Source organism: Mesorhizobium sp. M0663, from assembly GCF_040320585.1.
Classification (GTDB): domain Bacteria; phylum Pseudomonadota; class Alphaproteobacteria; order Rhizobiales; family Rhizobiaceae; genus Mesorhizobium.
Genome location: NZ_JAMYPX010000011.1, coordinates 1 through 56,497 on the forward strand (window position 1 = coordinate 1; position 56,497 = coordinate 56,497).

51 protein-coding genes and 1 tRNA gene (1 of these 52 cut by a window edge) are annotated in these 56,497 nt (G+C 62.1%); 27 read left to right on the plus strand and 25 right to left on the minus strand.

The annotated features are described in order from the left end of the window. Nucleotides 1–239 precede the first annotated feature (239 nt). The 3 genes from NKI54_RS19440 (at nt 240) to NKI54_RS19450 (ending at nt 1,945) form a co-directional block, all read left to right on the plus strand. Nucleotides 240–977, plus strand: coding sequence for a DUF899 family protein (locus NKI54_RS19440; RefSeq protein ID WP_023678325.1), 738 nt, complete (start codon nt 240–242; stop codon nt 975–977). Nucleotides 978–1,096: 119 nt separating this feature from the next. Then, the gene (locus tag NKI54_RS19445; RefSeq protein WP_352638573.1) at nt 1,097–1,480 is read left to right on the plus strand and encodes a DUF6152 family protein; all 384 of its coding nucleotides are present in this window, start codon (nt 1,097–1,099) and stop codon (nt 1,478–1,480) included. Further along, a complete protein-coding gene (locus tag NKI54_RS19450; RefSeq protein WP_352692206.1) occupies nt 1,481–1,945 on the plus strand; it encodes a DUF6644 family protein in 465 nt (154 codons plus the stop codon). 113 nt (nt 1,946–2,058) lie between these two features. On the opposite strand, the gene NKI54_RS19455 is transcribed toward NKI54_RS19450, so the two are convergent. From NKI54_RS19455 to NKI54_RS19465, 3 genes are all read right to left on the minus strand, one after another. Next, nucleotides 2,059–3,732, minus strand: a complete 1,674-nt coding sequence (locus NKI54_RS19455; protein ID WP_352638575.1) for an RNA-directed DNA polymerase — start codon at nt 3,730–3,732, stop codon at nt 2,059–2,061. 348 nt (nt 3,733–4,080) lie between these two features. Then, on the minus strand, nt 4,081–7,584 hold the full coding sequence (gene carB, locus NKI54_RS19460; protein WP_352638577.1) for a carbamoyl-phosphate synthase large subunit: 3,504 nt from the start codon (nt 7,582–7,584) through the stop codon (nt 4,081–4,083). Nucleotides 7,585–7,847: 263 nt separating this feature from the next. Continuing rightward, a complete protein-coding gene (locus NKI54_RS19465) occupies nt 7,848–8,738 on the minus strand; it encodes an SH3 domain-containing protein (RefSeq protein WP_352586878.1) in 891 nt (296 codons plus the stop codon). Nucleotides 8,739–9,001: 263 nt separating this feature from the next. Between NKI54_RS19465 and NKI54_RS19470 the strand changes: the two genes are divergently transcribed. Then, nucleotides 9,002–11,428, plus strand: coding sequence for a DNA/RNA non-specific endonuclease (locus tag NKI54_RS19470; RefSeq protein ID WP_352638259.1), 2,427 nt, complete (start codon nt 9,002–9,004; stop codon nt 11,426–11,428). A 66-nt stretch (nt 11,429–11,494) separates the two neighbouring features. Here NKI54_RS19470 and NKI54_RS19475 read toward each other — a convergent pair whose 3' ends face one another. Together NKI54_RS19475 and NKI54_RS19480 are read right to left on the minus strand one after the other, a co-directional pair. Then, entirely contained in the window at nt 11,495–12,241 is a 747-nt protein-coding gene (locus tag NKI54_RS19475) for a metallophosphoesterase family protein (protein ID WP_352638258.1), read from the minus strand. Nucleotides 12,242–12,335: 94 nt separating this feature from the next. Further along, nucleotides 12,336–12,689, minus strand: a complete 354-nt coding sequence (locus tag NKI54_RS19480; RefSeq protein WP_352457526.1) for an ArsR/SmtB family transcription factor — start codon at nt 12,687–12,689, stop codon at nt 12,336–12,338. A 193-nt stretch (nt 12,690–12,882) separates the two neighbouring features. Between NKI54_RS19480 and NKI54_RS19485 the strand changes: the two genes are divergently transcribed. Then, on the plus strand, nt 12,883–14,061 hold the full coding sequence (locus NKI54_RS19485) for an MFS transporter (RefSeq protein ID WP_352638257.1): 1,179 nt from the start codon (nt 12,883–12,885) through the stop codon (nt 14,059–14,061). A gap of 37 nt (nt 14,062–14,098) precedes the next feature. Here the strand turns inward: NKI54_RS19485 and NKI54_RS19490 are convergent, their stop codons facing one another. Next, nucleotides 14,099–14,557 (minus strand): MarR family winged helix-turn-helix transcriptional regulator, encoded by a 459-nt coding sequence (locus NKI54_RS19490; protein WP_023678314.1) that lies wholly within the window; start codon nt 14,555–14,557, stop codon nt 14,099–14,101. 197 nt (nt 14,558–14,754) lie between these two features. Between NKI54_RS19490 and NKI54_RS19495 the strand changes: the two genes are divergently transcribed. Continuing rightward, nucleotides 14,755–15,546: an SDR family NAD(P)-dependent oxidoreductase gene (locus NKI54_RS19495; protein WP_023678313.1), complete on the plus strand. Its 792-nt coding sequence runs from the start codon at nt 14,755–14,757 to the stop codon at nt 15,544–15,546. An 11-nt stretch (nt 15,547–15,557) separates the two neighbouring features. Here NKI54_RS19495 and NKI54_RS19500 read toward each other — a convergent pair whose 3' ends face one another. Next, nucleotides 15,558–16,157: a LysE family translocator gene (locus NKI54_RS19500; protein ID WP_023678312.1), complete on the minus strand. Its 600-nt coding sequence runs from the start codon at nt 16,155–16,157 to the stop codon at nt 15,558–15,560. Nucleotides 16,158–16,249: 92 nt separating this feature from the next. On the opposite strand from NKI54_RS19500, the gene NKI54_RS19505 reads away from it, so the two are divergent. Continuing rightward, nucleotides 16,250–17,119, plus strand: a complete 870-nt coding sequence (locus NKI54_RS19505) for a LysR family transcriptional regulator (RefSeq protein WP_352638255.1) — start codon at nt 16,250–16,252, stop codon at nt 17,117–17,119. A 56-nt stretch (nt 17,120–17,175) separates the two neighbouring features. On the opposite strand, the gene NKI54_RS19510 is transcribed toward NKI54_RS19505, so the two are convergent. Both NKI54_RS19510 and NKI54_RS19515 read right to left on the minus strand, forming a co-directional pair. Continuing rightward, entirely contained in the window at nt 17,176–17,829 is a 654-nt protein-coding gene (locus NKI54_RS19510) for a dihydrofolate reductase family protein (protein ID WP_023678310.1), read from the minus strand. Between the two features lie 151 nt (nt 17,830–17,980). Next, complete coding sequence (locus NKI54_RS19515) at nt 17,981–19,348, minus strand: Nramp family divalent metal transporter (RefSeq protein ID WP_023678309.1); 1,368 nt, start codon at nt 19,346–19,348, stop codon at nt 17,981–17,983. A gap of 236 nt (nt 19,349–19,584) precedes the next feature. On the opposite strand from NKI54_RS19515, the gene mntR reads away from it, so the two are divergent. The 3 genes from mntR to NKI54_RS19530 all read left to right on the plus strand — a co-directional run bounded on the left by mntR (nt 19,585) and on the right by NKI54_RS19530 (nt 22,600). After that, complete coding sequence (gene mntR / locus NKI54_RS19520) at nt 19,585–20,040, plus strand: manganese-binding transcriptional regulator MntR (RefSeq protein ID WP_023678308.1); 456 nt, start codon at nt 19,585–19,587, stop codon at nt 20,038–20,040. A gap of 223 nt (nt 20,041–20,263) precedes the next feature. Then, nucleotides 20,264–21,181, plus strand: a complete 918-nt coding sequence (gene ypfJ, locus NKI54_RS19525) for a KPN_02809 family neutral zinc metallopeptidase (RefSeq protein WP_023678307.1) — start codon at nt 20,264–20,266, stop codon at nt 21,179–21,181. A gap of 150 nt (nt 21,182–21,331) precedes the next feature. Beyond that, nucleotides 21,332–22,600: a TCR/Tet family MFS transporter gene (locus NKI54_RS19530; RefSeq protein WP_352577727.1), complete on the plus strand. Its 1,269-nt coding sequence runs from the start codon at nt 21,332–21,334 to the stop codon at nt 22,598–22,600. 55 nt (nt 22,601–22,655) lie between these two features. Here the strand turns inward: NKI54_RS19530 and carA are convergent, their stop codons facing one another. Then, on the minus strand, nt 22,656–23,873 hold the full coding sequence (carA, locus tag NKI54_RS19535; protein WP_084641355.1) for a glutamine-hydrolyzing carbamoyl-phosphate synthase small subunit: 1,218 nt from the start codon (nt 23,871–23,873) through the stop codon (nt 22,656–22,658). A gap of 319 nt (nt 23,874–24,192) precedes the next feature. Between carA and NKI54_RS19540 the strand changes: the two genes are divergently transcribed. Together NKI54_RS19540 and NKI54_RS19545 are read left to right on the plus strand one after the other, a co-directional pair. After that, nucleotides 24,193–24,642 carry a GatB/YqeY domain-containing protein gene (locus NKI54_RS19540; protein WP_352567927.1) on the plus strand — a complete coding sequence of 150 codons (450 nt, stop codon included), beginning with the start codon at nt 24,193–24,195 and terminating at the stop codon, nt 24,640–24,642. A 56-nt stretch (nt 24,643–24,698) separates the two neighbouring features. Further along, on the plus strand, nt 24,699–25,256 hold the full coding sequence (locus NKI54_RS19545) for a GNAT family N-acetyltransferase (RefSeq protein WP_352567926.1): 558 nt from the start codon (nt 24,699–24,701) through the stop codon (nt 25,254–25,256). A gap of 2 nt (nt 25,257–25,258) precedes the next feature. Here NKI54_RS19545 and NKI54_RS19550 read toward each other — a convergent pair whose 3' ends face one another. The 3 genes from NKI54_RS19550 to NKI54_RS19560 all read right to left on the minus strand — a co-directional run bounded on the left by NKI54_RS19550 (nt 25,259) and on the right by NKI54_RS19560 (nt 28,574). After that, nucleotides 25,259–26,440, minus strand: a complete 1,182-nt coding sequence (locus NKI54_RS19550; RefSeq protein WP_352450716.1) for an MFS transporter — start codon at nt 26,438–26,440, stop codon at nt 25,259–25,261. Nucleotides 26,441–26,568: 128 nt separating this feature from the next. After that, nucleotides 26,569–26,778, minus strand: coding sequence for a DUF2061 domain-containing protein (locus tag NKI54_RS19555; protein WP_023678301.1), 210 nt, complete (start codon nt 26,776–26,778; stop codon nt 26,569–26,571). A 131-nt stretch (nt 26,779–26,909) separates the two neighbouring features. Next, the gene (locus tag NKI54_RS19560) at nt 26,910–28,574 is read right to left on the minus strand and encodes a Na/Pi cotransporter family protein (RefSeq protein WP_352638252.1); all 1,665 of its coding nucleotides are present in this window, start codon (nt 28,572–28,574) and stop codon (nt 26,910–26,912) included. 378 nt (nt 28,575–28,952) lie between these two features. Between NKI54_RS19560 and NKI54_RS19565 the strand changes: the two genes are divergently transcribed. From NKI54_RS19565 to NKI54_RS19585, 5 genes are all read left to right on the plus strand, one after another. After that, nucleotides 28,953–29,342, plus strand: a complete 390-nt coding sequence (locus tag NKI54_RS19565; protein ID WP_352638250.1) for an RcnB family protein — start codon at nt 28,953–28,955, stop codon at nt 29,340–29,342. Between the two features lie 155 nt (nt 29,343–29,497). After that, nucleotides 29,498–31,459: a DNA primase gene (gene dnaG / locus NKI54_RS19570; protein ID WP_352638249.1), complete on the plus strand. Its 1,962-nt coding sequence runs from the start codon at nt 29,498–29,500 to the stop codon at nt 31,457–31,459. 374 nt (nt 31,460–31,833) lie between these two features. Next, nucleotides 31,834–33,855, plus strand: a complete 2,022-nt coding sequence (rpoD, locus tag NKI54_RS19575) for an RNA polymerase sigma factor RpoD (RefSeq protein ID WP_023678297.1) — start codon at nt 31,834–31,836, stop codon at nt 33,853–33,855. A gap of 205 nt (nt 33,856–34,060) precedes the next feature. Continuing rightward, nucleotides 34,061–34,354 (plus strand): GYD domain-containing protein, encoded by a 294-nt coding sequence (locus NKI54_RS19580; protein WP_023678296.1) that lies wholly within the window; start codon nt 34,061–34,063, stop codon nt 34,352–34,354. Between the two features lie 210 nt (nt 34,355–34,564). Next, nucleotides 34,565–34,945: a thiol-disulfide oxidoreductase DCC family protein gene (locus NKI54_RS19585; protein ID WP_352457540.1), complete on the plus strand. Its 381-nt coding sequence runs from the start codon at nt 34,565–34,567 to the stop codon at nt 34,943–34,945. 62 nt (nt 34,946–35,007) lie between these two features. On the opposite strand, the gene NKI54_RS19590 is transcribed toward NKI54_RS19585, so the two are convergent. Beyond that, nucleotides 35,008–35,265 carry a DUF2798 domain-containing protein gene (locus NKI54_RS19590; protein WP_352570975.1) on the minus strand — a complete coding sequence of 86 codons (258 nt, stop codon included), beginning with the start codon at nt 35,263–35,265 and terminating at the stop codon, nt 35,008–35,010. 270 nt (nt 35,266–35,535) lie between these two features. Here NKI54_RS19590 and NKI54_RS19595 point away from each other — a divergent pair, with 270 nt between their 5' ends. Both NKI54_RS19595 and NKI54_RS19600 read left to right on the plus strand, forming a co-directional pair. Then, a complete protein-coding gene (locus NKI54_RS19595) occupies nt 35,536–36,219 on the plus strand; it encodes a PadR family transcriptional regulator (RefSeq protein ID WP_352570976.1) in 684 nt (227 codons plus the stop codon). Between the two features lie 113 nt (nt 36,220–36,332). Further along, a complete protein-coding gene (locus NKI54_RS19600) occupies nt 36,333–36,623 on the plus strand; it encodes an HlyU family transcriptional regulator (RefSeq protein ID WP_023678291.1) in 291 nt (96 codons plus the stop codon). Between the two features lie 8 nt (nt 36,624–36,631). On the opposite strand, the gene NKI54_RS19605 is transcribed toward NKI54_RS19600, so the two are convergent. The 3 genes from NKI54_RS19605 to NKI54_RS19615 all read right to left on the minus strand — a co-directional run bounded on the left by NKI54_RS19605 (nt 36,632) and on the right by NKI54_RS19615 (nt 41,363). Next, a complete protein-coding gene (locus tag NKI54_RS19605; protein WP_352692207.1) occupies nt 36,632–39,208 on the minus strand; it encodes a polynucleotide kinase-phosphatase in 2,577 nt (858 codons plus the stop codon). Further along, nucleotides 39,205–40,587: a 3' terminal RNA ribose 2'-O-methyltransferase Hen1 gene (locus NKI54_RS19610; protein WP_023678289.1), complete on the minus strand. Its 1,383-nt coding sequence runs from the start codon at nt 40,585–40,587 to the stop codon at nt 39,205–39,207. The genes NKI54_RS19605 and NKI54_RS19610 overlap by 4 nt, the downstream gene beginning before the upstream one ends. A 131-nt stretch (nt 40,588–40,718) precedes the next feature. Beyond that, entirely contained in the window at nt 40,719–41,363 is a 645-nt protein-coding gene (locus tag NKI54_RS19615; RefSeq protein WP_023678288.1) for an FMN-dependent NADH-azoreductase, read from the minus strand. 110 nt (nt 41,364–41,473) lie between these two features. Between NKI54_RS19615 and NKI54_RS19620 the strand changes: the two genes are divergently transcribed. Beyond that, on the plus strand, nt 41,474–42,430 hold the full coding sequence (locus NKI54_RS19620; RefSeq protein WP_023678287.1) for a LysR family transcriptional regulator: 957 nt from the start codon (nt 41,474–41,476) through the stop codon (nt 42,428–42,430). Here the strand turns inward: NKI54_RS19620 and NKI54_RS19625 are convergent. Then, complete coding sequence (locus NKI54_RS19625; RefSeq protein WP_023678286.1) at nt 42,363–42,989, minus strand: TetR/AcrR family transcriptional regulator; 627 nt, start codon at nt 42,987–42,989, stop codon at nt 42,363–42,365. The genes NKI54_RS19620 and NKI54_RS19625 overlap by 68 nt on opposite strands. Nucleotides 42,990–43,055: 66 nt before the next feature. Between NKI54_RS19625 and NKI54_RS19630 the strand changes: the two genes are divergently transcribed. Further along, entirely contained in the window at nt 43,056–43,481 is a 426-nt protein-coding gene (locus NKI54_RS19630; RefSeq protein ID WP_023678285.1) for a VOC family protein, read from the plus strand. Here NKI54_RS19630 and NKI54_RS19635 read toward each other — a convergent pair. Beyond that, entirely contained in the window at nt 43,478–44,428 is a 951-nt protein-coding gene (locus tag NKI54_RS19635) for a S1C family serine protease (RefSeq protein ID WP_023678284.1), read from the minus strand. The two genes, NKI54_RS19630 and NKI54_RS19635, sit on opposite strands and share 4 nt — an antisense overlap. Before the next feature lie 170 nt (nt 44,429–44,598). Between NKI54_RS19635 and NKI54_RS19640 the strand changes: the two genes are divergently transcribed. The 3 genes from NKI54_RS19640 to NKI54_RS19650 all read left to right on the plus strand — a co-directional run bounded on the left by NKI54_RS19640 (nt 44,599) and on the right by NKI54_RS19650 (nt 47,092). Beyond that, on the plus strand, nt 44,599–45,468 hold the full coding sequence (locus tag NKI54_RS19640) for a S1C family serine protease (RefSeq protein WP_023678283.1): 870 nt from the start codon (nt 44,599–44,601) through the stop codon (nt 45,466–45,468). Nucleotides 45,469–45,475: 7 nt separating this feature from the next. Next, nucleotides 45,476–46,111 (plus strand): helix-turn-helix transcriptional regulator, encoded by a 636-nt coding sequence (locus tag NKI54_RS19645; RefSeq protein WP_352570981.1) that lies wholly within the window; start codon nt 45,476–45,478, stop codon nt 46,109–46,111. 114 nt (nt 46,112–46,225) lie between these two features. Beyond that, nucleotides 46,226–47,092 carry an SDR family oxidoreductase gene (locus tag NKI54_RS19650; protein ID WP_023678281.1) on the plus strand — a complete coding sequence of 289 codons (867 nt, stop codon included), beginning with the start codon at nt 46,226–46,228 and terminating at the stop codon, nt 47,090–47,092. 54 nt (nt 47,093–47,146) lie between these two features. Here the strand turns inward: NKI54_RS19650 and NKI54_RS19655 are convergent, their stop codons facing one another. Further along, nucleotides 47,147–47,662, minus strand: coding sequence for a TIGR00645 family protein (locus tag NKI54_RS19655; RefSeq protein ID WP_023678280.1), 516 nt, complete (start codon nt 47,660–47,662; stop codon nt 47,147–47,149). 239 nt (nt 47,663–47,901) lie between these two features. Continuing rightward, nucleotides 47,902–49,986 carry an OmpA family protein gene (locus NKI54_RS19660; protein ID WP_352692208.1) on the minus strand — a complete coding sequence of 695 codons (2,085 nt, stop codon included), beginning with the start codon at nt 49,984–49,986 and terminating at the stop codon, nt 47,902–47,904. A gap of 248 nt (nt 49,987–50,234) precedes the next feature. On the opposite strand from NKI54_RS19660, the gene NKI54_RS19665 reads away from it, so the two are divergent. Together NKI54_RS19665 and NKI54_RS19670 are read left to right on the plus strand one after the other, a co-directional pair. Beyond that, on the plus strand, nt 50,235–50,681 hold the full coding sequence (locus NKI54_RS19665; protein WP_023678278.1) for a YcgN family cysteine cluster protein: 447 nt from the start codon (nt 50,235–50,237) through the stop codon (nt 50,679–50,681). Between the two features lie 224 nt (nt 50,682–50,905). Continuing rightward, the gene (locus NKI54_RS19670) at nt 50,906–51,265 is read left to right on the plus strand and encodes a hypothetical protein (protein WP_023678277.1); all 360 of its coding nucleotides are present in this window, start codon (nt 50,906–50,908) and stop codon (nt 51,263–51,265) included. Nucleotides 51,266–51,397: 132 nt separating this feature from the next. On the opposite strand, the gene NKI54_RS19675 is transcribed toward NKI54_RS19670, so the two are convergent. After that, nucleotides 51,398–52,108 (minus strand): SIMPL domain-containing protein, encoded by a 711-nt coding sequence (locus NKI54_RS19675; protein ID WP_352637440.1) that lies wholly within the window; start codon nt 52,106–52,108, stop codon nt 51,398–51,400. Between the two features lie 184 nt (nt 52,109–52,292). On the opposite strand from NKI54_RS19675, the gene NKI54_RS19680 reads away from it, so the two are divergent. Then, nucleotides 52,293–52,368, plus strand: a tRNA-Ile gene (locus NKI54_RS19680). 21 nt (nt 52,369–52,389) lie between these two features. Here the strand turns inward: NKI54_RS19680 and NKI54_RS19685 are convergent. From NKI54_RS19685 to NKI54_RS19695, 3 genes are all read right to left on the minus strand, one after another. Beyond that, nucleotides 52,390–53,607, minus strand: coding sequence for a tyrosine-type recombinase/integrase (locus tag NKI54_RS19685; RefSeq protein WP_352692209.1), 1,218 nt, complete (start codon nt 53,605–53,607; stop codon nt 52,390–52,392). 671 nt (nt 53,608–54,278) lie between these two features. Beyond that, nucleotides 54,279–55,592, minus strand: coding sequence for an HlyD family type I secretion periplasmic adaptor subunit (locus NKI54_RS19690; protein ID WP_023678274.1), 1,314 nt, complete (start codon nt 55,590–55,592; stop codon nt 54,279–54,281). After that, nucleotides 55,570–56,497, minus strand: the 3' portion of a protein-coding gene (locus tag NKI54_RS19695) for a type I secretion system permease/ATPase (protein WP_352692293.1). Its footprint extends 845 nt past the window's final position; only the last 928 of its 1,773 coding nucleotides appear in the window; its start codon lies off the right edge, out of view; its stop codon occupies nt 55,570–55,572. Before NKI54_RS19695 ends, NKI54_RS19690 begins: the two co-directional genes overlap by 23 nt.

A 56,497-nucleotide genomic window follows, 5' to 3' on the forward strand; every position in this document is an offset into this window, starting at 1 on the left:
CTTCTCCCCGCCGGGGAGAAGAGGCTGGCATCAACGCCGACGACCCCTCTCCCCTCGGGGAGAGGTGGGCGTGGCCCCACTTGGGCGTGGGACTTGGGGTGGGGATCCCGGGGGGGGGGGGGGGTTCCGCCCGCCGCAAAAAATGTCGGAACCGCCCTTCGCCATGCGTCCTTGAGAGGCAAGGCGCGTTGCCGGAACCTTGGCGCGCGTCGTCAAAATCCTAAGAGATGGAGATGACGATGATCAGCTTTCCCAACGAATCCCAGGAATACCGCACCGCCCGCGAAACCCTTTTGCAGAAGGAGATCGAGCTGCGCCGCGCGATGGAGGATGTGGCCGTCGCCCGCCGCGCGTTGCCCAAGGGCGGGCTGGTGCCGCAGGATTATGTGTTTGACGGACTGGGGCAGGACGGCAAGCCTGCGCGCATAAAATTGTCGGAGCTGTTCTCGCCTGGCAAGGACACGCTGATCGTCTACTCGATGATGTTCCCGCGCCATCCGCAGGAAACGCGTGACGTCGCGACCAGCGGCGGCACGGCGAAGCTCGCTCGGCCGGACCAGCCATGCCCGTCCTGCACGGCGCTGCTAGACCAATTCGACGGCGCCATCGGCCATCTCGAGGCGGCCGGTTTCAATTTCGCCGTGGTGGGCAAGACGGCGCTGGAAAACCTGCTGACGCTTGGCCGCGACCGCGGCTGGGTGAACATGCGGCTGGTGTCCTCGGCCGGCAACAGCTTCAAGCGCGACTACCACGCCGAGGACGAATCCGGCGCTCAACTCCCCGTCCTGTCGGTGTTCCACCGCGATGCCGACGGTATCAGGCATTTCTGGAGCTCCGAGCTGGGTTTCACGCTGCCGGAACCCGGCCAGGACCCGCGCGCCATCGGTACCTGCGAGATCTTGTGGAACCTGATGGATTTCGCGCCGGAGGGCCGGCCGGACTGGGACGAGCAGCTGCAGTATGATTGCTGCCACTGACCTTGGCATTCCCTGTCGGCGTATCGGGAAATCCTGCCGGTGCCGGGCTCTTGTCCCGATGTGATTTGACGCTGCGGCGCGCTGACCTACCCTCTAATGCCGAACCGAGGAGACGAGCGATGCTGTCGCCTTTCAACCGGAGCGTCACGCTGGCAGCGGCGGTAATCCTTGCCGCCGTCAGTGCGGCTTATGCCCATCACGGCTGGTCGTGGACGCAGGACGGGTTTTTCGAACTCCGAGGCAAGATAACGGCCATCTATATCGGCAATCCGCACGCCACGCTGGACGTCGACGCCGAGGGCGAGGTGTGGCGGGTGGAGATGGCGCCGCCGTCGCGCACCATTGCCGCCGGCTTCACCGAGAAGGTTGCCAAGGTCGGCGACGAGGTGACCGCGATCGGCCACCGTTCGCGCGACGACAGCGAAAAGCGCATGAAGGCAGTCCGCATCATCGTCGGCGGCAAGACCTATGATGTCTATCCCGACCGCGTGCCGCCGGCCTGAATGGACGGGCTGTTCGCCGGCATCGAGCAACTCGCTTTGGTGCGGGGACTGAAGGCCTCCTTCGTCGCCTATCCAATCGTCAACGCGCTCCACATCATGTCGGTCGGCGCGCTGCTGACCAGCGTCTGGCTCATGGACCTCAGGATCCTCGGCGCCTTCCGCGCGCTGCCGCAGGCACCGTTCGTGGCGCTGCTGCGCCGTACCGCATTCGGCGCGTTCGCCGGAGCGCTTGTCACGGGGTCGCTGCTCTTTTCAGTCAGGGCGAGCGAATATGCGGCGATGCCGATCTTCCTCGCCAAGATGACGCTCATCCTGCTTGCCGGCGCCAACTTTCTTGTCTTCATGCGCCGCGTAAAAGGCAGTGACGAGCCGGCTGGTGGGGCCGCGACCATGCTGGCGGTGCTTTCGCTGGTGCTGTGGACGGCTGTGCTTTTCGCCGGACGGTTTATTGGATTTCTCGGCTGAGGTGAGCAACGTTGGCGGCTAATCACAGCTAGGCGCGCTGACTCTCGGTGCCGCGATGCCTGAAATGCGATCTCCCGCGTCCCATTTGTCTAAGCCAAATCGCCGCGCCAAAATTAATATTCATCAGCAGCTCCATCGTCGAAATCGATTTCTTCGATGTCGAAAGATAAGTCTAACTCAAAATCGTCGACAAGCTTGCTCTTCGCCAAATTTTCGTTCTTCATCTTTTTCAGTAGCGGAGCCAGTTTATAGAAATCTTGGCTTGAACGATAGAATTCAATTTTTTTCTTATAAAAATAGCGGAAATACTCGTGGTCGGTGACGTGTTTAATTTTTGTCGTTCCGTTTATGCCTTTTAGCGTAGTTTCGTAAGCATATAGCCACATATGACTGTTCAAGCCATCCGCGGTCAAAAAAGTGTTCCAATGAGAAAAACTGATATTTCCTTCGACCAACCCCTTAGAACGGGCATCAGCTATTAGCACTGCGATCAAAGCGTCTTCTTCCGCTAAAAAAGGTTTTAACACCTTTGTTTTCAACGGGATTCCTAGAGAGATAGCCAGATGCAACAGCCATATCGCCTCACCAGCTTTTTGCTGTTCGCATAAAACAGGGAGGCTCGACTGCACTAGGTCCTGAATCAAATCTATTGTTAAGTCAGCTTTAGTAAGATGCCTTATAATAAATATCTCAACTAAGATGGAAATGATTGTTGGATTTTCTCGATAGATTGAAATGAGATACATTTCAACCTGCTTCCACGAATCGCACTCCAAGAACGCACGTCGCGCGTTTTGAAGCGCAAATTTTGCAACATTACTGTCTCGATTTTCACCAGACGTGCGATTCAGATTGTAGAGAAATAAATCAATCGACTGCGGATCGTATGGAGGTTTGGGAATGATCGACCGTATATAGCTTTTCCAGCCCCAAACGTAATATGAGCTGCTCGCCGAAATGAACGTTTTCTCATTATTGATATCTAGTTCGAATGTATTTGCTGATCGTCTGATCGATGCAATTACAGCTTCAGCTCGTTCCTTGGTGTGTGTTCCAATGCTGAAATCGTCAACGAAACGCATCGCCGAATTTAAAGTTATGCCAGGACTGCTTTGGATTGGAAGGTCGATCGCCGAACCAACCAGTTCAGCGATCATCCGCGATGTATCGGGGCCAACGGGCAGGCCAATTGTTTGACCATCTTGCGAGTTCCTTGAAATCAAATCGATGAGGTTCCCCGCGTGCTTTAGAGACCGGTTTTTCTTTGCGAAGTTTTTTCCATGTATCGCCCATGCAATTGCGTGAGTGTATATGGAATGGTAAAATGAACTAAGATCTGTGTGTAGTATATATGCAAATCTTGCATTTAAATTCGATAGAAAGAACTCTCTCGATTCGAACACGGGGCGCTTTAAAGCGCGATCCCCGCTCCAATCGAATACAGATGGAGATACTGATATATTTGAATTCTTAGATATCTTTCTTAATTCAATATACTTATCAGAAAGTATCTTTGACAAGAAAAAGTACGATATTGGATTTATAAACGAGTGCCTTCGGTGATGTTTAGTAAATCTTGGATAGTTAAATGACGATCTGTGTCCCTTATAATAGTAATAGTTTGGATCTTTTGACTTTCCCAACTTTGGTAATTTGTCGAAATTTGCCAAGAGATAATTTCTGTATTTTCCAAGTTTCTCACTATAAAAGCACTTTGGAAGTTCTGGGGGAAAAAATCCGGCCGTAAGAAACCGGCGATGGCGAGCTCGAGCATTTTTCGCACTCATTCTCTACTCCGGTGAGCCGTATGAGTTGACGCCCGCATAAGCGTTCTGAGTCTAGGCTGAGTAGATAACTACACCATTTCGCTATCAAGAACTAAGTCTTGTATAAAAAATACCCGTGGAAGGGGCAGCACTTCCAATGATCGCCTCTGCCAGGCGAAAGCGCCGGAGAGTGTCGCGTGGGAAGGCGCTTTCTGCGTCAGCTTGGCATATACCTTCCACTTGTGGGAAAAGGTCGATTGACGCATGAGCGCCGAGCGGGGTGTTGGCAAGATCGCAGCGCCGGCGGGACAGCGCCCCCCTCTGGCCTGCCGGCCATCTCCCCCACAAGGAGGGAGATTGGCTAATCGCCTACGCAAAATACTCCTGCAGCGGCCGAACCTCCAGGCTCCCCGCCTTCAGCGCCGCAATTGCCTCGGCCACGGCAGCTGCACCTGACAGCGTCGTGTAATACGGCACTTTCTGCATCAGCGTTGCCCTGCGCAGCGATTTCGAGTCCGACACCGCCTTCTGGCCATCAGTCGTGTTGAAGACGATCTGCACCTGGCGGTTGCGGATGGCGTCCTCGATGTGCGGGCGGCCTTCCAGCACCTTGTTTATCTTCTCGGCGACGACGCCGTTCTCGGCGAGGAAGCGCGCGGTGCCGGAGGTGGCGAGCACTTTAAAACCCTGGCCGGCGAGGCGCTTGACCGCCGGCAGGATGCCTTTCTTGTCCTCGTCGCGCACCGAGACGAACAGCGTTCCGGAACGTGGGAGGTCGACGCCGGCGCCTAGCTGGCTCTTGGCGAAGGCCAGCGCGAAGTCGCGGTCGAGGCCCATGACCTCGCCGGTCGAGCGCATTTCCGGCCCGAGCAATATGTCGACGCCGGGGAAGCGGGCGAACGGGAATACCGCTTCCTTGACCGCGATGTGGCCGGGGTTGCGCGGGTCGGGCATGGCGCCGTAGTGGGCGAAGGCGTCTTCCAGGCTTTCGCCGGCCATAATGCGGGCGGCAATCTTCGCAATCGGCCGCCCGATCGTCTTGGCGACGAAGGGCACGGTGCGCGACGCGCGCGGGTTGACCTCGAGCACATATACGGTGCCGTCCTTGATCGCATATTGCACGTTCATCAGCCCGCCGACATTGAGCGCGCGGGCAAGCGCTGCCGTCTGGCGCTCGAGCTCGTCGACAAGCTCGGAGGGCAGCGAATGCACCGGCAGCGAGCAGGCACTGTCGCCGGAATGGATGCCGGCCTCCTCGATGTGTTCCAATATGCCGGAGACGTAGGTCGACCTGCCGTCGCACAGGCAATCGACATCGACCTCGATGGCGCCCGAGAGATAGGTGTCGAACAAAAGCGGGTTCTTGCCGAGCAACGTGTTGATCTGGCCGGTCTTGTCGTTGGGGTATTTCTGCTTGATGTCCTCCGGCACCAGGCCGGGCACGGTGTCGAGCAAATAGGATTGCAGCATGCTCTCGTCGTGGATGATCTGCATGGCGCGGCCGCCGAGCACATAGGACGGGCGCACCACCAGCGGGAAGCCGAGCTCGCCGGCGACGAGGCGGGCCTGCTCGACTGAATAGGCGATGCCGTTCTTCGGCTGGCTGAGGCCGAGCTTGTGCAGCAGCTTCTGGAAGCGGTCGCGGTCCTCGGCCAGGTCGATCATGTCGGGCGAGGTGCCGAGGATCGGGATGCCGGCCTTCTCCAGCGCATCGGCGAGCTTCAGCGGCGTCTGGCCGCCGAACTGGACGATGACGCCGACCAGCTCGCCGGACGCCTTCTCGGCGCGCAATATCTCCAGCACATCCTCCGGCGTCAGCGGCTCGAAATAGAGCCGGTCGGAGGTGTCGTAGTCGGTCGACACGGTCTCCGGGTTGCAGTTGATCATGATCGCCTCGAAGCCGGCGTCGCGCAGCGCAAACGCGGCGTGGCAGCAGCAATAGTCGAATTCGATGCCCTGACCGATGCGGTTGGGGCCGCCGCCGAGGATGACGACCTTTTTCCGCGATGAGACCTGCGCCTCGTTGGCGAGCGCGCCGGCGAACGGCACCTCATAGGTCGAATACATGTAGGCGGTGGGCGAAGCAAACTCGGCGGCGCAAGTGTCGATGCGCTTGTAGACCGGATGAACGTCGAGTGTACGCCTAATCTTCTCGATCTCTTCGACGTCCTTCCTGACCAGGGATGCGAGGCGGGCATCGGAGAAACCCATCGCCTTCAGCATGCGCAGATTGGCGGCGTCCTCGGGGATGCCGTGCTCGCGAATGCGCGCTTCCATGTCGAGAATGCCGGCGATCTGCTCGAGGAACCACGGGTCGATCTTGCACATGGCGTGCACGTCTTCCAGCGAGGTGCCCATGCGGATCGCCTGCGCCACCATGCGCAGCCGGTCCGGCGTCGGCGTGCCCAAGGCGGCGCGGATGGCGTTGCGGTCGTCGACGTGGCTGGCGGCCGTGCTGCCATGGCCGATGCCGGGGATCTCGATTTCGTCCAGCCCGGTCAGGCCGGTTTCCAGCCCGCGTAGCGCTTTCTGCAGCGATTCTTGGAAAGTGCGGCCGATGGCCATGACCTCGCCGACCGACTTCATCGAGGTGGTCAGCACCGGCTCGGCGCCGGGGAATTTCTCGAAGGCAAAGCGCGGGATTTTGGTGACGACATAGTCGATGCTCGGCTCGAACGAGGCCGGCGTGGCGCCGCCGGTGATGTCGTTCTCCAGCTCGTCCAGCGTGTAGCCGACAGCGAGCTTGGCGGCGATCTTGGCGATCGGGAAACCGGTCGCCTTGGAAGCCAGCGCCGACGAGCGCGAGACGCGCGGGTTCATCTCGATCACCACCAGGCGGCCGTCTGCCGGGTTGACGGCGAACTGCACGTTGGAGCCGCCGGTCTCGACGCCGATCTCGCGCAGCACCGCGATCGAGGCGTTGCGCATCATCTGGTACTCTTTGTCGGTCAGCGTCAGCGCCGGGGCGACGGTGATCGAGTCGCCGGTATGCACGCCCATCGGGTCGATGTTCTCGATCGAGCAGATGATGATGCAGTTGTCGGCTTTGTCGCGGACAACCTCCATCTCATACTCCTTCCAGCCGAGCACGCTCTCCTCGATCAGCACTTCGGTGGTCGGCGAGGCGTCGAGGCCGGACTGGACGATCTCGAAGAATTCGGCGCGGTTGTAGGCGATGCCGCCGCCGGTGCCGCCCATGGTGAAGGAGGGGCGGATAATTGCGGGCAGGCCGACATGGTCGAGCGCTTGTGCTGCAATCGCCATGGCATGGCTGATATAGCGCTGCTTGCGGTCGCCCTCACCGAGGTTCCAGCGCGTTTCCAGAGCATCGAGCGCGGCGTCGAGATTTTCGGGCTTTTCCGCCTTCAGCGCGGCGCGCTCGGCCTCGTGCGTCTTGCGGTCGGCATTCTTGACGTCGGTGGCGTTGGCCAGCATCGACTTCGGCGTTTCCAGGCCGATCTTGTTCATCGCCTCGCGAAACAGCGCGCGGTCCTCAGCCTTGTCGATTGCGGTGGCGTCGGCGCCGATCATCTCGACCTGATAGCGGTCGAGCACGCCCATGCGGCGCAGCGACAAAGCGGTGTTGAGCGCGGTCTGGCCGCCCATGGTCGGCAGCAGCGCGTCCGGCCGCTCCTTGGCGATGATCTTGGCCACCACTTCGGGCGTGATCGGCTCGATGTACGTGGCGTCGGCCAGTTCCGGATCGGTCATGATGGTGGCCGGATTGGAATTGACCAGGATAACGCGAAAACCCTCTTCCTTCAGCGCCTTGCAGGCCTGGGTGCCGGAATAGTCGAACTCGCAGGCCTGGCCGATGACGATGGGGCCGGCCCCGATGATCAGGATCGACTTGATGTCGGTGCGTCTTGGCATGTCGAGGGTCCGTTCGGCGGGCGGCTTGCACAAAAAGCCGGACGGGATGACCCGGCCGGTTGTGCGCGCGATTCTGGTATCAGGCTAGGAGGGCCTTATAGGGAAGAGTTTTGCCGGATGTAACCCCCTAAAATGCGGGTAGGGCAGTAGGGCAGTAGGGCAGTAGGGCAGTAGGGCAGTAGGGCAGTAGGGCAGTAGGGCAGTAGGGCAGTAGGGCAGTAGGGCAGTAGGGCAGAGGTTCGAGCGCCCTTAAGCATATTGCCCTACTGCCCTACTGCCTTATTCCCCTTACCACTATCCCCCAGCGCCAACTGGTCCGTGATCTCGAAGCGTTCGGAAGCACCGACGCGGATCATGTTCAGGCTGCCCTCGCGGGTGAAGCGGAATTCGCCGGGTGCGTCCGCACCGGCCGGCTTGCCGGCCTTGAAGCTGATGATGCGCGTGCCGCCATCGGGCCAGGTCACGGTCACGTCGGTCTTGTCGCCGGTGCGCACCACGCCTGCCTTGCAGCTGGTCATCGGCTGGCCGAGATAGCGCGCGCAGGGGATGGCGTTGCCGGCACCGGGTACCGGTGTCCCCGGCGGCTGAAGCCGCGCAACGGTCTGTGCGTCGGCCGGGGGCGCCGCGTTGGCCGCGCCGAAATTCCGGACGGGGTCGGCAGCCACGGGCGGCGATCCATCAACCTGTGCAGTCGAGGGGTTTCCAGCGGTCAGGGCCAAGCGGTAAGCGTCCTCGATCGCCACCCTGCCGATTGCGTCAGCGGAGTTCAGCGTTGTTTCGGGACCGGTTGCGCCGAGGCGCGTTGTCAGATCGGGCAGCGGTTGAGAGGCAGGGTTCTCCGTATCGGCCGCCGCCTGGGGCGTCACTTGCTGGGGATTGATGGGGTCGAGGTAGCGTGCGGGAGCCCATCCGCTCAGCTTCGGGTCGTCAATGTCTTGGACTTTGCACCACTTGTAGCCGCTGACGTCGCCGCAGCCGAGGTTTTTCACGCTCGATCCACTCGGCAGCCGCGCCTCGACCTTGCCCATAGCCGACGCCGTGGCGCGCACGTTCAGGAGATCATCCGGAGCAAGACCCGTCACAATCGAGATGATGGGCTCCGGCTCCTGGCCGTTGGCCGGCAACTCCGCCAGCATCAGCGGAGCAGCAACCATCGCAAGCAGCGTCGTCGGGAGTGTTACTGTGCGCCTAATCATCTGCCATGGGCGGTAGGTTCAATTGCCGAAGGCGCGGCCAGGCACGAAAGCGCCATCGCACGCCAGCCGGTTTTTATAGGCGACGAGGCGGCGCTGTGTAAGCCCGAAAAGGTGCCGCGTGTTGAATCGCGACCAGGCCACTTCCGTGAACTAACAGCCGGCAAAATATTGCACATTTCATGTAAATATGCACTCTCTCAAGTAAGGTTGAGGGGGGCAATATGGTCGACCTTGAAATATTTGCGCAGGTGGAAAACATAGTTCGCCAGCGTATCAAGAAAACGCGCGCCGAGATTGAGGCTTCACTTGGTCACATCGCCAACGGCAATCCGCTGGCCGCCGAACAGACCCTCTCCAGGCGCCTCGACAGGTTGCAGGTAAAGGCGTCGCTCAGCCGCACCGAAGCGGAGATGATATCGGCAGCGATCGACATGAGGTCTGCCGGGGAAAGAAAGGCCGCCGCCAAGCAGCCAGGGCCGGAGGCAATTCTCGGCCCAACGCTCGATTTCATCGGGATCGCATTCCTCGAGCGTGGGCGCCGTGCTGCCGATGCGGTTGGCCGCGTTGCCTTTCTCAACGGCAATCCACAAGGATCGGGTTTTCTGGTCGGGCCAAGGCTGTTCCTCACAAACAACCATGTGATTTCGTCGCCGGCGGATTCCCGGCGCTTCCAGGTTCAGTTCGATTATGAGCAGGACGGTGCGAATGCCGTGCGTACGCCGACGACGTTCCTGTTCGATCCTGAATCCTGTTTCGTGACCGATAGCATAGAGGGTCTGGACTACACGCTGATCGGAGTCGGCGAGCGGCGTTCCGGTCCAAAGGAACTGGGGGAGTTCGGTTTTATCTCGCTGTCGGATGCGCGCGACAAGCATATGCTCGGCGAAATCGCCAACATCGTTCAGCATCCCGATGGCCGCTTCAAGGAACTGGTGTTGCGTGAAAACCGGCTGGTGGCCCGCGACGAAACGGTGCAAGTGCTGCACTATGTCGCCGACACCGAACAGGGTTCGTCCGGTTCACCGGTCTTCAACAATGAATGGGAACCTATTGCCCTGCACCATTGGGCTGGCCCGTTCCACGAGGTGACGGGCATAGGTGGCTATGCGCTTGCGCGCGAGATCAACGAAGGCATACGGATCAGCGCCATCGTTGACGATCTGGGTGCTAGAAAGTCCAAGCTGCCGGGCTCCTCGGCATCGGCGGTTTCGCAAGCTCTGGCGATTTGGGCCGGCATGCCGCGCATGATGGACGAGACAGTTCGGCTGAACGCCGATATTCGCGAAGATGTGCCGGACAAGCCGGTGCAGCGGCCGGAACCGGATCGCAATCCGCCGGCGACGAGACACAATGCCGATGGCTCGGTCACCTGGACTTTTCCCGTCGAGATAAATGTCCGGGCGCCGCTGATCGACCGCGACGGAGGCGATGCGAGACGAAGCGACGGCAAAGGCCCGGCAAGCGAACCCGGGAAGGTGGCCATCGCCGAGGCCGCGGGTTGGAAAACAGAGGATTTCGACGATCGTGGAGGGTATGAGCCCGGCTTCATACCGGGCTTTGTCCTGGCAATGCCGACGGTTGCCAATTCACCCTACCGGTTGGCCAAAAACCTTCTTGCCAAACCGGGAGAGGACCCACACGAATTGCGCTACCATCATTTTTCGATCTTGATGAACGCCGATCGCAGGCTTGCCTTCGTCACCGCCTGCAATATCGATGGATTCCGCACCAAGGCGGTCAATCGTGAGGACAAGACGGTCATCGACAACCCGTCGCTTGTCGAATTGGGGGTGGAGTCGATTTCCGGTTCGGAAGCCAGCGATGCTTTCCGGCCGGATCGGCGCATCGACCTTGGCGAGCAGATGAACCAGGAATTCTATTCGAGCCAGAATGTGCCTGGATTTCCCGTCGCAAAATCCAAGGAACGAGTCGCTCGAATGTTCCAGAAGGGCCATATTACACTTCGCGGCGACCCCGCATGGGGCGTCGATCAGGAGGCGGTCGCGGCAGAACGCGACACGTTCTTTTATACCAATGCTGCGCCGCAAGTCGGCTTCTTCAATCAAGGAAGCTCGCTTGACCATCCCGGCTCCAAAGGGAAGTTGAGATGGCGCGCGGTAGAAACCTATGTGCTGCGCAACGCCTATACGACGCGAGGCCGTGTCACGGTGTTTGCCGGGCCAGTGTTCGGCGAGGACGATCCTCCCTACCGCTTCGACAGCCATGTTCCGCTGAAGTTCTGGAAGATCGCGCTGTGGTCCGATCAAGCTGGCCTGCGCGCCATCGCGCTGCTGGCGGACCAGAAGCCGGTTTTGGAAGTGATGCCCGAAGCGTTCGGCGAGCGTGCCGAGGCATTCGATGACCCGCTTGAAATTGCCAGGGTATCGGAGTTCCTTTCGACGGTGGCCGAGATTGAAGAGCTGACCGGCCTGAACTTTGGCCAGCAGGTGCGCGACGCCGACATTCGGGCCGGTTCCGAATCCGCCCCAGCACAGACTTTCAACCCAACGCAACTAGCGCCCAAGACGTCACGGCCAAAGCCTTCGGCGACCAAGACTTCGACGTCCAAGACTTCGACGTCCAAGACTTCGGCGGCCAGCACCCGACGTCCTGCCAAGCGATCGAAGCGATCGGCGTCTGACGACTGAAGATTGGACCGGTCGCGACTTCTGCCGCTCGAAGGCGGTCATCCGTTCAGCTAGGGATGAGCGAGCTCAGCCCGACATAAAGCCGGTGCGCAGCGCGTGAGCCCATTCGGGCCGTCCCGCCTGCTCGGCCTGGCGCGCCGCCGCCTCGTGGTCATAATCGACGGCGATGGCTTCGAAACGATCGGGGTGCAGTTCGACGATGCCATAGCGGGCGTGCGGTGAGCCCTGCTCGGAGACATGCGCCGGCGGCGTATCGTCGTGATAGGCCGGGCAGCCGATGCTGCCTGGGTTGAAAATGATCGGACCGCCGGCAACGCGGATCAGCTCGCTGCGGTGGCTGTGGCCACAAAGAATAATACGGCAGGCGGCATCAATCGCGCCGAGCCGCCGCTCGATGGCGGCCAGCGGCGCGCGCACCAGCCGGCCGTCGACGATCGCGTCAGTCAGGTATTTTTCGTCGTGGTCGGGTCGGGCGTGGAAGGCGAGTACGCCGGGCGCCACGTCCAGCGTTAGCGGCAGCGCGAACAGCGCCTCGCGCTGGGCTGCCGTCAGCCTTTCGTACGCGTAGCGGTCGGAAGGCCACATGGCGTCGTCCAGTGGGTCGCGGGCAACGCGGCGGTCGTGGTTGCCGCGCACCGTCGGCAGGTCGAGCCTCTCGAGCCGCTCCATGGTCTCGCGCGGCCAGAGCGGGCCGGAAACGCAATCGCCGAGATTGACGATGAGGTCGGCGCCGCCGCGCTGCCGCAGATCGTTGAGCACGGCGTCGAGCGCCAGGACATTGCCGTGGATGTCGGCGAGGACGGCAATGCGCATGGCAGGCTCCGTTAATTGGAATGGCTGGAGGGCGGGTGAAGCTACTTTGCTCGCCTCGCGAGGCGGGCGAGAGCGGAACCCAGCTTCGGGTCGTTCAGGCGCGGACTTCGATCTCGTGGCCGCCGACCGCCGGCAACGATGCGTCGCCGGCCGCGGCAATAACACTGTCGAGCAGGCCCGGGAAGCGGCGGTCGAGATCGTCACGGCGCAGCGTGATCAGCCGGCTGGTTCCAACCGCCTCGGTGCGGGTGACGCCGGCCTCACGCAGCTTGGCCAAATGGTAGCTCAGATTGGTCTTCGAGCAGAGATCGAGGAACCGGCTGCAATTCAGCGGCACGCCCTCTTTGCTGGCGAGATAGCGCACGATGGCCAGTCGCGTCGGGTCGCCGAGCACGGCAAGCACGTTCGGCAGGCTGATCTGGTCGGCGGTGGGATGGGGCAAGGTCATGCCCAGGAATTAAGCACATTCGGAGCCGATTTCAACGCATCTCCTCTCGTGGCTAATGGACACATAGTTTCGTCCCGTCGCCCCGTCCTGACACCGGGCTGTCAGGATGGTTCGGCTATTTTGCAGCGGGTTTATTGACATCATGCCCTGTTATGTCCAATTGTTCAATAACCTTTGAACTAAGGAAATTGCCATGGATAAGCGCCTCATCTGGCTTGCGCTCGGATCGTTCACGATTTCGACCGAAGGTTTCGTCATCTCCAGCCTTTTGCCCGACATTGCAAAGGATGCCGCCATCTCCGTTCCGCTCGCCGGCACGCTGATCACCGCGTTTGCGCTCGCCTATGCGATCGGCACGCCGATCCTGGCAACGCTGACCGGCGAATGGGACCGGCGCCGCGTCATCCTGTGGACGCTGGTGTTCTTCGTGGTGGGCAACGTCGCCGCGGCGCTAAGCTCCTCCTTCGAATTGCTGTTGATCGCGCGCATCGTCATGGCGCTGTCGTCAGGCTTGTTCGCGGCGACCGCACAGGGAACGGCCGTTGCGCTTGTCGACGATCATCACCGCGCCCGCGCCATTGCCGTGGTCGTCGGCGGCACTACGGTTGCGGTCGCGGTCGGAGCACCGCTCGGCGCGCTCGTTGCGACGGTTGCCGGCTGGCGCGGCACCTTCTTTGCCATTGCCGGCCTTGGTGCGCTCGCCGGCGCGATCCTGTGGTACCGGCTGCCGCGCGGCATCGTCGGCACCAGGCTGCCGCTCCGGATGCGGCTGGCAGCGGCACTTCGCCCCGGCGTCATGCCTATCCTGGTGACGACCATCCTGGCCCTGATCGGCGCCTTCACCGTCTTTGCCTTTGTCGCGCCGCTCGCGATCGAAGGCGGCGGACTGAACCCGATCGCGCTTCCCGGAATGCTGCTCGCTTTCGGCGTTGGCGCGGTCATCGGCAATATCGGCGGCGGTCAGGCCGCCGACCGTTTCGGCGCGACGCGCACCGTCTGCTGGTCACTGGCGCTGAGTGCCGCGATGCTGGTCACGTTTTCGCTGATCCCGATGTTCCTGCCGCGCGAGATCGCCGGGCCGGCATTGATGGCCATGATGGTGCCGTGGGGCATCGTCGGCTGGGCATTCCCGCCGGCGCAGGCCAGCCGCATCATCAAGCTGGCGCCCGATGCCGCGCCAATCGTGCTGTCGCTGAACGCTTCGGCGCTCTATCTCGGCGTGGCACTGGGCGCCGTGGTCGGCGCCACGGTGCTGCGCTATGGCGCACCGGCCGACCTCGGTGTGGTCGCGGCGGCATTCCCGATCGTCGGTCTGGGCGTCGTGCTGGCGGGCCACCTGGCGGCGCGACCGGTGGCGATGCCGGCCGAATAAGGCTGTCAGTGGAGCTTGGCTGCCGGCCGCCGATAGTTCAAGTCGCGGCCGGCGGTGCGTCAAAATTCAGCGCGGCGATTTCGTCCAGCGCCGCTCGCAGGCTTGCCGCCTGCTCTTTGCCAAACATCTCCTCGAAGCGCTGCTGAGCGACTTGCCACAGCTTCAGGGCTTCTTCGAGCTTGGTCCGGCCCTGCGGTGTCAGCCTGACGCGCCTGATGCGGCGGTCGGCAGGGTCGGCGAAGGTCTCGACATAACCGTCGCGGATCAGCGGCTTCAGCGTATGACCGAGGGCCGACAGGTCCATGACGAGGGCCGCGGCAATGGCACCCATCGTCGGTTCGTTGCCGACGTGGATTTGATAAAGCAGGCCCTGCTGCGTGGCCTTCAGACCCGATGGGGCCAGCACATCGTCATAGAACTGGCCGAGTTTCCGCGTCGCGCGGCGCAGCATGGCGTTATTGCAAAGCGCCAGGCCGGGCAGGGTGGTTTGGGACATTGGCGGATTTCCGATGAGGGACCGGAAGGGACCCCTCGATGCAAACCAGAAATAGTCCTTGCTCCCCGGATTGACAAGATGGTGGCATATGCCTACGTTCAAATAGTGGCATATGCCAATAATTCGTGTGCCAGTCGAAGCAGGGTGTGTTGCCGTGCGGCACTGGCATTTGGAATCGAACCAGAAGGAGCAAGACAATGAGCAATCAGGACAAAGGTACAGCGGTCGTCACCGGCGCCTCGTCCGGCATCGGCGCGGTCTATGCCGACCGGCTCGCCGGCCTAGGTTATGATCTGGTGCTGGTGGCGCGGCGCGCCGATCGGTTGGAGGAATTGGCGGAGAGGCTCCGCTACGCGTATGGCATCAAGGTCGGCGTCATCAGCGCCGACCTGGCCGACGACGGCGATCTGCGACGGGTCGAGCAGGCGATATCAACCGACGACAGCGTGACGCTGCTGGTCAACAATGCCGGCCTTGGCGGCGCGCAGATGGTGGCAACGGCCGACGCTGATGTGGCCGAGCGCATGATCAAGGTCAATGTCGTGGCTTTGACTCGTTTGACCCGCGCGGTCCTGCCGGAGCTGCTGGCGCGCAACCGCGGTGCCATCGTTAACATCGCGTCGGTGCTGGCCTTCGACACCTCGTTCGGCGGCATCTACAGCGGCACAAAGGCTTATGTCGTCAACTTCACCGAGGCCTTGCAGCGGGAAGTCGCCGACAGCAAGGTCGCCATACAGGTCGTGCTGCCGGGGGCTACGCGGACCGAGTTCTGGGAAGTTGCCGGAAGCGATATTGCCGACCTGCCGGCAGAGATCGTTATGACTGCCGACGATCTGGTCGATGCAGCGCTTGTCGGCCTGGCCAAGGGCGAAACCGTCACCGCGCCCGGGCTCTCCGATCCGGCTGGGTTGGAATCCTATCTTGGTGCGCGGCAAGGTTTCTTCGGCAGCCTGCTGGCCGGCAAGCCGGCGGCACGCTACGCTGCCTGAAATAACTGATCTTACGCTGTCCGCCACATAGGAATGATCGAGGCGGCCAGCAGCAGGCCAAGCACGGCGTTGAGCATGCGCCACTGCCGCTCGGTTCGCAGCAACCGGGCGAGCAGCGTGCCCGCCACGCACCACGCCGCCAGCGATAGGGCCGCTGCAAGACCGAAGACCGTGCCGAGCAGCACGGCGAGCTGCAGCGGCCCGTTGGCGAGCGCGGCAAAGGATGCCGCCGCTCCCAGCCCCATGGCCCAGCCCTTTGGGTTCATCCATTGCAGGCCGGCGCCGCCCAAAAAGCTGTTCGGCTTTGCCATGGCCACGTCCAGGTTGGGCGGACCGCTGCGGCCGATCTTGAGGGCAAGCCACGTCAGATAGAGGGTACCGGCCATTTTCATTGCCAGTTGCAGCGAAGGAGCGGCAGCCAGCAGACCGGCGAGCCCGGCAGCACCTGCCGCAGCCACCGTAGCCAGGCCGGCCGCACTCCCGGCCATCAGCGGGATAGAGCGGCGAAAGCCGAACTGCGCGCCGGACGCCGTCGACAAGGTCGTGGCCATGCCGGGCGTTGAGGTTGAGACCAGCGCGAACAGGACGAGGGGAAGGCCGGTTTCAAACATGCTGCTTCCTTTGAAGCCTGCACCGTAGGCTGTTCGGCTCATCAGTAAATGCAATGTTTGCTATGACAGGCATTAGCAAATATAATAGCCGGATGCTCCGCAACCTCGATACTGCCCTGGTTCGAACCTTCGTCACCGTTGCCGACAAGGCTAGCATGACGGCGGCGGCCAACGTGCTGCATTTGACGCAAGGTGCCGTCAGCCAGCAGATCAAGCGTTTGGAAGAGGTTCTCGGCTGCAGCCTGTTCGATCGCGATCGGCGCGGATTGCGATTGACCCGCTCCGGCGAGCGATTGTTCGGCAAGGGCAAGCGCCTGCTTTCCCTCAATGACGAGATCCTGGCGGAGATGGTGGGCGATGCGGTTGCCGGTCAGGTGAGGCTCGGGGTGCCGTACGACCTTGTCGGCACCTTGCTTGCGCCGGTGCTGAAGGCCTATGCCGAGGCCTATCCGCAGGTCGAGATCTCGCTTGTCTGTGCTTCGTCGCCAGAGTTGGCCGCAGCCTTGGCGAGCGGCACGATAGAGCTCGCGGTGATCGAGGAGCCGATCGGTCGGTCGGCCGGTGAATGCCTTGTTGTTGATCGCCTGGTCTGGGTCGGCGCCAAAGGCGGCGCCGCCCGCGGCAAGCGGCCCTTGCCGGTTTCGATGGTCGCCGAGACCTGTGCGTTCCGCCCGGTGGTGCTGGAGGCGCTTAACGAGCATGGGCTGGAATGGCGCACCGTATTCGAAAACGGCAGCATCGACGCGACGACGGCGACAGTGCGTTCGGACTTGGCCGTCACCACCTGGTTGGCGTCGACCGTGCCTGTCGACCTCGACATTTTGGCCAACGATCCGGAGCTGCCGTCATTGCCGAATTTTTCGATCAATCTGCATTTGCCGAAGCACGACGTCGCGCCGGCTGCACTGGCATTCGCGGGCCACCTCCGCGATGGGTTGGCAGGGCGACGAGAGGCGGCTTAAAAACAGCAAAAAGGACGGCCAGTGTTCAGCCGTCCTTGATCGCCCCGCGGCGGCATCTACTTCCAGTTCTTTCGCCGCTCGATCTCGGCTTCGGACGGCTGCTCCGTGGCAAATGACCCGGTCTTGATCTCGCCGGAGCGTTCATAGCTCGCCATGAGGACGCCGGTGGTCGATGCCTGCGAACGGGTCAGCTTGAAGGCGGCAGGTATCGTGCCGCTGCCGAACAGTTTTTTGCCCTTGCCCAGCACCAGCGGGAAGATCAGCAAGCTGATCTCGTCGATCAGGTCATTGGCGAGCAAGGTCTGGATCAGCTCGCTCGATCCCTGAATGAGCAGGTCGGGGCCGTCCTCCTGCTTCATCCGGCGCAACGTCGCCACGACATCGCTGCCGAGCGGCTGGCTGTTTTGCCAGGACAGCGAATCCGGCCTGTGCGTCGCTACATATTTGGTGACGGCGTTGAAGCTGTCGGCGATCGGATCATTCTTCTGATAAGGCCAGTGGGCGGCGAAGATGTCGTAAGTCTTGCGGCCGAGAAGCAGCGCGAACGGTTTTGAAAACGTCTCGCCCATCGCGGCGCCCATCACATCGTCCCAGTAGTGAAACGTCCAGCCGCCGAATTTGAAGCCGCCGACAGGGTCCTCTTGCGGGCCGCCAGGCGCCTGCATGACGCCGTCGAGGCTGACGAATGTTGCGGCGATGATCTTCCTCATTGGAGCTCCCTTTCCCTGGTCCGTGCCGTCATGGCCGGAGTTCGAGCCAAGGACGGGCGAACGGACATTTGTCCGACAGCGGCCGGCAAATTTCTAGGACCGGGGGCAGGTGACTGCCGACCTTATCGTCTCAGCTTGGAGCCGAGAACGCTCAGCCCAAGCCAACGACCGTATCGTAGAGCAGCTTGAAGTTGAGCACCAGGATGAGCGCGGCAACCACCCAGGCCAGCACGGCAACAGCGCGGGAAATGGCGAAATTGCCCATCTTGCGCTTGTCCGAGACGAACTGCACCAGCGGTACGACAGCGAAGGGGAGCTGCATCGACAGGATTACCTGGCTGAAGACCAGCAACTGGCCGGTTCCCTTCTCGCCATAGAGCGCGGTGACCACCACCACCGGAATGATGGCGATGCCGCGCGTCAGCAGGCGGCGCGCCCATTGCGGGATGCGCAGCCGCAGGAACCCTTCCATCACGATCTGGCCGGCGAGCGTCGCCGTCACCGTCGAGTTCAGGCCGGAGGCGAGCAGCGCTACGGCAAACAGGATGGAAGCGATGCCGAGGCCAAGCAGCGGCGACAGAAGCTCGAAGGCCTGGCCGATCTCGGCAACGTCATGATGACCGGTGCCGTGGAACGCCACCGCCGACACGATCAGGATGGAAGCATTGACGAACAACGCCAGTATCAGCGCGATGGTCGAGTCGGTCGTCGCCCATTTGATGGCGTCGCGCTTACCGCGATCGGTGCGCTCATAGGCGCGGGTCTGCACGATCGAGGAATGCAGATAGAGATTGTGCGGCATCACCGTGGCGCCGATGATGCCGATGGCGATGTAGAGCATGGCCGGATTGGTGACGATCTCGGACGACGGCACGAACATCGAATGCAGGATGGAGCCGACCGGCGGGGCGGCGGCAAAGATCTGGATGGCGAAGCAGCCGAAGATGATAATCAAAAGCGCTATGATGAAGGCCTCGAGGAAACGGAAGCCCTTGTTCATCAGCAACAGCAGCAGGAAGGCATCGAGCGCGGTGATAATAGCGCCGCCGATCAGCGGAATCCCGAACAGCAGTTGCAAGGCGATCGCCGTGCCAATGACCTCGGCCAGGTCGCAGGCGATGATGGCCAATTCGCAAGCGACCCAAAGCATGAAATTGACCGGTCGCGGATAATAGGCGCGGCACGCCTGCGCAAGGTCGCGGCCGGTGGCGATGCCGAGCCGGGCGGCGAGTGCCTGCAGCAGGATCGCCATCAGGTTCGACAACATGATGATGAAAAGCAGCGTGTAGCCGAATTGGGCCCCGCCGGCGAGGTCGGTCGCCCAATTGCCCGGATCCATATAGCCGACCGAAACCATGTAGCCCGGCCCCATGAAGGCGAACAGCCGGCGAAGCCAGATCCCCGAGTGCGGCACCGAGATCGTTGCGTTGACTTCGCGAAGGCTGGGCTGCTCGTCGTCATCCGGGCGGGCAAATCGCCACATGGACCGGGGGGCTGAGGTGGCTTCGGCTTCCGACATGAAATGGCTTTCCACTGGAACGATCGATGTTGTCTCCTTATCTATGCCACGGCTGAACATTATGCAATATGCTATATTTCATTGTCTGAGCTTTTTCCTGTGGCCGCTTGGCCGTGCGGCCGGAACGGCAGTGAACGCCGGTTGCGCCGGCCACCGAATGGAAATAAACGGCCAGAACCAATAGGGTTCCGTGTTATGACCGCAATGTCGATTCAAACTGCCGGGAGGAGCGCGTATTGGCGCTGAAGAAAAGACCGGTTCCTCGCGAAAAGCCGCTGCCTGACGCAGAAATCCACTCGGAAGGCTTCAGGCAGACGCGTGAAGCGCGCCGCAGCGCGCTGGTCGAGGATTATGTCGAGCTCATCGCCGACCTGATCGAGGATGGCAACGAGGCGCGCCAGGTCGATATCGCGGCACGGCTCGGCGTCGCTCAGCCGACGGTGGCGAAAATGCTGACGCGGCTGTGCGCCGACGGGCTGGTCTCCCGGAAGCCTTATCGCGGCGTGTTCCTGACCGATGCCGGCCGCAAGGTTGCGGAAGAGAGCCGCATTCGCCACCAGACGGTCGAGGCCTTCCTGCGCTCGCTCGGGGTCAGCGCCGAGACGGCGCGCATCGACGCCGAGGGCATCGAGCATCATGTCAGCGCCGAGACGCTCGAAGCCTTTCGCAAGGCAATAATCGCCGCCCGCTGAAAAGCACGGCCAGCGTATCTCTTCGCGCGACTCGTTTCCCACGAGCAGGGTGAACGGCACAGACCTTGCGATGTCTCGGCCAGAGCAGGCAAGCGTCAGCAAGCATTGCTTGTTCGCACGAAAAATACTGTGACTTGGCGTAACCATTGAGATAATTGTTGTCGTGTCCGATCGAACCGGGACACGGCCCGATCGGCCGGAAAATTGCATCACGGGGGTTGCCATGCTCTGGAAGGGCCGTCGTCAGAGTGACAATGTCGAGGACGAGCGCGGCCAGAGCGGCGGGCTTGGCGGCGGGCCGGGGCAGTTTCGCATCCCGATCGGCGGTCGTGCCGGCGGCGGCGGCATGTCGGGCATTATCATCGTAGGGTTGATTTTTCTGGCAGGGTGGTATTTCGGCTTCGACCCGAGTCAGATCCTCGATAACAGCGGCTTGCAGCCCGGCGGCGGCCAGATCACCGACAATAGCGGCGAGCAAGGCGGCGGCACCGGTGCGCCGGCATCCGACGAGATGAAGCAGTTCGTGTCGACCGTGCTGGCCGAGACCGAGGATACCTGGACCGGTATTTTCCAGTCCGAGGGCCTGACCTATCAAGATCCAAAACTGGTCCTGTTCAGCGGCCAGATTCGCTCCGCCTGCGGTTCTGCCTCGTCAGCGGCCGGACCATTCTACTGTCCCAACGATCGCAAGGTCTATCTCGACACCACCTTCTTCCAGCAGCTCGATCAGCAGTTCGGTGCCTCGGGCGATTTCGCACAGGCCTATGTGATCGCGCATGAGGTCGGCCATCACGTGCAGAACCTCGTCGGCATCCTGCCCAAATTCAACCAGATGCGGCAGAGCATGGGCGAAGCGGACGCCAACCACTTGTCGGTGCAGGTCGAGCTCCAGGCCGACTGCTTTGCCGGCATTTGGGCACATTTCACCGGCCAGAAGGGCATTTTGGAGCAGGGCGACATGGCGGAGGCACTGAACGCCGCCAAGCAGATCGGCGACGACACGCTGCAGAAGAAGATGCAGGGCTACGTCGTGCCGGAAAGCTTCAACCACGGAACGTCGCAGCAGCGGCAGACCTGGCTGGCGCGCGGGTTCCAGAACGGCAAGCTTTCGGACTGCGACACGTTCAACAACCCGATCTGAGCCGACGGTTTTCTCGTAATCCGAGAGACTGGACCGCAGTCAGGGGATGTCAGGATGAAAGCACTCTGCCCGTTCCCTCATTGTTCCCAGCGATGTGCTCGCCTATAAGGTGTGTTCCCGTTCGCTCGGGCGGCCCGAGGAGATACCATCATGATAGACCCCAAAACCGCCAGGCGGGGCCTTGCGCTTGTTTTCACCACCCTGCTGCTCGACATCATCGGCTTCGGCATCATTATGCCGGTGCTGCCGGCCTATCTCAGGGAATTGACCGGCGTCGGCATCAGCGAGGCGGCTATCGAGGGCGGCTGGCTGTTCTTCGTCTATGCGGCGATGCAGTTCGTTTTCGCACCAGTGATGGGCGGGTTGAGCGACCGGTTCGGGCGGCGGCCAATTCTGCTCGCCTCGGTGCTGACGTTCGCTATCGACAATCTGATCTGCGCTATCGCCTGGTCCTATCCGATGCTGTTCATCGGCCGCGTGCTGGCCGGCATTTCCGGCGCCAGTTATTCCACGACATCGGCGTTCATTGCCGATATCTCGACCGACGAAAATCGTGCGAAGAATTTCGGGCTGCTCGGCATTGCTTTCGGCGTCGGCTTCGTCATAGGGCCGGTTCTGGGCGGGTTGCTCGGCACGTTCGGGCCGCGTGTGCCGTTCTATTTCGCTGCCGGGCTTGCTTTCGCAAACTTTCTGATCGCGCTGTTTCTGTTGCCGGAAACACTTGATAACAAGCACCGTCGCCGCTTCGAGTGGAAACGCGCGAACCCGGTCGGCACGCTCGTCCAGATGCGCAACTACGAAGGTATCGGCTGGATCGGACTTGTCTTCTTTCTGATGACTCTGGGGCACATGATGTATCCTGCGGTCTGGTCGTTCGTCTCCAGTTATCGCTATGGCTGGAGCGAACAACAGATCGGCTTCTCGCTCGGCGCTTTCGGCCTGTGCGGGGCGATCGTCATGGCGACAGTCCTGCCGCGCGTGATCCCTAAGCTTGGCGAGTGGAAGACGGCGGTAATCGGTCTGGCATTTACCGCACTCAGCGCCTTCGGCTACGCCTTCGCGTCACAAGGCTGGATGATCTATGCAGTGATCGTCGTCGGATGTCTCGAGGCGTTGGCCGACCCGCCGCTCAGAAGCCTGGCGGCCGCCAAGGTGCCACCTTCCGCCCAAGGCGAACTCCAGGGCGCGATGACCTCGATCTTCTCGATCACCTCGATCATCACACCGCTGCTTTATACGGCGATCTTTTCCTGGTTCACGGGGCCGAACGCGCCCGTGGTTTTCGGCGGTGCCCCCTATCTGCTCGGCGCGATTTTCCTCACGCTGGCGCTCGTCGTCTTCGTCACCAGGGTGGCCAAGCCGACGCCGAAGGAAGTCAAACGCATGCACGCGCAGGAAGCGGTGACAGACGGGGCTTGATCGGCGCCGGGAGCCCGGCCGGCGCCGTCAGTCAAATCCGTTTTTACGCAATGCGCTAAACACGCTCGGCCAGTGCCGGCTCGCCGCGCTTTTCGCGGATCAAGTTGACGAAGCGGCGAAACAGATAGTGCGAATCCTGCGGGCCCGGCGAGGCTTCGGGATGATGCTGGACCGAGAAGACCGGTCTGCCGGTGAGCGCAATGCCGCAATTCGAACCGTCGAACAGCGAGACATGGGTTTCCTCGACGCCGCTCGGCAATGAGTCGGCGTCGACGGCAAAGCCATGGTTCATCGAGACGATCTCGACCTTGCCGGTGGTGTGGTCCTTGACAGGATGATTGGCGCCGTGGTGGCCCTGATGCATTTTTGCGGTCTTGCCGCCCAGCGCCAGCGCGAGCATCTGGTGGCCGAGGCAGATGCCGAAAAGCGGGATTTCGGTCTTCAACAGATCCTGGATGACCGGAACGGCGTAGTCGCCGGTGGCTTCCGGATCGCCAGGGCCGTTGGATAGAAAAATGCCGTCGGGCCGCATCGCCAGGATCTCCTCGGCGCCGGTTTTTGCCGGCACCACAGTGACCTTGGCGCCGAGGCCGGCCAGCAGGCGCAATATGTTGCGCTTGACGCCGTAGTCGACGGCAACGACGTGCATCGACGGATCAGCCTGTTCGCCAAAGCCCTCGTTCCAGACCCAGGGCGTCTCGCGCCAGACCGAGGACTGGCCGGAGGTCACCTCCTTGGCGAGATCAAGCCCGATAAGCCCTGACCATGCGGCGGCGCGGCGCTTGAGGTCATCGACGTCGAAGATACCGTCGGGCGCGTGCGCGATGACGGCATTGGGCATGCCCTTTTCGCGGATCAGCGCGGTCAGCGCCCGCGTGTCGATGCCTGAAAGTGCGACGATGCCGCGCTTCTTCAGCCACTGGTCGAGACCGGTTCCGGCGCGGTAATTCGACGGGTTGGTGACATCGGCCTTGAACACGGCGCCGACGGCGCCGGCGCGGGCCAGCGGGTTGAGGTCCTCGATGTCTTCGTCATTGGTGCCGATATTGCCGATATGCGGAAAGGTGAAAGTGACGATCTGGCCGGCATAGGATGGGTCGGTGAGTATCTCCTGGTAGCCGGTCAGCGCGGTGTTGAAGCAGACCTCGGCGACGGCGGAGCCGGTGGCGCCCAGACCGCGGCCCTCTATGACAGTGCCGTCCGCCAGCACCAGCAGGGCTGTCGGTCTCTCGCTGGCCCAAGGGGGGGTCGACGCGGCTGTCATCGTTGCCATGGCGGCACTCCTAAAGGTTGCGCCCTCAGTCGGCGCAACAAAAGGCGCGAAGCGGCGATCTCACAGCCTCGGCGCGCTAAGTTTTCATTTGTGCCTGTCGTTGCCCAAAACCGCTACGCATTTTTGGGCGACGTGCACTAGAATTCAATTCATGCAAGGCCCAGTACATAGGGGAAGGCGCCAAGGCGGTCAATGATGCCGCGCCGTGCGAGCCTGGATTTATTTCGTCGAATAATATCAGCGGTTTGCCGGACGCTATCGAGTTTGCGTTGAGCTATCGGCACGACTATTGTCCGCGGCATTCGAAGGAGAAAGCACCATGCGAGGCAAAATCGCCGAATCCCTGAAGAGTGCGATGAAGGCGCAGGACAAGCGCCGGCTGCCGACATTGCGGCTGATCCAGGCGGCCATTCATGATCGCGACATCGCCAATCGCGGCGCCGGCAAGGAGCCGGCCAGCGACGACGAAATCCTGCAGATCCTGGCCAAGATGGTGAAGCAGCGCGAAGAATCGGCCAAGGCGTTCGATGACGGCAAGCGGCCGGAGCTTGCAGCGCAGGAGCGCGACGAGATGGCCATCATCCGCGACTTCCTGCCGACGCAACTGGGTCAGGCCGAGACGGAAAGCGCCGTCCGTTCCGCCATCGCCGAGACCGGCGCCAGCGGCGTCAAGGATATGGGCAAGGTGATGGCGGCGCTCAAGGAGAAATACGCCGGTCAGATGGATTTTTCCGAGGCGAGCGGCATCGTCAAGAGCCTGCTTCAGTAAGCTGCCGAAGGCCCTTGCCGTCGCGCCCGCAATCCGGCAGCCAAAAGCTCGCGCCCGTGATCAAACTCGTCAAACCGGCGCTTGAACACCTGCCGTCCTACAAGGCGGCCCTCGAGCGCGGCTGGTCGCCGGACAATGTGCGGCTGCTCGACGCGACGCGCGAGCAGCTTGCGGCTATCGAAAAGGATCCAGCGACTTTCCTTGGCGATCTCGACGATTCCGATGGCAAGGGACCGCCGATCACCTTGCCCGACGGTTCGACGGTGCCGCGGCTGCCCGGATTCCGGCGCTGGATCTGGGACGGGGAAGTCGCAGGCTCAATCGGCCTGCGCTGGCAGCACGGCACCGCGGCGCTGCCGTCGCATGTGCTCGGCCACATCGGCTATGCGGTGGTGCCGTGGAAACGGGGACGCGGCTATGCGACCGAGGCGCTGCGGCTGATGCTGGTGGAGGCGAGGGCGGTTGGCCTGCCCTTCGTCGAAATCACCTGCAAGCCTCACAATGTGCCCTCGCAGAAGGTCGTTCTGGCCAATGGCGGCCGGCTCGTCGGGCGTTTCTTCGAGGACGCCGCCTATGGCGGCGCGGAAAGCCTGCGCTACCGGATCGATCTGTAGCCCTATTCGGCGGCAGCCGGCAGCGGCGGCGCAGCCCGGCTTCGCCATTCCCAGACATGCGAGGCAAGCGCAACCGCGACCGCGACCAGCATGGCGATCGCGCCAACCACCGGCAGGCTGCGATAGCCATAGCCGGCATTGAGCATCGCCGCGCCGAGCGATGCGGCGAGCGCGATGCCGACATTGAAGCCCGACGGGATGAGCGACGAGGCAAGGTTGGAGGCGTCTGCGGTCCAGGTCAGGATGCGGGTCTGGATCGGCGTGCCGATGGCAAAGTTGAGGCCGCCCCAGACGAAGATCGCTATCACCATCGGCAGCGGGTAAGGGCTGACAGCGTAGATCAAGGCGAGCATTGCCGCCTGTAGGAAAAGCATGGCGATGAGCGACGGCATCAGCTTCCAGTCGGCGAGCCGCCCGCCGACGAAGACGCCGATCGTTGCGCCGACCCCATTGAGCAAGAGCACCCAAGGTATCCATTTCTCGTCGAGGCCTGTGACCTCAAGCAGCGTCGGCGTGATGTAGGTGAACAGGCCGAACTGGCCGATCATCAGCATCAGCATAATAATGAGCGAGGTCCAGACCTGCTGGCGTGCGAGCACGCGGACCTCGCTTCCAAGGCTCGCCGACGGGCTCGACGATCCCGTCTTGCGCGGCAGCAGGGCGCCGATTGCCGTGAAGGCCACCACACCGAGCGCGCACATCACCCAGAATGTCGCACGCCATCCCCAGATGTTGCCGATTGCCGTGCCGGCCGGAACGCCGATTACGTTCGATACGGTGAGGCCGGACAGGATCAGCGCCACCGCCATGCCGCGCTGGTCTTCGCGCACGAGGCCGACGGCCACCACCATGGCAACGCCGAAATAGGCGCCATGCGCCACGGCCACCGCTATCCGCAACAGCAGCATCGAAGCGAAGTCGGGCGCCAGCGCGCAGGCGGCCTGGCCGATGGTGAAGGCTGCAGTCAGTCCAAGCAGCAGGGCCTTGCGGGAGAACCTTTTGGTGGCGAGCGCCAGCAGCGGGCCGCCGACTGCAATGCCGCCGGCATAGCCGGAAACGAGATAGCCGGCGGTCGGGATCGCGACGCCAAGGCCCTCCGCCACCTGCGGCAGCACGCCGGCGATGACGAATTCGGTGGTGCCGAAGGCGAAGGCGGCAATGAACAGGGCAATGAGGGGGAGCATGGCGGAAAGGCGATCCTCGGATAAGGTCGCCTCAAACCACGGATGAGGGCAGCGGGCAATCCAGAAATTGTCGACGCCGCTTTAGCTTTTCTTGATCGCCGGTCAGGCGCCCGCCGCGGAGGCAAGAGCTAGGCGGCTGCCTTCCTTCCATAAGGAATTTTCAGCCACGCTCGCTCGTGAAGATAGTAGAGCAGCGACTTGGTGACGACCTCGGTCAGGCCGATGGCCGCGGCGAGCTTGATGCTTCCGGTCACGACGAGCGAAATGATCATCGTGTCGATGGTGCCGGTGACGCGCCAGGAAAGCGCTTTGGCGAAGCTGCGGGAATGGGTGTCCATCGACTTTCCTTCCGGTAGATGCGGCGATCTTTAGCCGACAGACAGGAGGTGGCGCAAAGATAATTTTTGCGCATTGGCCAACAGCAATTTTCTAGGCGATGTTCTGAAGCTACCCGGCCTGTGGATGCAATCTATCCGGCCTTCAGCCGCGAACCGGTGAGCAGGCCGCGCTCTTCAAGTACGGGATAGGCCATCGAGGCGAGCAGCGAGTTGATCTGCTTGAGGTCGCGAATGGTGTCGAGATGGATCGAACTGGTCTCGACGCTCTTGGGGGTGCCGTCGCGCAGCCGCACGAAATGGCTCTGGCTGGTTTCCTTCTCGCGGTCGCGCAGCCGGTCCTTTTCCAGCACCAACTGGCGAGCGGTCTCCGGATCGCGGGATACCAGCACGTTGAAGGCAAGCCTGGCATTGGCAAGCACCAAGCCATGGAAGGCGCAAAGCTCACGCCAGCCTTCCGGCGTGAACTCCAGCCCGCGCTCGAATTTCTTCTTCACGTGGACCAGCATGTTGCGCACGATGATGTCGCCGACCTGCTCCAGCTTGACGCAGGCGCCGATCAGCTCCTGGCAACGCAGCGCCTCGTCCTCGCTCAACGGGTTCTTGGTGACCTTGGCCAGATAGAGCTTGATCGCAGCGTGCTTCCTGTCGACACGGTCGTCGAGTGCGGCCAACGCGCCGATCTTGTCGGCATCGGCGCTCTCATAGAGCTCGATGATCCGTTTCAGCATGATCTCGACCGTTTCGCAGACCCGCACCACCTCGCGGGTGGCGTTGGCCAATGCCTGGCTCGGCACGTCGAGCGCACTTTCGTTGAGCGCCGAAAGCTCGACGACGTCGAGCGCGTTGGCGGCCTGGGGCTTGGTGCCCAACGCCACGATCCTTTCCGAGGCGCGATAGACCAGGCTCGCCAGCGGTAGGCCGGCGATCAGGATCAGGATGTTGAAGACAATGTGGGCATTGACGATCTGCTCGGGCACCGTGCTGCCCAAGAAGGCGACCGGCGGCTTGAACGTCAGGAACAGGATCAGCATGATCAGCGAACCCATGCCGCGCATCAGGAGATTGCCGATCGGCACGATACGAACGCCGGGTTCTGCGTTGCGGGTTAGAAGCGGCGCAATGATCGAAGAGCCGAGATTGACACCGAGCACCAGCACGATGCCGAGTTCGGGCGGGATGAAGCCGCGGCCGGCCAGCGTCACCATCAGCAGCACCGCGGCGATCGAGGAATGGAACAGCCAGGTGACCAACGCCGCCAGAAGATAGGCGGTGACCGGATCGCCGGAGAAGTAATCGACGATGAGCGGCATCAGCGTGCTCTGGCGCAGTGGCTCCGACGCCTGGCCGATCATCTCCAGCGACAGAAGCAGCAGGCCGATGCCGACCAGGATGCGGCCGAACTGGCGCCAGTCGCGCCGCTCGGTGGCCATGAACATGACGGTGCCGGCGACCAGGCAGATCGGCACCAGCAGCGACAGATCGAAGGTGAGCAGCTTGACCACCAGTGCCGAGCCGATCTCGGCGCCGCGCACCGCAAGCTGGCCCGACATGCCGCTGACAATACCGGAGCCGGCGAATGAGCCGACCAGCAAGGTGACGGCGGTCGAGCTTTGCAGCGCGACAGCCAGGCCGCAGCCGGCCAGAACCGCCATGAACGGATTGCGCATTGTGGCGCGCAGTTTGTGGCGCAGCACATCGCCATAGGCGCGCTCGACGCCGGTCTTCACCAAACGGGTGGCAAACAGCATCAATGCGACCGCACCGGCAAGGTGCAGCAAGACGACGGAGCCACTCATGCCCGACCCCGCAACCCAACAGATGCCAGCGACGCGGGCGCCGTGACGTCAAGGGTGAAAAAGTGGGCGCGAATCGTGGACATTGCAGAGGTTGACATTACTCCGATTTATTTTAGCCGAATAATAAATTTTGCCCGGTTCCGACGCCTGTTGGCACGCGACGGAGCGTGTCGGAAATGGATGGCTGACAAAATGGTTGCATAGACTGCGGAGTTGCGGCGGGTCATGCGTCCATTCTCGGACGGCCGCTTTAAAGGTAGCGCTGAATTAATCGTTCTAAATGTAAGAAATCATTACGAAAGCGTAATCTCTGTGTTCAGTTTCGGTTCATCCTTCCGGCTCTATTCCGTAGGCATCGACAACCAAGGAGTACCCGCCATGAAACGCATCGTTCTTTCCGCCATTGCCTTCTCGATGCTGGCTGCAACCACCTGGCAGGGCCAGGCTGCACCTCTGAACACACCAAACGCGCCGCAGTCGAACTACAGCCAGGTCGACTGGCAAAGGCCCGGCAGGCATGTCGACGTGAACAAGCATATCGACGTAAACAAGCGTGTCGTAGTGAAGAAGAAGATCGTCGTGAAGCGCAGCCATTGGCGCAACGGCCAGAGATATTCCAGCTGGAAGCGTCACCAGCCGATCCGCGATTATCGCCACTATGGCCTGCGCCGTCCCGGTCCCGGCCAGGAGTGGATCCGGGTCGGCAATGACTATCTGCTGGTCAGCGTTCTCTCCGGCCTGATCTTCGGCGCCATCGCCGCGCAGTGAGCCCGGAACGGCTGACCGCGCTGCGTCGGTTTAGATCGAGAAGGCGGCCCGCGGGCCGCCTTCTCTTTTTGGCCTGTGAAAACCGGGTATGATCGCCATTAGGAGTCGTCGGGCTTCGACCGTGTGATTATATGGAGGCCAAACGAGCTGTCCCCATGCGCTTTCCGCCTGCTTTCCTGGACGAGATCCGCGACCGCGTGCCGATTTCTTCGGTGATCGGCCAGCGCGTCGCGTGGGACAGGAAGAAGACTAACGCGCCGCGCGGCGACTATTGGGCGTGCTGTCCCTTCCATGGCGAGAAGAGCCCGTCCTTCCACTGCGAGGACAAGAAGGGCCGCTACCATTGCTTCGGCTGCTCGGTTTCGGGCGACCATTTCAAGTTCCTGACCGAACTTGACGGGATGAGCTTTCCTGAAGCGGTCGAGAAGATCGCCGACATGGCCGGCGTGCCGATGCCGGTTCGCGACGCCGATGAGGAACGGCGCGAAAAGGAACGCGCCAGCCTGACCGATGTCATGGAGATGGCGACGGTGTTCTTCCAGGAACGGCTGCAGGGACCGGAAGGGGCAAAGGCCCGCGCCTACCTGCGCGACCGGGGGCTGACACCGGCGACACAGCAGTCTTTCCGCCTCGGCTATGCCCCCGACAGCCGCAACGCGCTGAAGGAGCATCTTGCCGCCAGGGGTGTCCCCAAGGCCGACATCGAGGCGTGCGGGCTGGTGCGCCATGGCGACGACGTCCCGGTTTCCTACGATTGGTTCCGCGACCGCATCATGTTCCCGATCCCGGATTCCAGGGGCAAGATCATCGCCTTCGGAGGGCGGGCACTGGCGCCGGATGCGCTGGCCAAATATATGAACTCGCCCGATACGGAGCTCTTCCACAAGGGCAACGTGCTCTACAATTTCGCCCGTGCGCGCCAAGTGCTGGGAAAGGGGGCGCTGGCCAAGGGCGGCACCGTCATTGCCGTCGAAGGCTACATGGATGTGATCGCGCTGGCGCAGGCCGGCTTCGAAAACGTGGTGGCGCCGCTCGGCACCGCGTTGACTGAAAACCAGCTCGAACTTCTATGGCGCATGGCTGGCGAGCCGGTGCTGTGCTTCGACGGCGACCAGGCCGGGTTGAAGGCAGCGTGGCGCGCCGCCGACATGGCGCTGCCGGCGGTCCAGGCAGGCCGCTCCGTGCGCTTCGCCCTGCTGCCGGAGGGCAAGGATCCCGACGATCTGGTCAAGGGTGACGGGCCGGATGCGTTCCGCGCCGTGCTTTCCGAGGCACGGCCGCTGGCCGACCTCTTGTGGATGCGCGAGACCGCCGGCGGCATCTTCGACACGCCGGAACGGCGGGCGGAGCTCGAAAGGACGCTACGCGAACTGACCAGCCGCATCCGCGACGAGAGCCTTCGTTACCACTACCAACAGGAAATGCGCGAGCGCGTACAGAGCTTCTTCGGGACCCAGCGCGGACGCCAGGGACGTCAGGACGGACGGCCAGGTGAGCGCTTCCCGGGCAGGGTCTCAGCACCCGGCGGACAGTTTGCACGTGGCGGCAATGCCGGTGGGCGCACCGCGATCACCGAAAGCCTCGGCCGCTCGGCGCTGGTCAAACGCGGCGGCGAGGGCATGTCGGTGCGCGAGGCGACGATCATTGCGGCCCTCGTCAACCATCCCGTGCTGATCGACGAGAATTTCGCCCACGTCGAGTTCCTCGATCTCGCCAATTCCGATCTGAAGCGGCTGCATGCGGCCATCCTCGACGCCATGGCGCACGATATGGCCAACAACCGCGAGGCTGTAATCGCGACGATCGAGCGGGCCGGCTGCGGTGAGATCTGGCAGCGCGCGGTGGCGCTGATCAAACGTGCGCGGCAATGGCCGGCGCTGGAAACGGCAGCACTCGACGATGCTCGCGACGCGTTCAGCCAAGCTCTCCACTTGCAGCGCAGCGCGCGCACCTTACATAAGGAGCTGAAGCAGGCGGAAGCAGCGCTCGCCAGCGATCCCACGGACGAAAATTACCGGCACCTGGTCGAAATCCAGGCGCAATTTCGTGATGTGCAGGCAACGGAAGCGCTAATCGAAGGGTTTGGCGTATCGTCGGGCAGAGCTGGGCGCGTTTAGATCGAAGCCTCCAGAAGACTGAAATGTAAGGACGTGCTTGCGCGTTGAATCAAGCGTGCGGTGCTCTAAGTCGGGTAATTGATTCGCTTTTTTCATGCGAATCATGCGAGAGGCGCTTGACCTTCCGGCAGAATGGCGGAATCAGGTCGATTCGAAACGTTAACCCGCCCCGGCATCGACGGGAATGCAGCGATGTAAGGTACTGATCACTGGACAGGCAGTCAGCTTGCCACAGATATCAGGGTTAATCTGGACTTAACGAGAGATGCAGTTACTGGCCCGGTAAAGCGCGTTCTGGAAGGAGCGCATCCAATTTGACCGGACCGGCAGCTTACGCGGCTTTGATACTCAGCCGCTTGGAGAAAATAAAGACTATGGCGACAAAAGAAAAGGAAGAAGTCGAGACTGAACGCGAGGCCGCGACCGATGGCCCTCTGCTCGACCTTTCCGACGATGCTGTCAAGAAGATGATCAAGGCCGCCAAGAAGCGCGGTTATGTCACCATGGACGAGCTGAATTCGGTGCTGCCCTCGGAGGAAGTGACCTCCGAGCAGATCGAGGACACGATGGCCATGCTTTCCGACATGGGCATCAACGTGGTCGAGGACGACGAACAGGGCGAGGAGCCCGAAGCCGCCGACACCGCCGCTGATGCCGAGGAAGACGCCAACGAGCTCGCCGAGCAGACCGGCACCGCCGTCGCCGCCACCACGACCAAGAAAGAGCCGACCGACCGCACCGACGATCCGGTCCGCATGTATCTGCGCGAGATGGGCTCGGTGGAGCTTCTGTCGCGCGAGGGCGAAATCGCGATCGCCAAGCGCATCGAGGCCGGCCGCGAGACGATGATCGCGGGCCTGTGCGAAAGCCCGCTGACTTTCCAGGCCATCATCATCTGGCGTGACGAGCTCAACGAATCGAAGATCCTGCTGCGCGAGATCATCGACCTTGAGGCGACCTATGCCGGGCCGGAGGCCAAGCAGGCGCCGGTTGTCGAGCGTATCGAGGAAGCCAAGACCGAGGAAAAGTCGCGCCGTTCGCGCGAGGACGAGGACGACATCACCAATGTCGGCGGCGACACGCGTGGCCTGGTGGACGACGACGAGGAAGACGATGACGAGGCGAGTCTGTCGCTGGCGGCGATGGAAGCGGAACTGCGCCCGCAGGTGATGGAGACGCTCGACGTCATTGCCGATACCTACAAGAAACTGCGCAAGCTGCAGGACCAGCAGGTCGAGAACCGGCTGGCCGCCGCCGGCACGCTGTCGCCCAGCCAGGACCGCCGGCTGAAGGAATTGAAGGACCAACTGATCAAGGCGGTGAAGTCGCTGTCCTTGAACACGGCGCGCATCGAGGCGCTGGTCGAGCAGCTCTACGACATCAACAAGCGCCTGGTGCAGAACGAAGGCAAGCTGTTGCGGCTGGCCGAAAGCTATGGCGTGCGCCGCGAGGAATTCCTCAAGGAATATCAGGGCTCGGAGCTCGATCCCAACTGGACGCGCTCGATTGGCAATTTGACTTCGCGCGGCTGGAAGGAATTCACCAAGAACGAGAAGGACGCCATCCGCGACCTGCGCGCCGAGATCCAGAACCTCGCCACCGAGACGGCGATTTCGATCCAGGAATTCCGCAAGATCGTCAACCAGGTGCAGAAGGGCGAGCGCGAAGCCGCGATCGCCAAGAAGGAAATGGTCGAGGCCAATCTGCGCCTCGTCATCTCCATCGCCAAGAAATACACCAATCGCGGCCTGCAGTTCCTCGACCTGATCCAGGAAGGCAATATCGGCCTGATGAAGGCGGTCGACAAATTCGAATACCGCCGCGGCTACAAGTTCTCGACCTACGCGACGTGGTGGATCCGGCAGGCGATCACCCGTTCGATCGCCGACCAGGCGCGCACCATCCGCATTCCGGTGCACATGATCGAAACGATCAACAAGATCGTGCGCACCTCGCGCCAGATGCTGCATGAGATCGGCCGTGAGCCGACGCCGGAAGAACTGGCGGAAAAGCTCGCCATGCCGCTGGAAAAAGTGCGCAAGGTGCTGAAGATCGCCAAGGAGCCGATCTCGCTCGAAACGCCCGTCGGCGACGAGGAGGATTCGCATCTTGGCGACTTCATCGAGGACAAGATGGCGATCCTGCCGATCGACGCAGCGATCCAGGCCAATTTGCGCGAGACGACGACGCGCGTATTGGCCTCGCTGACGCCGCGCGAAGAGCGCGTGCTCAGAATGCGCTTCGGTATCGGCATGAACACCGACCACACGCTTGAAGAGGTCGGCCAGCAATTCTCGGTCACCCGCGAGCGCATCCGCCAAATCGAAGCCAAGGCGCTGCGCAAGCTCAAGCACCCGAGCCGGTCGCGCAAGCTCAGAAGCTTCCTCGACAGCTGAGGCCAACAAGGGTTAGGGATTCAAAGGGCGCCGTCGGCGCCCTTTTTCGTTTGTGCATAGGCGATCGGCTATTCGACGCTATCGCTCTTGCGGCCTGCGGCTTGCGGGAGGATAATTTCGTATCGGATGCATTTCTGGGCGACAAACCCGGATGCCCGCCCCGGCGGTTGACGCCGTGCTCCGTGGCCCCGGAGGGAGGTGTGCCATGACAACTTACATCGTGCTGATCAACTGGACGGAACAAGGCGCCAAAAACGTGCGCGAGTCGCCGAAGCGGCTCGATGCCGCCAAGAAGATGCTGGGCGACATGGGCGGATCATTCAAGGCATTTTATCTCACCATGGGGGATTGCGACATGGTGGCGGTGCTCGAAGCGCCCGACGATGCCGTCTTGGCTCGTTTCTCGTTAATGCTGGCGACGGCTGGCAACGTCAGGACTCGGACGCTCAAGGCTTTCCCGGAGGATGCCTATCGCGAGATCATCACCTCGCTCGGGTGAGCCGCTGCTCCTGAAGCGCGTCGCGCTGAACGGCCCTTGCGACGCGCTTTAAGCTCTTCTTTTTATGCATGTCGTTATCGTAAAACAGCTGCGTACCCTTTGGGCGACCTGGATCAGCGAAACCGGCCATTCCGCCGGTATCGTGTCACGTTGCGGCGCAACGGCATTTCTCGGATAATCCGTGCGTGTCCTCTGGTGCCGTTTCGAAACATGGCCAAGCCTCTGCTGACTGTCTGGTACAATACGCGCTGTCCGGTCTGCGATGCCGGTATCAGCCGGCAGAAGCGGCGACTGATCGAGGCGGTCAAGGCCGGGCGGATCGAATTTCGCGACATCAATGCCGAACCGGCGGCGCTGGCCGGATACGGCATCGGGCTGGAGGACATCCGGCGCCGGCTGTATGCGATCGACGCCGACGGCAAATTGCTGGCCGGCGCCGATGTTGCCATTGCTGTATGGCGGACGACGCCCGGCGAAGGCTGGCTCGCAACGCTGTTCGGCAATCCCGGCGCACTGCCGTTGACGCGCTATGGCTATGATCGTTTCGCCGATCTGCTCTACGCCTGGAATCGGCGCAAAGGCCGCTGGTAACGGTATTATTCGCTCCGCACCGAAAGGTCCGGAGATTGTTTCCAGGCCTTTCGCGTGCCCTGCTATCGAGCCGCGGGCTCGCAAAGCCAGCCAATGATGCAGCGCACCGCCGGCAGCACCAGCAGCAGCGTCGGAAAGGCCACCAGCCAGGACAGACCCCAAGCCGTCAGCCAAGTGGCCAGCATGTCGGGCTGGAAGCCAAGGCTTTTCAGTGTCGAGATGAACGACACGATGAACGTCATCAGCAACGACAGCACCAGCGGGCCGAGCACGGCGGCATAGCGCGCAGGCAGCTTACTGCGCGGGGTGTTCATGGTCATTTGGATTTCCCTGAAGCATCCGGTTCGTCGCCTTGCATCCATTCGCCGGTATTGTCGGCGTAACTGCCCGGAACGACCGGGGTGGATGCGTTGCTTCACGTCAGACGCTTACGGAGCGGCCTTCGGCCCTCATGCACCCTCTAGCTGCCCTCGCTGGCGAAATCAATCCTGCTGGTGCCATTTTCAGATACATCGTAAGATATATCTTGACTCGACCGTGGCGGGCACTTAGTTGAGATATATCGTAAGACATAACTCAAGGAGCAGACAATGCACAAAGGCGATCATTTCGGGCATCATCGTTTTGGCGAACACGCCGAGCGCGTTTTCATGCATATGGCCGGCAAGTTCGGTGGGCGCGGCGGCTTTGGCCCGTTCGGGCATGGCATGAGAGGCGGCGGACGCGGCGGGCCGGGCGACATGTTCCGCGCCGGCCGCATGCTGGCCGACGGCGATCTCAAGCTGATCACGCTGTCGCTGCTGGCCGAGGCGCCGCGGCACGGCTACGACATCATCAAGGCGCTGGAGGAGCGCACCAGCGGCGTCTACAGCCCGAGCCCCGGCGTGGTCTATCCGACGCTGACCTTCCTGGAGGAGGCCGGCTACGCCGTTTCTGCGCCGGAAGGCAACAAGAAGGTGTTTTCGATCACCGAGGCGGGGCAGGCGCATCTCAACGAAAATCGCGAGATGATCGACCACGTGCTCGACCACCTCGAGCGCTTCGGCCGCAAGATGGCGAAGGCGCGCGACTGGTTCGGCTGGAACGATGAAGGCGAGGACGGCGGCCGGCGCGGCCGCGGCCGCTCGGAAAAGCGCGACGAGTTTCGCGCCGTGCGCCACCGGCTGCGCGCCGCGCTCGGCGAAATCGCCGATGCGCCTGAAGCAAAGCAGGCCGAGGCAATCAGCATATTGGAAGCTGCCGCAGAGGCCTTGGAAGCGTTGTCGCGCGACTGATCTCTGAGTGCCAAGCTAGCTGCGGCCCTTGCCCGCTCGGCCAAGGACCGGTACTGAAAATCATCCTGCACCGCGCTATGTGGTGCAGGATGATTGCCGTTGGAGGATACCCCATGTCTTTTCTGAAGCGTCTTTTCGGCGGAGGCAACGAAGCCGCCGAGCCAAAGACAGCGGCGCCGGCAAAGCAGATCGAGCACAAGGGATTTTTGATCAGCGCCACGCCCTACAAGGCGGAGGGCCAGTACCAGACCTGCGGCGTGGTTTCGAAGGAGATCGACGGCGTGATGAAGGAGCACAAATTCATCCGCGCCGACCGCTTTGCCGGGCTTGATGATGCCGTCGACATCTCGATCAAAAAGGGCATCCAGCTGGTCGACGAGCAAGGCGAAAAGATCTTCGGATAGATCGGCTACTACAGCCTTGGGTCGATTGGCTCGCTTTCCAACGCCAGCACGGCGAAGACACACTCGTGAACCCGGCGTAGCGGCTGCTTGGCGACAAATCGCGTCAGTGCTTCGTGGCCAAGCGCGAACTCCCGGAGCGCCAGGCTGCGCTTGCCGGCCAGGCCGCGTTCTCGGAGGCGGACGAGATTGTCGGGCGCGTCATATTCGGGACCATAGATGATGCGCAAATATTCCGGGCCGCGGACCTTCAGCGCCGGCTGGATGAGCCCCTTCTTGCCACGGCTGACGAAGTCGCGTGGTTTGACCACCATGCCTTCGCCGCCTGAGCCAGTCAGCGCTTCCCACCAGGCGACGGCCTCGGCACACGCGCCGCCGTCGGCCAGATCAACCATACGCCTTCGAGTCGGCGTGACCACGCCGCCACGGGCAGCCAGACGGTCCGCGAGCGACATGTGCCAGACATGGTCCTGGTCAAACCAAATACGTCCCTCGCTGGCCAGCAGGTGGAAAGGCGCGGCCTTAAGGTCCTCGACGCCCGAAACTGGCCATACGTAGGGCGCCCAGGCGGTGGCGTATTTGGCTGCGCGGACGGCCCGGTCTTCAAGGCGTGCGTTCAGGCCGGCTGCATCGACGCCGCGCGCAATAGCACGGGCCAGCGCTTCGCTGCTGGCCTTGAGACCGGCGGCAGAGGATGTGGCCACAGGCGCATACTGGCTTTCGATCAGACTGCCGGCCTTGGCCGACCAAGGCATTATCTCGGCGTCCAGCAGCAGCCAGTCGCTGTTCAATTCCTTCCACAGGTCCGCCGTGTCGACCTCGGCGCGGAGACGGGCGAGCAGGCCCTCCGTCATGGCACTGTCGTTGAAAAAGGAGCGTCCGGTGCGGGTCCAGATTGCGCCGGTTTCGTCGCCAGGGACCCCGAAGCGGCTGCGTGCCGCCTGCGCGTTGCGGCAGAGCGCGATCACTGCCCGCGAACCCATGTGCTTCTCCTCGCACACGATCTGCGCAACGCCGCGCTCGCGGAAGTAAGCGAAGGCATCCTCCGGACGTTCCAGCCAGCCGTCCTGGCTGCTGGTCTCGGACGGCGACATGGTCGGCGGCAGATAGATCAGCCATTGCGGCGAGAGCGCGAAGCGGCTCATCACCTCCAGTGCTGCCGACGCGTTCTCCTCGGCCACGACAATCCGGCCCCTCAGTCCGGTCTCGATCCAACGGCGACCGGAGACATCCTGATAATCGAGCACGCCGTCGGCGTCGGCCTGTGCCGATTTACCGGGACCGGACCCGCCCAGCGGACGTATCGGCTCCGACCAGGTCTGGATTGCCGGCACCTCGACCAGTTCGCGTTCCGGCCAGCGCAAGGCCGTCAGCTTGCCGCCGAATACGCATCCGGTGTCGATGCACAGGGTGTTGTTGACCCATTCAGCCGATAGCGTGGGCGTATGTCCATAGATAATGGCCGTCTTGCCACGATAGGCCGCGGCCCAGTCGGCGCGGACGGGCAGCCCGAACTCGTCGGTCTCGCCTGTGGTCTCGCCGTACAGAGCGAACTCGCGCACAGCGCCGGAACCGCGTCCGATCATCTCTTCCTTGAGGCCGGCATGGGCGACGGCGAGGCCTCCGCCATCGAGCCAGACATGGCTGCGCAGGCCGTCGAGAAAGGCCGGCAGCGCCTCGCGCAGGCCTCGGTCCTGTGCATTTAGCTGATCGACAGTCTGCTGGAGGCCGTGAGCGACCGTGACCTTGCGGCCTTCTAGCCAGCGGCTGAGTTTGCCTTCATGGTTGCCCTGGACACAGTATGCGGTTCCAGCCGCGACCATGCTCATGGCAATGCGCAGCACGTCGGGCGAGTTGGGGCCGCGATCGACGAGGTCGCCGACAAAGACGATCTTGCGGCCCTCTGGTGGGACCACGGTGACCGTTCGGTCGCCCTGATGCTCAGACCAGACGATGCTGTAGCCCAATCGAGCGAGCAGGATATGAAGCTCATCCGAACAGCCGTGGATGTCGCCAATGATATCGAACGGGCCATGGTCGTCGCGCTTATCGGTCCACAGCGGCTGTCGCGACACCTCGGCCGCGTCGATGCTGGCCTCGCTGGTAAGCTTCCAGACTTGGCGGAAGCCCTCGCGTTGCAGGGCGCCAAGACCCTTGCGGATCTCGGTTGTCATGCGCTGGGCGACCCCGGCGCCGAACTGCCGGTCGGCTCGCACCGCATTGCGTGCGACGCACACCTCGACGCCTGGATCGAGGACCACGGCGACGGGCAAAGCGTGCCACTTGCGCGCCAGCTCAATCCAGGCCTTGCGGTCGGCGGCTCGCACATTGGTGGCGTCGATGACGGCCAGCCTGCGGTATTTAAGCCGTTTGCCGGCTATTTCGCGAACCAGATCGAAGGCATCCGCAGAGACGTCCTGGTCGGTCTCGTCGTCGGAGATCAGCGCCCGGCACTGGTCCGACGAGATAATCTCGGTCGTCAGGAAATGCTTGGCGGCGAAAGTCGACTTGCCCGATCCGGTCGAGCCGATCAGCACGACGAGGGCGAAGTCAGGAATGGTGAGGTTGGTCTTATCGGGTTCTCTCATCGGGTGAACACCGCCATCTGTGTGGGGGCGCCGAGGGTCGGGTCCTCGGCTCCGATACCGCTGAAGATGGCTGCATAGCCATAGATCTCGCCGATTTTGGCCGCCCAGGCTTGGAACTGAGCCCGGCTCCATTCGAAACGGTGATCGGGATGGCGAAATGCGCCAGAGACCAGTCTTGGAAACAGAGCGTTGTAGTCCGCATTCGGAGTGGTCACGATGACGGATTTGGGCGCCGTCTCACCGAAAACGATGCGTTCGACCAGGGGCAGCCTGTCCTCGTCGAGATGCTCGATGACCTCGACCAGAACGGCGATGTCGGCTGCGGCCCAACGGCTGTCCCGGTAGGTCAGCGATCCATGCAGCAGCGTGACCCGGCCCTCGGGCGGCCCGCCTAATTCGTTCAGCTTGAGACGCTTTGCGGCCCATTCCAGTTCGCGCGCCGCCGGATCCAGACCGAACAGCTTGTGGATCCATCGCTCGCGCACCAGCCTGTCGAGCAGCTTGCCTTCACCGCATCCCAGGTCCGCAACCGTGGTTCCTCCCGTCGCCCGAATGGCGTGGACAACTGCGTCCATGCGCAGATCGTTGAGCCGGATAGGCGTCTCAAGCGCTTCCTCGGGCGTGACGCGCAACTCGGCAGGTTGTGCCTCGCCAGCCGTCTCGGGAGCCAGTCGCTCCAGGGCGATGCGGGTCAAGGCCCTGCGATTGCCAAGATAGCGGCGCACGATCAGGTCTTTGGCCGGATGGTTTTCCAGCCAGCCTTCGCCTTTGGACAGCAGCTTGTCGATCTCTGCTTCGCCGACCCAATAATGCTTGGCATCGTCCATCACCGGGATCAGCACATAGAGGTGGTTCAACAAGGCGCTGAGTCGGCCCGTGCCAGTCAGCTTCAGATGGCCATATCGGGGCTCGCCTGCAGCACCCCCGTTTCCTTCGATTGGCGTCAGATCGACTGTCCAGCCCATGGGTTCGAACAAACTTCGAACCAGAACCTCACCGCCGCGCATTGGCAGTGGAGTAACCACGGCTTCCAGCGGCAGTTCGCTGTCGGCCAGTTCCTGGCGCTCCTTCGATATACCGGTCATCGCCGTCCGCAGCATTTTGTTCAGCGCCACCGACAGGAAGGATGATGCTGCGTAAGGCCGGTCGTTCACATATTGGTCGAGCAGGCCTTCTGCCTGGCCCTTGCCCCGCACCAGTCCCACAGGATCGACATCGAGCAGGAGTGCAGCCTCGCAACGGTCTTCGGTTGCCTCGGGATAGAACAGCCACGCCTTGCCGAAAGACAGGTCGGTCTCGTGCAGGCGATCCGGATGCTTGTGCAGCAAGAAACCGAGATCGGTGGCCGGACGGTGCGTTGTGGCAACGGAAAGGAACATCCGCGACCGATAGCGCAGACAAGCGGAATAACCAATGGCGGTTGTGTGGCCCACCACAATAGGTTGTCGCCAACGACAACAAGGACAGGCGCCGGCGCCTGCCCTTGTACAATTCAGACGATGCTGACGCTTTATGCCGCGGTGGCCACGCGCTCGGCATTTCCGGTCGCAGCCACAATGGCGTCGACCTTGGTCGAGGCCTTGGCCAGCGCTGCTGCCACCGCATCGGCGCCCATGCCGACCCCTTCGATGCGGATGACCTCGACATCGGTCATGCCGAGGAAGCCAAGCACGCTGCGCAGGTAGGGAATGGCGTGATCGAACTGCACGGCCGCACCTTCGGAATAGATGCCGCCCGAAGCCAGTACGATGTAGACCTTCTTGCCGGTGACGAGCCCCTTGGGGCCGTTCTCGCCATAGGCAAAGCTCTTGCCGGAACGGGCAATGTGATCGACCCAGGACTTCAGCGTCGAGGAGATGTTGAAGTTGATGAAGCCGGTGGCGAGAATCACCGTATCGGCCGCGAATAGTTCATCCAGCACGACATCGGAGACGCCAACGACTTCAGCCTGGCGTGAGGTGCGCGCTTCGGCCGGCGTGTAGATGCCGGTCGCATAATCGGCATCGATGTGCGGCAACGGATTGGCGACGAGGTCGCGCACGACAAGCGTGTTCGACGGATCGGCGGCAACAAGCTTTTCAGCGAATTCAGTAGCAATTCGGGTCGAGTGCGAGGCAGCGCCGCGCGGGCTCGATGTGACAAGAAGGATGGACATAATGGGGTCTCCAGGGTTGGATTAAAATCTCCTGGCAAATATGTGTGCGCAGACCCATTTGAAAAACTGGTGTATTTTGTATATTATCCATCTAAAATGTGGATTGAACGATGCAACCGAACCCGACGCTTGACCAACTGCAGATCCTGGTTGCGGTGGCCGAGACCGGCAGCTTCTCGGCCGCCGGGCGCAAATTGAATCGCGCGCAATCGGTGATCAGCTACGCCATCGCCAACCTCGAAGCGCAGCTCGGGCTGAAGCTGTTCGAGCGCGAGGGCACGCGTGAACCGCAACTGACCGATGTCGGCAAGGCGACGCTGGAAGATGCGCGGCGCATGGTCGGCGTGCTGCAACGCATCCGCTCGCGTGTCGACGGATACCGGCAGGGATTGGAGGCGGAAGTTACGCTGTCGGTCGACGTGACGCTACCGTCGCCGGTTCTGGTTCGGGTGCTAAAGGCATTCGAGGCGCAGTTCCCGGCCGTGACGCTGCGTCTCCATATCGGCTCGCTTGGCCTTATCCTCGATCATGTTGTCGGCGGACAGGCCGATCTCGGCATCGGGGGGCTTCTGGGTGAGACGGACGTGAATCTGCTTCGCATCGGCTTCTTCTCCCTGGTGCCAGCCGCAGCGCCTGATCACCCCCTGGCGCTGCTGCCGAGACCAGTGGCGCTAGAGGATGTCCGCGAACACATCCAACTGGTCGTCTCGGACCAGTCCGAGCGTACGCGCGGGCGTGACTATGGCGTCTTCGCCTACCGCACCTGGCGGCTGACGGATGTGCGCACCAAGCACGTGCTGATGCGCGAGGGGCTGGGCTGGGGCGGGCTGCCGCGATGGCTGATTGCCGATGATCTGGCGACCGGCCGGCTCGTCGAACTCGATCTCGAGCCTTACAGCGAAGTCCGCTCGCCGCTCTATGCCATGCACCGCGCCGATCGCAGCCCGAAACCGGCGGCCGCCTGGCTGATCGACCAGTTCAAGCGCCAGCTAGGCTGTTTCAACGAGTTCGAACCGGGTGAGATACCTGAGGAGCAGCCGGAGACAGGCCGTCGATCAGCGCCATGAGAACGGCGCGATAGTCCTCGATCGATGCTCCAGTTTCGATGGCGAGCGCTGCGCGGTCGAAGGCGGCTGCGAGCAAAGCGGTCAGTGCTTCCACAGGCAGTCTCGTCATGGAGTGCGAGCGCATCGCGGCAACAAGGCCTTCGCGCAGCGAACGGTTGCCATGGCGATTGTCGATCGCATCCATGGCGGCGCGGCCCAGCACGGCCGGGCCATCAAGCAGCAAGAGCCGCGTACGGCCGGGCGCACGCATGGCAGCCAGATAGGCATCCGAGCCGGCAATCAGCGCATCGCGGGCAAATAGCGAAGGCGGCGACGCGCGTTCGATCTCTTCCGAGACGGCTTGCGCCTCCTGTTCGACCACAGCGGCAAACAACGCCTGCTTGTCGGCAAAGTGATGATAGAGCGCGCCGCGCGTGACGCCGGCAGCGGCGGCGATCTCGGGTGTGCCGGTCTCGGCATAGGACTTTTCGGTGAACAGTTTGCGAGCCGCGGCGATGAGCTCGGCGCGTGTCGCGGCGGTGCGATCACGGTTGGACCGACGAGCGGATCCTTGTTGCATACATGCAGCCTGTATGTTAATTCCATTTACCTGCAGACTGTATGTTATTTGCCGGGAGAAGGAAAGATGAGGACGACGAGCTATTATCCGGTGCTGATGACGAGCGACGTTGCCGGCACGGCAGCCTTTTATGTTGCGCATTTCGGCTTCAAGCCGCTGTTTGAGGCCGACTGGTACGTGCATCTGCGCTCGGCCGAAGACCGTCGCGTCAACCTCGGCATCGTCCAGGGCGATCATGAGACGATCCCGGAGGAAGGGCGGGGCCGCACATCTGGCCTGCTGATCAATTTCGAGGTCAGGGATCCGGATGCCATCTATAAGCGGATCACCGCCGCTGGCCTGCCGATCCTGCGGACGCTACGCGACGAACCCTTCGGCCAGCGCCATTTCATCACCAGGGATCCCAATGGCGTGCTGATCGACGTGATCAGGCCGATCCCGCCGAGCCCAGAATTTATGGCGCAATATGCGCAGGGTGCTGCGGCGCGCTAACTCGCCCGCGCCAACGGCATCACGGTGACCTGAGTAATGCCGGAGCGGCGCACCACCGTGCACAGTGTCTCGCGGCCGATTCGCTCGGCGTCGAGCATGCGCACCAGATCGTCGACGCCGGTGACCGGACGGCCGTCGATGGCGGCAATAATGTCGCCTTCCCTGAGGCCGGCTTTGGCCGCCGGGCTGTTCTTTTCGACGGTGCGCAGGCGCACCGCCGTGCTGCTCGATACTTGCGACAAAAGGGCTGCGCGGCGCGGCAGGTTGGTGGTGTCGGCGGAAACGCCGATGAAGGCACGGCGCACACGGCCGAAGCGGATGATTTCCGAGATGACGAAATTGGCGGTGTTGGAGGCAACCGCGAAGGCGATGCCTTGCGCACCGTGGATCATCGCGGTGTTAACGCCGATCACCTCGCCAGCCGAGGACACCAGCGGTCCGCCGGAATTGCCGGGGTTGAGCGCGGCGTCGGTCTGGATGACGTCGTCGATCAGCCGGCCGGTGGAGGCACGCATCGAGCGGCCGAGTGCCGAGACGACGCCAGTGGTGACGGTCCATTCGAAGCCGAGCGGATTGCCGATGGCAATAGCAATCTGGCCGCGCCTCAATCGCTTGGAATCGCCAAGCGGCGCGACGTCGGCAAAGTTGCCGTCGGCGCGCACCAGCGCAATGTCGGTGTCGGGATCGCGGCCGAGCACGCGGCCTTCCCTGGAGGCGCCATCCGGCATTGATACGCGCACGCTGCGCGCATCGCCGACGACGTGGAAGTTGGTGACGACCAGCCCGTCCTGCGCGATGACGAAGCCGGAGCCATGGCCGCCCGGGCCACCGATGCGCTCGATGCGGCAGACGGCGGGCCCGATGCGGTCGACGGCATCGGCGACCGTCGCCGAATAGGCATCGAGAAGGGCATCGTCATATTGCAATTGCTGGGCGGGCAGGGCCATCCGAGGGCTCCGTTTGGAACAAGATGAACAATGCCTATATGTGCGGAGCGGCCGGACCGGCCGCGACCTGACCAGATGGCCAGTCACATGCCCAAACTAGCCGTCAGGCGAGTATCCGCCAACGTCCTGCCGGGCGATATCTGGGTCACGAAGAACCCAGGAGACAGATCATGAGCGATTTCAATCTGAGCACGTTTTCCGACGCCATTGCCGACATCGCGGCAGCCGCGGCACCAGCGACGGCCAGCTTCGCGACCCACCACCGGACGTCAACTGCTTTCCACTGGCGGGACGGCTATTTCGTCACTGCCGAGGAGGCGGTCGAGGCCGGCGAGGAGATCGAGCTGACGTTTTCTTCGGGCGAAGCCGTCAAGGCGGAACTGGTCGGCCGCGACCCGTCCACCGGCACGGCCGTTTTGAAACCGGCCGGCGCGCCGGGCGCCCCGTCACTGGTAAAGGCGGATGCGGTGCGGCCGGGCAACCTGGCGGTCGTGGCGGGCAATAGCGACGGCACCTCGCTCGCTACCTTCGGCACGGTCGGCGAGGTCGGCCCGGCCTGGCGTTCAATGCGCGGCGGCACGATCGACCGGCGCATCAACCTTGCCGTCAATGCCGGCGGCCGTTTCGAGGGTGGCCCTGTGCTCGACGCCAAGGGTGGACTGATCGGCATGCTGCTGTTCGGGCCACGCCGGCGGGCGCTGGTCATGCCTTACGAAACGATCGAGCGGGCAGTCACGACGCTGCGCGAGAAGGGTCATGTGGCGCGCGGCTATCTTGGCGCCGGCCTGCATCCGGTCCGCAATGGTGATACCCAGGGCGCCATGGTGATGAGCCTCGACGATAACGGGCCGGCGAAATCAGCCGGTCTCAGTCTCGGCGACATCATCGTGTCGTGGAACGCAGAGACGGTGCATGGCCCGCGCGAGCTGATCCGCAAGCTCGGGCCGGACAGCGCCGGTGCCTTGGTGACACTCGGCGTGGTGCGCGGCGGCGAGAACCGTGAGGTTTCCCTGACCATCGGTGAAAAGCCACTGAGCTGAGGGATAGATGGTAAGCGGTGAGGTCGCTGGCAGACGGCTGACGGTGCTGATCGCGCTCGGTGACGTCGAGCGCGCGCGAAGTCTGTCCGCCGTTCTCGCCGCGACCGATGATCTGCGGCCGGTTCTGGCCGGCGAAGTCGACGGGCGTGAGGCGGCGGATGTCGCCATCGTCGATGATCATGGGCTACAAGGCGGGCTCGTCGACGCGGCTATGCCTCGCGTGCTGCTATCGTCGCGAGCGGCCCGCGAACGGCCGGCCGATACAGTGTTTGCCGTGCTGCCGGTGCAAGCGGACGAGTTGCTGATCGCCGCCGCCGCGCGGCTCGCGGCTGCGGGCTACCGGATTTCGCGCGACAGCCATGCTCTATCCGATCGGCATCACGATTTGATCTTCCATGACAGCGACCGGTTCGAAGAGGAACTGACCGACGAGCAGATCGTCCGGCCGACGCTTTCGCCGCGCGAGAGCGAAGTGCTGGCGCTGCTGGCCGAGGGCGCCCCCAACAAGGTCATCGCGCGGCGGCTGAACATCTCCGTGCATACGGCGAAGTTCCATGTCGCAGCGATCCTGACGAAGCTCGGTGCCGCCAACCGCACCGATGCGATCGCCATCGCCATGCGGCAGGGCCTGGTGCTGGTCTAGCTCAGATTGTCTCAAGGCCGACGCAGCGTAACCCGCATCCGGTGTGTTGGGCCTTGCGCGGCGGTTCTCAGCCGCGCAAGGATCGTGTCTTTCATGTTGAAGGAAGGCGCAAGGATGTCGCTCAAGGGAAAGACGCTTTTCATCTCCGGCGGGTCGCGCGGCATCGGGCTGGCGATTGCGCTGCGCGCCGCGCGCGATGGCGCCAATGTGACGATCGCGGCCAAGACCGCCGAGCCGCATCCGAAGCTGCCCGGGACGATCTACACGGCGGCGCACGAGATCGAGCAGGCCGGCGGCAAGGCGCTGCCGGTGCTGTGCGACATTCGGGATGAAGAACAGGTCGCCGAAGCGGTCGCCAAGACCGTGGAGAGGTTCGGCGGCATCGATATCTGCGTCAACAACGCCAGTGCCATCCAACTCACCGGCACGCTGGAGACTGATATGAAGCGCTACGATCTGATGCACCAGATCAACACGCGCGGCACTTTTCTCGTCTCCAAAATGTGCATTCCGCACTTGAGGTTGGCGGAAAATCCTCACATCTTGAATCTGGCGCCGCCGCTTGACATGAGGGCCCAGTGGTTCAAGAACCATGTCGCCTACACGATGGCAAAGTTCGGCATGTCGATGTGCACGCTGGGCATGAGCGCCGAGTTCGCCAGGGACGGCATTGCGGTCAATTCGCTATGGCCGATCTCGACCATCGACACGGCGGCGGTGCGTAACCTCCTGGGCGGGGCGACGGTGGCGGCGATGAGCCGTTCGCCCGACATCATGGCCGATGCGGCATACGCCATCCTGGTCAGGCCGTCGCGTGAGGCGACCGGCAATTTCTACATTGACGAAGAAGTGCTGCGCGCTGAGGGCGTCAGCGATTTCTCGGCCTATGCGCCGGGTGCGACAGGCCCGCTCGCCGGCGACTTTTTTGTGCCGGACGAGGTGTTCGGCCGGTCGGATACCAAAATCAAAGGTATCTACTGACGGAAAGTATCTCGCTACAGAAGTATCTCTCAAAAGACCGGCACAGACGCGTGCTCACTCCTCGGCTTTCTTGGCTTTGCCAAGACCCATCAGCCGGTCGATATAGGCAAGCATCAGTGCCGACAGAACGAAGGCCAGATGAATGATGGTCAGCCACATCAGCTGGTCGGTCGTGTAGGAGACCGAGTTCAGGAACACCTGCAAGAGGTGGATCGAGGAGATCGCTACGATTGTCGAGGCGACCTTGACCTTCAGCGAGCCGACATCGATCGTGCCCAGCCAATGCACCTTGCCGTCATTTTCATCGAAGCGGCTGACGAAGTTTTCGTAACCCGAGATGATCACCATCACCACCAGTGAGGCGACCAGCGCGGCATCGATGAGGCCGAGTATTTTCAGGATGGTGTCGGTGTCATCGAGCGTGAAGGCGACGGAGACGAACTCGAACAGCTTCTTGCCGAAGGACACGGCATAGATGGCAAGTGCCGCACCCAGTCCGAGATAGAAGGCGACCAGCAGCCAGCGCGAGGCGAGAATGATCGATTCGATGGCGAGTTCGAGGCGCTTCATGCGGCGATTCGGGCTCCGTTGTCGGAGTGCCGTATTTCGGGCAGGCTGCGGCGGTTTGCAAGGTTGCAAAAAAACGAAACCCCGCCGGGGAGGGGAACCGGCGGGGCTCGTGTGTCCCGCTGGAGTCGGGACAGGGCAGGGAACGCCCTTTCCAGAATCTGGGATGGGTAACCGCGCGTTTCAAGATTGATGACCGCGCGATTCAATGGTTGATCAAATCGCGCGGTTCACATTGCGGTTTATTGGGCGCTGGCCACCGGCGCTACCAGGGGGGTAATCCGGCGGATGGCGACGCGGCGGTTCTCGCGGTTGGGTCCCGACGTGTTGACCTTGAGATACTCCTCGCCATAGCCCTGCGTCGTCAGGTTCTCCGGCGGGATGCCAAAGGCGTTGGTCAAGGCTTCGGCGACCGCCTCGGCGCGGCGGTCGGACAGAGCAAGGTTCGCTTCCGGTGTGCCGACAGCGTCGGTATGGCCCTCGATCAGGAAGCTCTCGGCCGGGTTTTTCTTCAGCAGCTTGTCCATGGCGTTGGCAACACCCTCCAGCTTCTGGACCTCGGTGTCGGAAATCGAGGCCGAACCGAATTCGAAGTTGAGCGTGTCGAGGTCGATGCGGCGGGCGATGTCGCGCACGCGGGCCGAGCGCTTGACCTCGTCGATCGAATAGAGGCGCTGGACCCTCTCGACCGGCGGCCGTTCGAGGAAGGTGTAGTAGTCGTCCGGATCCTCGACCTCTTCGGAATCCAGAATGTATTCCTCTTGCGGGATGGTAAGGCGCATCGGCGGCAGGTCGTCGCCCGGGTCGCGCCAGTCTGCATCATCGTCATAGTTCCGCTCGTCGACATAGCTCAGCACATATTCGCGGCCGTCGGGCGCGATGCGTGAACGCTGGATGACGTCGCCGTAGCGGTTGCGGATGGTGACGATCCGGACACCATTGTCACGCTCGACGATTTCCCGGGTGCGATCGCCCGACAGGTCCTCATAATAGACATTCCTGGCGCCGCGGTGCATGCGCGGTGCATCGCTGCTTTCCACGAACGTCTGGTTGTTGAACTGGAGGATGACGCGGTCGCCGAATTCCCTGACGACGTTGGCGCCCTGGGGGCGCGGACGGCGGCGAACATCCTCGATGTCCGGCGCACGCTCGACGCGCTTGCCTTTTTCCTCGGTCACCGGAACGATCTTTTCAGGCTTGATCTCCCGCTGGGCTGCCCGGTCGTCGGTGGGTGGCGGCCCCTGATCGACCGGAGCCGGCTTCGGGGGTTCGACCTGGTTCTCGCCCTGCTGGGCGGGCTGGTTGCCCTGCTGCTTACCGGCATTTTGGCCGCGCTCCTTGCCACCCTTGCGCTTGCGCAAGACATCCTTCTGGCTGTCCAGAACAGGTGCCTCGTTCGGATTGGCCTGGGCTTCACCCTGGACCGGATTTTCACCCTGGACAGGCGCGGCCTGGCCAGTCGAAGGCTGTTCGCCGGTCGAGGGCTGTTGCTCTCCTGTCACCGGCTGTTCGCCGACAGGCCTCTTGCCACGTTTCTTGATCTTGTCCTGGGGCTGTTCGCCCTGGACGGGAGCGGCCTGCTGCTCGGTCGGAGCCGGTTGGGCCTGTGGGGTCGCTTCCTTATTGGTCGGCGCCGGCTGGCCTTCCGCCTCCGTGGCGGGTCCGGTCAATTCAGCAGGCTTCTTGCGCTTGCCCGGCTTTTGTCCGGGCTCGACAGTCGGAGCCTGTTCTGCCGGGGCAGCCTCGATCTGCTGGTTCTGTTTTTGCTTCTTCTTGCGCGGATTGACGTTGGGCTGGTTGTCGTTTGCCGGCGCTGCCTGCTCGGCCGGTTGTTCCGATGGGGCCGCTTCGATCTGCTGCCGATTGCGCCGCTTCTTGCGGGGTTGCTCGGTCTCGGCCGGAGCGATCTGCTCGGCCGGAGCGGATTCTGTTTGCTGCTGCTGATTGCGCCGCTTCTTGCGGGGTTGCTCGGACTCGGCTGGAGCGATCTGCTCGGCCGGAGCGGATTCTGTTTGCTGCTGCTGATTGCGCCGCTTCTTGCGGGGTTGCTCGGACTCGGCTGGAGCCGCCTGCTCGGCCGGAGCGGATTCCGTTTGCTGCTGCTGGTCGCGCTTCTTCTTTCTGGGCTGCTCTGCCTGCTGGCTTTGCGCGCAGGCCTCCGCCGACTCGCCCTCGGCGCAACTCGATTGCACTGGGATGAGCGGCGCTGCGGTACGTTGCACGGGGCTGAATGCGGCATTGCCTTGCAGCGGGAACGCGCCTAACGGCGCGGACGCCATCAACAGGCCAAGCGCCGTGCCTGCCAGAATCCATGGTTGGCGTTTCATCATAAACACTCCTTGTGGCGTCCCATCCCTGCCCAAACTTTCAGCAACCATGTTTGGTTCCTGTTTGTAGGTTCTAGCGGTGGCACAGGGCGATTGACCGGCGTTTTGAAGGCGACTTCATGTCATTCGTATGGTCCTGGCGTATGGTCCTGGCGTATGTTCCGGCGTATGGTCCCGGCGTATGGTTCGGACGAGGGTGCACGGTTGCCGTGCTTGACCTTGACGCGTCCGAGGGCCACATGCCGACGATGGAAAAGCCGTTCTGGAAGACCAAGACGCTCGAGGCGATGACCCCGGCCGAGTGGGAATCACTCTGCGACGGTTGTGGCAAATGCTGCCTGTCCAAACTCGAAGACGAGGACACCGGAGAGATCTACTGGACCAGCGTCGGCTGCCGGCTGTTCGACGCTGGAAGCTGCCGCTGCTCCGACTATGCCAACCGGCTGGCGCGTGTTCCGGATTGCGTCGGGCTGACGCCGCAGAATGTGCGCACCATCAGCTGGCTGCCCAAGACCTGCGCTTACCGGCTGGTCGCCGAGGGCCGCGACCTCTATTGGTGGCACAGGCTGGTGTCTGGAAGCGACGAGACCGTGCACGAGGCCGGCATCTCGATGCGCGGCCGGGTCAGCGCCAGCGAGACCGACCTTGCCGAGCCGGACGACTATTTCGACCATATGCTCGCGGACGAGCCTTAGGATTTCCTGCGGTAACGAAGACCGGGAACCATGGCAAAAGGGTACGTTCCCCATCTGCCCTGCATAGAACGGTTCCAGAAACGGAGAGACTAACGGCTGGCCCATTCTTGCCGCATGAACGGGGGATGAATGGCCGGTTCGCAAAAAATTCAGACAGGCGGGTGCATTCTCCTCCCATCGGTTCGACGAAAACGGGTGGAAACCCTCAACAAGGAGAGAAGACAATGTTCAACACCATCAAGACGGCGGCTCTTTCGGCTCTTGTCGGCCTTGGCACGCTTGCTGCCATCCCCGCTCATGCTGACAGCATTTATCTCGGCTTCGGCAACAACCAGGATCCGCGCGTCGGCGTCTATACCGGCGACGAAGATGATGGTTACTATCGCGAACACCGCCGTCATGGCGGCTGGCGCCGGTCCTGTTCGCCGGAGCGTGCCATCGACAAGGCCGAACGCATGGGCCTGCACCGCGCCCGCATCATCGACATCAACCGCCGCACGGTCAAGGTCGCCGGCCGCCAGTATGGCGACCGCGTCGTGATCGTATTCGCCAACGAGCGCGGCTGTCCGATCATCTATCGCTAAGGTCTTCGGGCCTGCGGCCGGCTGACTTGCAGCCGGTAGAGTAGCGGAGCCCTTTCCGCCAGGACGGAAGGGCGCGGCTCAAAAAACCCCGGAGGATCGATCCTCCGGGGTTTTTCATGCTGCAAGCGATGATCATTTCAATTCGAAAGTCAACGTCACCTGTGCGGTATAGGAATTTTCGCCGGCTTGCACCGGGACCGACGCACCGGCGGCATCGAATGCCTTGGCGTTGATCGGCATCGGCGGTGGTGCGAAATTCTGGTCGGTGATTTCCAGGACCCGGCCGATGCCGACGCCGGCCGCTTCGGCCAGCGTCTTGGCCTTGGCCATGGCATTGGCGACGGCCTTCTTGCGCGCCTCGGTGACGGCTGCCGCCGGATCGTCGTTGGAGAAGGAGATGCCGCCGCCCTGGTTGACGCCGAGCGACACCGCCTTGTCGAGAATGTCGCCGGTCTTGTCGATGTCGCGGATGCGCACCGACAGCGTGTTGGTCACCTGGTAGGCGACAAGCTCGGCCTCCTGGCTGCCGTCGGGCTTATTGGTGTAGTTATAGCGCGGATTGATCTGGATGCCCGCGGTCTGCAGGTCGCGCTCCTTGATGCCGGACGATTTCATTGCAGCGATCACCGCGGCCATGGCGTCGTTATTGGCGTCGAGCGCTGCACGTGCCGTCTTGGCTTCGCGCATGACGCTGAGCGTCAGCAGAGCCAGATCGGGTGCTATCGCCGCCTCGCCTTCACCGGTGACGACGATACGCGGCGGCGGTGGCGAATCGGCGGCGGCCGCGATCGCCGGAAATGCGATTGCTGCGGCAATCGCCAGGGGCAAAATACGTCTGGTCATGAAATCTCCTCGATCTGGGATCCCAAGACAGCCGAGTGTTGGCCGGCGTCCAATGGGCGACGTGCAATAGGTTATCAATATGGGCTGATTTGGGCGATCTCTGCCAGCCCCCTTGGAACGCCTGCTCGGAAAGCCCTCGGAAAGCCTTGTGCGGTTCAGGGAAAAACACTAATCCAGCGCCGTGGGGCCTGTAGCTCAATGGTTAGAGCCGGCGGCTCATAACCGCTTGGTTGGGGGTTCGAGTCCCTCCGGGCCCACCACTGGCTTTTGTGGCCGTTGATTTAATTGGATTTTTTGGCCATTTTTGTCCCACCTCTTTCAACCCCCTCAGAAAGTGGGACAATTTTGTTCTCTTTTCGATCGATAACCAGCAGGTATTTCGCCGCTCTCGCTACCTTCCGGCGACGCGCTTTCTTGATGTAGTGGTCGGGCTGCTGGTACGTAGTCCACCCATATATCGCCTTCAGCTGCTCGTGCGTCGCGCCGTTCTCAGCGGCGATCGTCGCGCCGGCCTTCCGAATTCCATGAGCACTGCAGTGCGGCAGCTCAGCTTGGTCACACCACTGGCGCATCTTGTTGCCCAGACCGTTCTCCGAGAACGGGCGACCATATTCATTGACCAGGAATGTCATCTGGTCTGACGGCGTGTGCTCAAGTTCCGCCTCTAGTTCGGGCAGAAGCGGGAGCTCCACCAACACCGCATCCTTGTTACGACTGGTCTTCCCAGGCTTAATTCTGATCCACTTCTCCCACTGCTCGGTCTCCTCGTTGTAGACGAGCGTGATGTGCTGTCGACCGAAGATCGCGACGTCCGACAACCGCAGGCCAGTAAACATGAAGATCGAGAGCGCACGTCTGGCTGCGGTACCCAGCGGATGCCGCTTCTCATATTGAACGATCTCCGACAAGTCCCATGTGTGCCAGCCGTCGCCGCTCTTCAGCCGTCTGATGCCGCGGGCGGGATTGGAGTCGACGCCCGGAATCTCTGTGTCCTTTGCCCACTCAAACATCGCGCTGATGGCTTTTACGATATTGTTTGCGGCGCCAAGGGCGTCGAGCCTGGTGTCCCTGATCTCCTTAACATGAGACCTTTTCATACCGGCGAATGGCAGAGATCCCTTGGTGGGATACTGAGGATCCGGCTCACCTTCGAGGGGATGAGGTAATTCGCATACGCGCTCCAGAATTGCTCGTCGGCGCGCCATAGTGTCTTGGGTGATTTCCGTGCCGCCCCGACGGTAATACTCCTGGCAAAGCCACAGTAACGTGCCTTTCTTCGCTGGCTCGGAAGGCTTGGGGAGGCGCCGGCAAATCTCGGGAAGAGTGCCGGGCCGAACATAAGAGACCTCGGCGCGTGCGCAGCGCAGTTCCTCGAGGAACTCGTCGCTGCCGGTCGGTTCACGGAGCCGGACCTTCTTCCGACCCGGTGCGCGAAAATAGTACCGATCATTGCCGTGGCGATCAGTGTCCTTCACTACGCCCTTAAGATCGATTTTCACCGGCTCATCCGTCATGTTCGTGGTTTTCGATCCCAAGGATTGTCTAGTGGCGGCGAATCTTCGTCAAGCTTTGGTGCTCCTCCGATTTGGCGGTGAGGGAGCTTTCGAAAGGCCAATACAAGTTCCTCGACGTCCCAAACAATGCGCCCCTTGCTCGGCATTCGTGGCTGCGGCATCCGGCCGTCCTGGACCATTTCATCAAAGGTCGTTGAGCTTACGCCGATGAACGTCGCAGCCTGCTCGCGATTGATTCCTACCGGCGGGAGCGAGGGCGGCAAGACGCTCGGGGTGCGTAGCATCGGTTTAGCGCGTTGAAAGCGCGTTTTTGACGCCTGCCTGTCTTCCTATGTACCTGTCCGAATATTGCAGACGCTCAATCATGTCCTAGCCCTGTGCTTGCAGGCTCACCCTAGGTCTCCAGACCTCAGGATCGCTCAAGACACCGGACTCTTTTCCAGCCTTTGTGTACGATGATGGGTATCTTAATGCGCTCGAGGCCAAGAACTGAATGGTCGGCGACTTGGAAGGGCAAAATGACCGCGGAACCACGAATCTGAGTCAGAGGCGGAATCCAACTGAGGAAAGTATGGCTGTGTTTTCAGACGGTTATGACTCTCATGCATGCGTAACAACCAACAAGAATACAAACAAAATATTTGTGTGGATTACTTTCATTCCTCATGGAATGCGCGACTGATTTGGTCCGACAGCGGCTTCACAAAATAAGAAAGCGCCGTACGCTCGCCCGTCTGGATCATCGCTTCGGCCGGCATGCCGGGCACGAGCGTCAGGTCCTTGAGCTTCGTCAGTTCCGCATGCGGAACCGACAGACGCACCAGGTAATACGAAACGCCGTTTTTTTCGTCCGTCGCCAGATCGGCTGCGATCCGGCTGACATATCCGTTCAATACCGGCGTGGTCCTCAGATTGAAGGCTGACATCCGCAGCACGGCCTTGTGACCAAGCTGGATTTGGTCGATGTCCTTCGGGGTGATTCGTGCTTCAAGCGCAAGATCGTCGCCTTCCGGCACGATTAGCATAATCGGATCGGCGGGCGTGATCACTCCTCCGACCGTATGAACTGCGAGTTGTTGAATGGCGCCTGACTGCGGCGCGACAATATCGATCCGTCGCAGTTCCTGTTCAGCCGCCACCTTGCGCTCAACATACTCCCCAACCTGCGCCTGAACCTCTCTGAGCTCCTGGCCGACTTCCGTCTTGAAATCCGGATCGATCTGTAGGATCTGCAGGCGCGTTTCGGCTATGCGGGCTGCCGTCTGTGCCTGATGTGCAATCTTCTCACCGCGTTCGCCGCCGAAAGTGGCAACCTGCGTCTTCAGGCTGTTCAAGCGTTGATCCGAGACAATGCCTTGGTCGCGCAGCCCACTCAGGGCAGCAATTTCCTTTTGGAGAATCTCGGTGCTTTTCTCACAAGCGATTTCCTGCGCCTTGAGCCCCTCGATCTCGTGCTCATATTGAGTGATGCGTTCCGCTAGCTGCGCCTGCCTTCCGTCGCGGGATTGTCTGCGGAATTCGAACAGCCGCGTCTCGCCATGTACTGCCGAAGCTACGTCCGGAACATCTCTGCGGGCGAGCAGCCAGTCCGGGAAGGCGATCTCCGCCAGATCGTCACGCTCAGCTTCGAGTCGTGCCAGGTTGGCGGCCAGCTCATCGAGCCGCTTGGTGACTACAGCGAGAGTGGCGCGCGTCTGGGTGGCGTCGAGCCGCATGAGGATGTCGCCGGCTTTTACTTTATCACCTTCGCTCACTAGGATTTCTCCCACCACCCCGCCGGTCGGGTGCTGCACCTTCTTCACATAGGAATCGACGACAAAGTGTCCGGACGCGACAACCGCACCGGAGAGATTCGTGAAGGCCGCCCAGGCTCCGGCTCCTCCAACAAAGATCACGCTCGCCAGAAGGCCCGCCACCAGGTGCCGGCGAATGGAGCTGGAAACGTCATTATTCTGATGAATGCCGGCCACCGGGATCCTCCATGTCAGCGCGCTCTCCCACGTTATCCTGTGTAGACTCGATGGCCTTGACGCCAGCGCCTGGTGCCATCGCTGCCCTCTTCAAGACTTTGGAAAGCGCTTCATCACGCGCACCGAATGCTCGCTGCCGTCCACCTTCCATGACCAACACAAAATCCACGGCGCGGATGGCGCTCGGCCGATGGGCGACGACAACCGCAATGCCCTTGCGCCCGCGCACGGAGGCGATCGCCTTGACGACCGCAGCCTCGCCTTCCGCATCGAGATTGGCATTGGGTTCATCCAGCACAACAAGGAAAGGGTCTCGATAAAGAGCACGGGCAAGACCGATACGCTGGCGCTGCCCGGCGGAAAGTGCCGATCCGGCCTCACCAATCGGAGTTTCGTAGCCGTGCTCAAATCGGAGGATCAGTTCGTGCGTGCCCGCTGCTTTCGCCGCGGTGACAATAGCCTCAGGGTCAGGATTATCTTCAAAACGAGCGATGTTTTCGGCAATGGTGCCGTCGAACAGTTCAACACCTTGCGGCAAATAGCCGATATGACGGCCTAGCGCTTCCCGGTCCCATTGATCGAGGCTTGCGCTGTCGATGCGAACCTTTCCGGCGACCGGCGTCCATGCGCCGACGATGGCGCGCGAGAGTGTCGACTTGCCCGAACCCGATGCACCGATGATCCCGAGTGCGCTTCCCGCCTGAACGGCAAACGCAAGGCCGGTCACGGTCGGCTTCCTTTCGCCGGGCGGAACGATTGTCAGGCCTTCGAGGCGGAGTTCGCGTTCAGGTGCAGGCATTGGCATAACAGGAGCGGTTTCAGGAACCTTTCCCAGGAGGTCCTCCAGCCGCGCCCAACCCTGGCGCGCCATGAGGAAGGGTTTCCAGCTTGAAATGGCCAGATCG

Coding starts and splice junctions, on each gene's coding strand:
- NKI54_RS19440 (WP_023678325.1), top strand. CDS start 240: ATGATCAGCTTTCCCAACGAATCCCAGGAATACCGCACCGCCCGCGAA.
- NKI54_RS19445 (WP_352638573.1), top strand. CDS start 1,097: ATGCTGTCGCCTTTCAACCGGAGCGTCACGCTGGCAGCGGCGGTAATC.
- NKI54_RS19450 (WP_352692206.1), top strand. CDS start 1,481: ATGGACGGGCTGTTCGCCGGCATCGAGCAACTCGCTTTGGTGCGGGGA.
- NKI54_RS19455 (WP_352638575.1), bottom strand. CDS start 3,732: ATGAGTGCGAAAAATGCTCGAGCTCGCCATCGCCGGTTTCTTACGGCC.
- carB (WP_352638577.1), bottom strand. CDS start 7,584: ATGCCAAGACGCACCGACATCAAGTCGATCCTGATCATCGGGGCCGGC.
- NKI54_RS19465 (WP_352586878.1), bottom strand. CDS start 8,738: ATGGTTGCTGCTCCGCTGATGCTGGCGGAGTTGCCGGCCAACGGCCAG.
- NKI54_RS19470 (WP_352638259.1), top strand. CDS start 9,002: ATGGTCGACCTTGAAATATTTGCGCAGGTGGAAAACATAGTTCGCCAG.
- NKI54_RS19475 (WP_352638258.1), bottom strand. CDS start 12,241: ATGCGCATTGCCGTCCTCGCCGACATCCACGGCAATGTCCTGGCGCTC.
- NKI54_RS19480 (WP_352457526.1), bottom strand. CDS start 12,689: ATGACCTTGCCCCATCCCACCGCCGACCAGATCAGCCTGCCGAACGTG.
- NKI54_RS19485 (WP_352638257.1), top strand. CDS start 12,883: ATGGATAAGCGCCTCATCTGGCTTGCGCTCGGATCGTTCACGATTTCG.
- NKI54_RS19490 (WP_023678314.1), bottom strand. CDS start 14,557: ATGTCCCAAACCACCCTGCCCGGCCTGGCGCTTTGCAATAACGCCATG.
- NKI54_RS19495 (WP_023678313.1), top strand. CDS start 14,755: ATGAGCAATCAGGACAAAGGTACAGCGGTCGTCACCGGCGCCTCGTCC.
- NKI54_RS19500 (WP_023678312.1), bottom strand. CDS start 16,157: ATGTTTGAAACCGGCCTTCCCCTCGTCCTGTTCGCGCTGGTCTCAACC.
- NKI54_RS19505 (WP_352638255.1), top strand. CDS start 16,250: ATGCTCCGCAACCTCGATACTGCCCTGGTTCGAACCTTCGTCACCGTT.
- NKI54_RS19510 (WP_023678310.1), bottom strand. CDS start 17,829: ATGAGGAAGATCATCGCCGCAACATTCGTCAGCCTCGACGGCGTCATG.
- NKI54_RS19515 (WP_023678309.1), bottom strand. CDS start 19,348: ATGTCGGAAGCCGAAGCCACCTCAGCCCCCCGGTCCATGTGGCGATTT.
- ypfJ (WP_023678307.1), top strand. CDS start 20,264: ATGCTCTGGAAGGGCCGTCGTCAGAGTGACAATGTCGAGGACGAGCGC.
- NKI54_RS19530 (WP_352577727.1), top strand. CDS start 21,332: ATGATAGACCCCAAAACCGCCAGGCGGGGCCTTGCGCTTGTTTTCACC.
- carA (WP_084641355.1), bottom strand. CDS start 23,873: ATGGCAACGATGACAGCCGCGTCGACCCCCCCTTGGGCCAGCGAGAGA.
- NKI54_RS19540 (WP_352567927.1), top strand. CDS start 24,193: ATGCGAGGCAAAATCGCCGAATCCCTGAAGAGTGCGATGAAGGCGCAG.
- NKI54_RS19550 (WP_352450716.1), bottom strand. CDS start 26,440: ATGCTCCCCCTCATTGCCCTGTTCATTGCCGCCTTCGCCTTCGGCACC.
- NKI54_RS19555 (WP_023678301.1), bottom strand. CDS start 26,778: ATGGACACCCATTCCCGCAGCTTCGCCAAAGCGCTTTCCTGGCGCGTC.
- NKI54_RS19560 (WP_352638252.1), bottom strand. CDS start 28,574: ATGAGTGGCTCCGTCGTCTTGCTGCACCTTGCCGGTGCGGTCGCATTG.
- NKI54_RS19565 (WP_352638250.1), top strand. CDS start 28,953: ATGAAACGCATCGTTCTTTCCGCCATTGCCTTCTCGATGCTGGCTGCA.
- dnaG (WP_352638249.1), top strand. CDS start 29,498: ATGCGCTTTCCGCCTGCTTTCCTGGACGAGATCCGCGACCGCGTGCCG.
- rpoD (WP_023678297.1), top strand. CDS start 31,834: ATGGCGACAAAAGAAAAGGAAGAAGTCGAGACTGAACGCGAGGCCGCG.
- NKI54_RS19580 (WP_023678296.1), top strand. CDS start 34,061: ATGACAACTTACATCGTGCTGATCAACTGGACGGAACAAGGCGCCAAA.
- NKI54_RS19585 (WP_352457540.1), top strand. CDS start 34,565: ATGGCCAAGCCTCTGCTGACTGTCTGGTACAATACGCGCTGTCCGGTC.
- NKI54_RS19590 (WP_352570975.1), bottom strand. CDS start 35,265: ATGACCATGAACACCCCGCGCAGTAAGCTGCCTGCGCGCTATGCCGCC.
- NKI54_RS19595 (WP_352570976.1), top strand. CDS start 35,536: ATGCACAAAGGCGATCATTTCGGGCATCATCGTTTTGGCGAACACGCC.
- NKI54_RS19600 (WP_023678291.1), top strand. CDS start 36,333: ATGTCTTTTCTGAAGCGTCTTTTCGGCGGAGGCAACGAAGCCGCCGAG.
- NKI54_RS19605 (WP_352692207.1), bottom strand. CDS start 39,208: ATGAGAGAACCCGATAAGACCAACCTCACCATTCCTGACTTCGCCCTC.
- NKI54_RS19610 (WP_023678289.1), bottom strand. CDS start 40,587: ATGTTCCTTTCCGTTGCCACAACGCACCGTCCGGCCACCGATCTCGGT.
- NKI54_RS19615 (WP_023678288.1), bottom strand. CDS start 41,363: ATGTCCATCCTTCTTGTCACATCGAGCCCGCGCGGCGCTGCCTCGCAC.
- NKI54_RS19620 (WP_023678287.1), top strand. CDS start 41,474: ATGCAACCGAACCCGACGCTTGACCAACTGCAGATCCTGGTTGCGGTG.
- NKI54_RS19625 (WP_023678286.1), bottom strand. CDS start 42,989: ATGCAACAAGGATCCGCTCGTCGGTCCAACCGTGATCGCACCGCCGCG.
- NKI54_RS19630 (WP_023678285.1), top strand. CDS start 43,056: ATGAGGACGACGAGCTATTATCCGGTGCTGATGACGAGCGACGTTGCC.
- NKI54_RS19635 (WP_023678284.1), bottom strand. CDS start 44,428: ATGGCCCTGCCCGCCCAGCAATTGCAATATGACGATGCCCTTCTCGAT.
- NKI54_RS19640 (WP_023678283.1), top strand. CDS start 44,599: ATGAGCGATTTCAATCTGAGCACGTTTTCCGACGCCATTGCCGACATC.
- NKI54_RS19645 (WP_352570981.1), top strand. CDS start 45,476: ATGGTAAGCGGTGAGGTCGCTGGCAGACGGCTGACGGTGCTGATCGCG.
- NKI54_RS19650 (WP_023678281.1), top strand. CDS start 46,226: ATGTCGCTCAAGGGAAAGACGCTTTTCATCTCCGGCGGGTCGCGCGGC.
- NKI54_RS19655 (WP_023678280.1), bottom strand. CDS start 47,662: ATGAAGCGCCTCGAACTCGCCATCGAATCGATCATTCTCGCCTCGCGC.
- NKI54_RS19660 (WP_352692208.1), bottom strand. CDS start 49,986: ATGAAACGCCAACCATGGATTCTGGCAGGCACGGCGCTTGGCCTGTTG.
- NKI54_RS19665 (WP_023678278.1), top strand. CDS start 50,235: ATGGAAAAGCCGTTCTGGAAGACCAAGACGCTCGAGGCGATGACCCCG.
- NKI54_RS19670 (WP_023678277.1), top strand. CDS start 50,906: ATGTTCAACACCATCAAGACGGCGGCTCTTTCGGCTCTTGTCGGCCTT.
- NKI54_RS19675 (WP_352637440.1), bottom strand. CDS start 52,108: ATGACCAGACGTATTTTGCCCCTGGCGATTGCCGCAGCAATCGCATTT.